This is a genomic window from Marinomonas arctica (assembly GCF_003259225.1).
GTDB lineage: Bacteria > Pseudomonadota > Gammaproteobacteria > Pseudomonadales > Marinomonadaceae > Marinomonas > Marinomonas arctica.
Genome location: NZ_QHJF01000015.1, coordinates 57,672 through 115,342, shown reverse-complemented (window position 1 = coordinate 115,342; position 57,671 = coordinate 57,672). Strand labels below are relative to the sequence as shown.

At 44.3% G+C, this 57,671-nt stretch carries 59 protein-coding genes (2 of these 59 cut by a window edge); 26 read left to right on the top strand and 33 right to left on the bottom strand.

What is annotated here, in order from left to right:
• A protein-coding gene (locus DK187_RS10780; protein WP_111607349.1) for a PQQ-dependent sugar dehydrogenase crosses the window boundary here: on the top strand, positions 1 to 228 show its final stretch. It extends 897 nt beyond the left edge of the window; only the last 228 of its 1,125 coding nucleotides appear in the window; its start codon lies beyond the left edge, outside the window; it ends in the stop codon at positions 226 to 228.
• A 16-nt stretch (positions 229 to 244) separates the two neighbouring features.
• On the opposite strand, the gene DK187_RS10775 is transcribed toward DK187_RS10780, so the two are convergent.
• From DK187_RS10775 to hrpA, 3 genes are all read right to left on the bottom strand, one after another.
• A complete protein-coding gene (locus tag DK187_RS10775; protein ID WP_223232193.1) occupies positions 245 to 1,270 on the bottom strand; it encodes a GGDEF domain-containing protein in 1,026 nt (341 codons plus the stop codon).
• Between the two features lie 18 nt (positions 1,271 to 1,288).
• The gene (locus DK187_RS10770; RefSeq protein ID WP_111607348.1) at positions 1,289 to 2,119 is read right to left on the bottom strand and encodes an MlaA family lipoprotein; all 831 of its coding nucleotides are present in this window, start codon (positions 2,117 to 2,119) and stop codon (positions 1,289 to 1,291) included.
• Positions 2,120 to 2,187: 68 nt separating this feature from the next.
• On the bottom strand, positions 2,188 to 6,063 hold the full coding sequence (hrpA, locus tag DK187_RS10765; protein WP_111607347.1) for an ATP-dependent RNA helicase HrpA: 3,876 nt from the start codon (positions 6,061 to 6,063) through the stop codon (positions 2,188 to 2,190).
• Positions 6,064 to 6,308: 245 nt separating this feature from the next.
• On the opposite strand from hrpA, the gene cysK reads away from it, so the two are divergent.
• Complete coding sequence (gene cysK, locus DK187_RS10760; protein ID WP_111607346.1) at positions 6,309 to 7,274, top strand: cysteine synthase A; 966 nt, start codon at positions 6,309 to 6,311, stop codon at positions 7,272 to 7,274.
• A gap of 117 nt (positions 7,275 to 7,391) precedes the next feature.
• On the opposite strand, the gene DK187_RS10755 is transcribed toward cysK, so the two are convergent.
• From DK187_RS10755 to DK187_RS10680, 16 genes are all read right to left on the bottom strand, one after another.
• On the bottom strand, positions 7,392 to 7,640 hold the full coding sequence (locus DK187_RS10755) for a hypothetical protein (protein WP_111607345.1): 249 nt from the start codon (positions 7,638 to 7,640) through the stop codon (positions 7,392 to 7,394).
• A 91-nt stretch (positions 7,641 to 7,731) separates the two neighbouring features.
• Positions 7,732 to 8,133 carry an HVO_A0114 family putative DNA-binding protein gene (locus tag DK187_RS10750; protein WP_111607344.1) on the bottom strand — a complete coding sequence of 134 codons (402 nt, stop codon included), beginning with the start codon at positions 8,131 to 8,133 and terminating at the stop codon, positions 7,732 to 7,734.
• A gap of 1 nt (position 8,134) precedes the next feature.
• On the bottom strand, positions 8,135 to 8,491 hold the full coding sequence (locus tag DK187_RS10745) for a toxin-antitoxin system TumE family protein (RefSeq protein ID WP_111607357.1): 357 nt from the start codon (positions 8,489 to 8,491) through the stop codon (positions 8,135 to 8,137).
• 104 nt (positions 8,492 to 8,595) lie between these two features.
• Complete coding sequence (locus DK187_RS10740) at positions 8,596 to 8,943, bottom strand: type II toxin-antitoxin system HicB family antitoxin (protein WP_111607343.1); 348 nt, start codon at positions 8,941 to 8,943, stop codon at positions 8,596 to 8,598.
• Entirely contained in the window at positions 8,940 to 9,119 is a 180-nt protein-coding gene (locus DK187_RS10735) for a type II toxin-antitoxin system HicA family toxin (RefSeq protein ID WP_223232387.1), read from the bottom strand. Before DK187_RS10735 ends, DK187_RS10740 begins: the two co-directional genes overlap by 4 nt.
• Positions 9,120 to 9,126: 7 nt before the next feature.
• A complete protein-coding gene (locus DK187_RS10730; protein ID WP_111607341.1) occupies positions 9,127 to 9,543 on the bottom strand; it encodes a UPF0158 family protein in 417 nt (138 codons plus the stop codon).
• A 47-nt stretch (positions 9,544 to 9,590) separates the two neighbouring features.
• Positions 9,591 to 10,391: a class II glutamine amidotransferase gene (locus DK187_RS10725; RefSeq protein ID WP_111607340.1), complete on the bottom strand. Its 801-nt coding sequence runs from the start codon at positions 10,389 to 10,391 to the stop codon at positions 9,591 to 9,593.
• The gene (locus tag DK187_RS10720; protein ID WP_111607339.1) at positions 10,384 to 12,255 is read right to left on the bottom strand and encodes a VWA domain-containing protein; all 1,872 of its coding nucleotides are present in this window, start codon (positions 12,253 to 12,255) and stop codon (positions 10,384 to 10,386) included. Before DK187_RS10720 ends, DK187_RS10725 begins: the two co-directional genes overlap by 8 nt.
• Positions 12,256 to 12,304: 49 nt before the next feature.
• Positions 12,305 to 12,784: a YcgN family cysteine cluster protein gene (locus DK187_RS10715; protein ID WP_111607338.1), complete on the bottom strand. Its 480-nt coding sequence runs from the start codon at positions 12,782 to 12,784 to the stop codon at positions 12,305 to 12,307.
• A 17-nt stretch (positions 12,785 to 12,801) separates the two neighbouring features.
• Positions 12,802 to 13,095 carry a YcgL domain-containing protein gene (locus DK187_RS10710; protein WP_111607337.1) on the bottom strand — a complete coding sequence of 98 codons (294 nt, stop codon included), beginning with the start codon at positions 13,093 to 13,095 and terminating at the stop codon, positions 12,802 to 12,804.
• Positions 13,096 to 13,123: 28 nt separating this feature from the next.
• A complete protein-coding gene (gene rnd / locus DK187_RS10705; RefSeq protein ID WP_111607336.1) occupies positions 13,124 to 14,266 on the bottom strand; it encodes a ribonuclease D in 1,143 nt (380 codons plus the stop codon).
• 1 nt (position 14,267) lies between these two features.
• The gene (recR, locus tag DK187_RS10700; protein ID WP_111607335.1) at positions 14,268 to 14,861 is read right to left on the bottom strand and encodes a recombination mediator RecR; all 594 of its coding nucleotides are present in this window, start codon (positions 14,859 to 14,861) and stop codon (positions 14,268 to 14,270) included.
• A gap of 9 nt (positions 14,862 to 14,870) precedes the next feature.
• Entirely contained in the window at positions 14,871 to 15,197 is a 327-nt protein-coding gene (locus DK187_RS10695) for a YbaB/EbfC family nucleoid-associated protein (RefSeq protein ID WP_111607334.1), read from the bottom strand.
• Between the two features lie 16 nt (positions 15,198 to 15,213).
• Positions 15,214 to 17,436 (bottom strand): DNA polymerase III subunit gamma/tau, encoded by a 2,223-nt coding sequence (gene dnaX, locus DK187_RS10690; RefSeq protein WP_111607333.1) that lies wholly within the window; start codon positions 17,434 to 17,436, stop codon positions 15,214 to 15,216.
• Positions 17,437 to 17,622: 186 nt separating this feature from the next.
• Positions 17,623 to 18,618, bottom strand: a complete 996-nt coding sequence (gene trhO / locus DK187_RS10685) for an oxygen-dependent tRNA uridine(34) hydroxylase TrhO (RefSeq protein WP_111607332.1) — start codon at positions 18,616 to 18,618, stop codon at positions 17,623 to 17,625.
• Positions 18,619 to 18,768: 150 nt separating this feature from the next.
• The gene (locus tag DK187_RS10680) at positions 18,769 to 19,524 is read right to left on the bottom strand and encodes a 2OG-Fe(II) oxygenase (protein ID WP_223232194.1); all 756 of its coding nucleotides are present in this window, start codon (positions 19,522 to 19,524) and stop codon (positions 18,769 to 18,771) included.
• Positions 19,525 to 19,553: 29 nt separating this feature from the next.
• Between DK187_RS10680 and radD the strand changes: the two genes are divergently transcribed.
• Positions 19,554 to 21,311 carry a DNA repair helicase RadD gene (gene radD / locus DK187_RS10675; RefSeq protein ID WP_111607331.1) on the top strand — a complete coding sequence of 586 codons (1,758 nt, stop codon included), beginning with the start codon at positions 19,554 to 19,556 and terminating at the stop codon, positions 21,309 to 21,311.
• 7 nt (positions 21,312 to 21,318) lie between these two features.
• Here radD and DK187_RS10670 read toward each other — a convergent pair whose 3' ends face one another.
• Both DK187_RS10670 and DK187_RS10665 read right to left on the bottom strand, forming a co-directional pair.
• Positions 21,319 to 21,906 carry a TetR/AcrR family transcriptional regulator gene (locus DK187_RS10670; protein WP_111607330.1) on the bottom strand — a complete coding sequence of 196 codons (588 nt, stop codon included), beginning with the start codon at positions 21,904 to 21,906 and terminating at the stop codon, positions 21,319 to 21,321.
• Between the two features lie 82 nt (positions 21,907 to 21,988).
• Positions 21,989 to 22,753, bottom strand: coding sequence for a DUF1499 domain-containing protein (locus DK187_RS10665; RefSeq protein ID WP_111607329.1), 765 nt, complete (start codon positions 22,751 to 22,753; stop codon positions 21,989 to 21,991).
• A gap of 300 nt (positions 22,754 to 23,053) precedes the next feature.
• Here DK187_RS10665 and DK187_RS10660 point away from each other — a divergent pair, with 300 nt between their 5' ends.
• Positions 23,054 to 23,764: a tRNA-uridine aminocarboxypropyltransferase gene (locus DK187_RS10660; protein WP_111607328.1), complete on the top strand. Its 711-nt coding sequence runs from the start codon at positions 23,054 to 23,056 to the stop codon at positions 23,762 to 23,764.
• Between the two features lie 34 nt (positions 23,765 to 23,798).
• Here DK187_RS10660 and DK187_RS10655 read toward each other — a convergent pair whose 3' ends face one another.
• Positions 23,799 to 24,281 (bottom strand): DUF2947 family protein, encoded by a 483-nt coding sequence (locus DK187_RS10655; protein ID WP_111607327.1) that lies wholly within the window; start codon positions 24,279 to 24,281, stop codon positions 23,799 to 23,801.
• A gap of 161 nt (positions 24,282 to 24,442) precedes the next feature.
• Between DK187_RS10655 and DK187_RS10650 the strand changes: the two genes are divergently transcribed.
• Together DK187_RS10650 and DK187_RS10645 are read left to right on the top strand one after the other, a co-directional pair.
• The gene (locus DK187_RS10650; protein ID WP_111607326.1) at positions 24,443 to 24,634 is read left to right on the top strand and encodes a hypothetical protein; all 192 of its coding nucleotides are present in this window, start codon (positions 24,443 to 24,445) and stop codon (positions 24,632 to 24,634) included.
• Between the two features lie 157 nt (positions 24,635 to 24,791).
• The gene (locus tag DK187_RS10645; protein ID WP_111607325.1) at positions 24,792 to 25,436 is read left to right on the top strand and encodes an HAD family hydrolase; all 645 of its coding nucleotides are present in this window, start codon (positions 24,792 to 24,794) and stop codon (positions 25,434 to 25,436) included.
• Between the two features lie 37 nt (positions 25,437 to 25,473).
• Here the strand turns inward: DK187_RS10645 and DK187_RS10640 are convergent, their stop codons facing one another.
• On the bottom strand, positions 25,474 to 26,502 hold the full coding sequence (locus tag DK187_RS10640) for a nucleoid-associated protein (protein ID WP_111607324.1): 1,029 nt from the start codon (positions 26,500 to 26,502) through the stop codon (positions 25,474 to 25,476).
• Between the two features lie 85 nt (positions 26,503 to 26,587).
• Between DK187_RS10640 and DK187_RS10635 the strand changes: the two genes are divergently transcribed.
• The 8 genes from DK187_RS10635 to darG all read left to right on the top strand — a co-directional run bounded on the left by DK187_RS10635 (position 26,588) and on the right by darG (position 32,826).
• Positions 26,588 to 26,908 (top strand): hypothetical protein, encoded by a 321-nt coding sequence (locus DK187_RS10635; protein WP_111607323.1) that lies wholly within the window; start codon positions 26,588 to 26,590, stop codon positions 26,906 to 26,908.
• 93 nt (positions 26,909 to 27,001) lie between these two features.
• On the top strand, positions 27,002 to 27,424 hold the full coding sequence (locus DK187_RS10630; protein ID WP_111607322.1) for a VOC family protein: 423 nt from the start codon (positions 27,002 to 27,004) through the stop codon (positions 27,422 to 27,424).
• Positions 27,425 to 27,544: 120 nt separating this feature from the next.
• A complete protein-coding gene (locus DK187_RS10625; RefSeq protein WP_111607321.1) occupies positions 27,545 to 28,174 on the top strand; it encodes an OmpA family protein in 630 nt (209 codons plus the stop codon).
• A 262-nt stretch (positions 28,175 to 28,436) separates the two neighbouring features.
• Entirely contained in the window at positions 28,437 to 29,450 is a 1,014-nt protein-coding gene (locus tag DK187_RS10620) for a zinc-dependent alcohol dehydrogenase family protein (RefSeq protein ID WP_111607320.1), read from the top strand.
• Between the two features lie 265 nt (positions 29,451 to 29,715).
• Positions 29,716 to 30,321 (top strand): protein adenylyltransferase Fic, encoded by a 606-nt coding sequence (gene fic, locus DK187_RS10615; RefSeq protein WP_111607319.1) that lies wholly within the window; start codon positions 29,716 to 29,718, stop codon positions 30,319 to 30,321.
• Between the two features lie 183 nt (positions 30,322 to 30,504).
• Positions 30,505 to 31,083 (top strand): DarT ssDNA thymidine ADP-ribosyltransferase family protein, encoded by a 579-nt coding sequence (locus tag DK187_RS10610; protein WP_111607318.1) that lies wholly within the window; start codon positions 30,505 to 30,507, stop codon positions 31,081 to 31,083.
• Entirely contained in the window at positions 31,076 to 31,729 is a 654-nt protein-coding gene (darT, locus tag DK187_RS10605; RefSeq protein WP_188322892.1) for a type II toxin-antitoxin system toxin DNA ADP-ribosyl transferase DarT, read from the top strand. Before DK187_RS10610 ends, darT begins: the two co-directional genes overlap by 8 nt.
• On the top strand, positions 31,726 to 32,826 hold the full coding sequence (darG, locus tag DK187_RS10600) for a type II toxin-antitoxin system antitoxin DNA ADP-ribosyl glycohydrolase DarG (protein ID WP_111607316.1): 1,101 nt from the start codon (positions 31,726 to 31,728) through the stop codon (positions 32,824 to 32,826). The genes darT and darG overlap by 4 nt, the downstream gene beginning before the upstream one ends.
• A 281-nt stretch (positions 32,827 to 33,107) precedes the next feature.
• Here the strand turns inward: darG and DK187_RS21235 are convergent, their stop codons facing one another.
• The 7 genes from DK187_RS21235 to hsdR all read right to left on the bottom strand — a co-directional run bounded on the left by DK187_RS21235 (position 33,108) and on the right by hsdR (position 41,593).
• Positions 33,108 to 33,269, bottom strand: coding sequence for a hypothetical protein (locus tag DK187_RS21235; protein ID WP_188322893.1), 162 nt, complete (start codon positions 33,267 to 33,269; stop codon positions 33,108 to 33,110).
• A gap of 250 nt (positions 33,270 to 33,519) precedes the next feature.
• Positions 33,520 to 34,002, bottom strand: a complete 483-nt coding sequence (locus tag DK187_RS10595) for a hypothetical protein (protein ID WP_111607315.1) — start codon at positions 34,000 to 34,002, stop codon at positions 33,520 to 33,522.
• On the bottom strand, positions 34,002 to 34,709 hold the full coding sequence (locus DK187_RS10590; protein ID WP_111607314.1) for a DUF3800 domain-containing protein: 708 nt from the start codon (positions 34,707 to 34,709) through the stop codon (positions 34,002 to 34,004). The genes DK187_RS10595 and DK187_RS10590 overlap by 1 nt, the downstream gene beginning before the upstream one ends.
• Before the next feature lie 15 nt (positions 34,710 to 34,724).
• Positions 34,725 to 36,500 (bottom strand): restriction endonuclease subunit S, encoded by a 1,776-nt coding sequence (locus DK187_RS10580; protein ID WP_204355616.1) that lies wholly within the window; start codon positions 36,498 to 36,500, stop codon positions 34,725 to 34,727.
• Positions 36,501 to 36,502: 2 nt separating this feature from the next.
• On the bottom strand, positions 36,503 to 37,579 hold the full coding sequence (locus DK187_RS10575; RefSeq protein ID WP_223232195.1) for a PDDEXK nuclease domain-containing protein: 1,077 nt from the start codon (positions 37,577 to 37,579) through the stop codon (positions 36,503 to 36,505).
• A gap of 24 nt (positions 37,580 to 37,603) precedes the next feature.
• Complete coding sequence (locus tag DK187_RS10570; RefSeq protein WP_111607312.1) at positions 37,604 to 39,067, bottom strand: N-6 DNA methylase; 1,464 nt, start codon at positions 39,065 to 39,067, stop codon at positions 37,604 to 37,606.
• An 87-nt stretch (positions 39,068 to 39,154) separates the two neighbouring features.
• Complete coding sequence (hsdR, locus tag DK187_RS10565; protein WP_111607354.1) at positions 39,155 to 41,593, bottom strand: EcoAI/FtnUII family type I restriction enzme subunit R; 2,439 nt, start codon at positions 41,591 to 41,593, stop codon at positions 39,155 to 39,157.
• Between the two features lie 232 nt (positions 41,594 to 41,825).
• Between hsdR and DK187_RS10560 the strand changes: the two genes are divergently transcribed.
• The 4 genes from DK187_RS10560 (at position 41,826) to acnA (ending at position 47,203) form a co-directional block, all read left to right on the top strand.
• Positions 41,826 to 42,491, top strand: coding sequence for a hypothetical protein (locus DK187_RS10560; protein WP_111607311.1), 666 nt, complete (start codon positions 41,826 to 41,828; stop codon positions 42,489 to 42,491).
• Entirely contained in the window at positions 42,491 to 43,261 is a 771-nt protein-coding gene (locus DK187_RS10555) for a DUF3307 domain-containing protein (protein WP_111607310.1), read from the top strand. The genes DK187_RS10560 and DK187_RS10555 overlap by 1 nt, the downstream gene beginning before the upstream one ends.
• A gap of 106 nt (positions 43,262 to 43,367) precedes the next feature.
• A complete protein-coding gene (locus DK187_RS10550; protein ID WP_111607309.1) occupies positions 43,368 to 44,228 on the top strand; it encodes an NAD(P)-dependent oxidoreductase in 861 nt (286 codons plus the stop codon).
• Positions 44,229 to 44,455: 227 nt separating this feature from the next.
• Positions 44,456 to 47,203: an aconitate hydratase AcnA gene (acnA, locus tag DK187_RS10545; protein WP_111607308.1), complete on the top strand. Its 2,748-nt coding sequence runs from the start codon at positions 44,456 to 44,458 to the stop codon at positions 47,201 to 47,203.
• 163 nt (positions 47,204 to 47,366) lie between these two features.
• Here acnA and DK187_RS10540 read toward each other — a convergent pair whose 3' ends face one another.
• Entirely contained in the window at positions 47,367 to 48,125 is a 759-nt protein-coding gene (locus DK187_RS10540; RefSeq protein WP_111607307.1) for a DeoR/GlpR family DNA-binding transcription regulator, read from the bottom strand.
• Positions 48,126 to 48,405: 280 nt separating this feature from the next.
• Here DK187_RS10540 and ltnD point away from each other — a divergent pair, with 280 nt between their 5' ends.
• From ltnD to DK187_RS10510, 6 genes are read left to right on the top strand one after another with little or no spacing between them, the layout of a single operon-like run.
• Positions 48,406 to 49,308, top strand: coding sequence for an L-threonate dehydrogenase (gene ltnD / locus DK187_RS10535; protein WP_111607306.1), 903 nt, complete (start codon positions 48,406 to 48,408; stop codon positions 49,306 to 49,308).
• Position 49,309: 1 nt separating this feature from the next.
• The gene (gene otnK, locus DK187_RS10530) at positions 49,310 to 50,566 is read left to right on the top strand and encodes a 3-oxo-tetronate kinase (protein ID WP_111607305.1); all 1,257 of its coding nucleotides are present in this window, start codon (positions 49,310 to 49,312) and stop codon (positions 50,564 to 50,566) included.
• Positions 50,563 to 51,195, top strand: a complete 633-nt coding sequence (gene otnC, locus DK187_RS10525; RefSeq protein ID WP_111607304.1) for a 3-oxo-tetronate 4-phosphate decarboxylase — start codon at positions 50,563 to 50,565, stop codon at positions 51,193 to 51,195. The genes otnK and otnC overlap by 4 nt, the downstream gene beginning before the upstream one ends.
• On the top strand, positions 51,195 to 51,971 hold the full coding sequence (otnI, locus tag DK187_RS10520; protein ID WP_111607303.1) for a 2-oxo-tetronate isomerase: 777 nt from the start codon (positions 51,195 to 51,197) through the stop codon (positions 51,969 to 51,971). Before otnC ends, otnI begins: the two co-directional genes overlap by 1 nt.
• A 46-nt stretch (positions 51,972 to 52,017) precedes the next feature.
• Positions 52,018 to 52,965, top strand: coding sequence for a D-erythronate dehydrogenase (gene denD, locus DK187_RS10515; protein WP_111607302.1), 948 nt, complete (start codon positions 52,018 to 52,020; stop codon positions 52,963 to 52,965).
• A gap of 34 nt (positions 52,966 to 52,999) precedes the next feature.
• Positions 53,000 to 54,484 (top strand): GntP family permease, encoded by a 1,485-nt coding sequence (locus DK187_RS10510; RefSeq protein ID WP_111607301.1) that lies wholly within the window; start codon positions 53,000 to 53,002, stop codon positions 54,482 to 54,484.
• 64 nt (positions 54,485 to 54,548) lie between these two features.
• On the opposite strand, the gene DK187_RS10505 is transcribed toward DK187_RS10510, so the two are convergent.
• Both DK187_RS10505 and DK187_RS10500 read right to left on the bottom strand, forming a co-directional pair.
• Entirely contained in the window at positions 54,549 to 55,100 is a 552-nt protein-coding gene (locus DK187_RS10505; RefSeq protein ID WP_111607300.1) for a histidine phosphatase family protein, read from the bottom strand.
• A gap of 81 nt (positions 55,101 to 55,181) precedes the next feature.
• The gene (locus DK187_RS10500; protein ID WP_111607299.1) at positions 55,182 to 56,360 is read right to left on the bottom strand and encodes a BaiN/RdsA family NAD(P)/FAD-dependent oxidoreductase; all 1,179 of its coding nucleotides are present in this window, start codon (positions 56,358 to 56,360) and stop codon (positions 55,182 to 55,184) included.
• A 348-nt stretch (positions 56,361 to 56,708) separates the two neighbouring features.
• On the opposite strand from DK187_RS10500, the gene DK187_RS10495 reads away from it, so the two are divergent.
• Both DK187_RS10495 and DK187_RS10490 read left to right on the top strand, forming a co-directional pair.
• Positions 56,709 to 57,290: a hypothetical protein gene (locus DK187_RS10495; protein WP_111607298.1), complete on the top strand. Its 582-nt coding sequence runs from the start codon at positions 56,709 to 56,711 to the stop codon at positions 57,288 to 57,290.
• A gap of 116 nt (positions 57,291 to 57,406) precedes the next feature.
• A protein-coding gene (locus DK187_RS10490) for an imelysin family protein (protein WP_111607297.1) crosses the window boundary here: on the top strand, positions 57,407 to 57,671 show its beginning. It continues 1,034 nt past the right edge of the window; the window shows 265 of its 1,299 coding nt (coding positions 1-265); its start codon is at positions 57,407 to 57,409; its stop codon lies off the right edge, out of view.

Sequence of the window (57,671 nt, the reverse complement as noted above, 5' to 3'; positions counted from 1 at the left end):
AACTGGAACGGGGATTTCCTCTCTACCGCGTTGGCACTAAGACACTTAAACAAGGTGAAAATCGAACAAAACGGTGAAACCACAGAAACACGCTATTTGGAAGATCTCGATGAGCGCCTTCGCTCTATCGCCCAAGATTCTACTGGCGCGCTGTATATTGGTACGGATTCAGGCAAACTGCTAAAAATCACCCTAGCAATCGAAACCAGCCTCAAAAAAGCGGGTTAAAAAACCATTATGCGGCTTAGCCTTTTAGCACAACGCAATTGCGTCCAAGGCTTTTTGCCTTATACAAACGTTGATCGGCAATGGTGTAAAGATGTTTAAAATCATCTCCCTCTTCGTGACTGCATGACACACCGATACTCACCGTATAATGTATTTTAATATCATTAAGCCTGAGCGGTGTGTCATACACATACTGACAAAACATCAATGCCCAGTCTTTGCTTTTAGCGGCGGGCATTAGGACACAAAACTCTTCTCCGCCTAAACGAAAAAGTTGATCATTATTATCGACATGCGCTCTAAGACGCTCTGCAAAGTCTACCAGTACAGCATCACCCACATCGTGCCCATGGGTATCATTAATCTTTTTAAAATTGTCTAAATCAATTAAAACAAGCGCCAAGGCATCTTTCTCCCCAACCGCTTGCTGAAGCTGATGTTGGTAGCACTGACTAATATTACGACGATTAGCAAGCCCCGTTAGCGGATCTGTAGAAGCAATTTTCTTTAGCGCATATAGCATCTTTTTATGAACTCGCTCAGCACTATGTGTCAGCCCCCACAAAAACGCATAGGCAAAGCTCAAATTGATCACCACGCTAATAAGTTCTTTCCCAAAGTACTCATAGAAGCGCAGATAAAGAATGCTACTCACTAAACATAGGCAAATACTATTCAACCAGATGCCAGCTAGTCTGCCTAACATTAGGTAGGAGGTCATTGGGAAGATAAGCACCCAGACTTGTCGACCAGAATGTAATGGTGAATGGCTTATACCCGTCAAAATACACGCAAAAATAAACGCAACATAAAGAAATACTGCCCATTTATAAAAGCGCCATTGTTTTGAACAGAACCACACAAAAATGGTCAACAAGAGTAAAACGGTTTCTATTAAGGCCAGCTGATATTTCGCTGTCAATACATTCACCACTATTAGCACTGAACAAGCGGCGCCAATAACCAGCAAAAAACCTTTTAGTAAGATTTCATTAAAAAGATCGTCGTTAAACCAATGGGAGCTCGCCAGTTGCTTATTCATTCCATACCATAAGTTAAGTTATTCGGACCAACTACTGTCAGTTGATGCTTCATCCTCTGAAAACGTCGAATCGTCCCCCCAACTGTCATCATCCCAGCTGTCATCGCCCCAACCATCGTCCCCAAGACCATCGCCTGTCGAGTCGTTAGAATCTGAGGCCTTGTTGGGTGGGTTACCGTCATACACATCGTACGCTCGACTCTGTAAATATACGTCTCGCACGAAGCTGTATCGATCGCCAATGATCATGGATTCGGCGCTGAGCAAACGCGCGCGCGTTTCCACAACATCTAAGGCTAATAAACCAAGCTCCTCATCATCATTTAAGTCGAGGATACTTGTTTCATCAAGGTACGTATATTTAATGGCTAAACCTGAACCATCACGCACAGTAGAAGGACCAAAAAAAGGTAGCACAAGATAAGGACCAGAAGACACCCCCCAGTAACCTAAAGTTTGACCAAAGTCCTCTTTATAGCGTTTTAATCCCATCTCGCTGGCCACATCAAAAATCCCCAACCAGCCTGCGGTACTGTTAATCAAAAAACGAAAAGTAGACGATGCCGTTTCATCCCACTTACCCTGAAGGAGGTTATTGGTAATGTTGCCAATTTCACCAAGGTTGGCAAAAAAGTTACTCACGCCCTTCTGAACAGGATTCGGCGTAACGGCCTTATATCCTTCAGCAATAGGCTTTAAAACAGCGCCATCAACCGCATCATTAAAAATAAACATAGAACGGTTAAAACCCTCCCATGGATCTTCTTTGGTTTCTACTGGCACCTGTACGCAGGATTGCACAAGCAACAACAAAGAGCCAAAAAGTAACGTTCCTATTGCTTTCAACATTTTCAGTACCCTTAACGTATAAGACTTCACACAGCGTCTGACTAAAAAACAAAACCTTATCTATAACATCAAACCAATTTTTTCACTTCTTGCCATTGCTTATTTAAGCGTTTATCTGAGATAGGCTCTAGCGTACCAACCGATTGAGCAAATAAAGAAATTCGATACTCTTCTAACATCCAGCGATATTTGATCAGTTCAGGGTCATAAAGGGCTTTTTCATCATGGGCTTTTTTCTGCCGACTGTAAGTCTGCCAAAGGCCTTCCAACTCAGACACATACTGATTCTCTTTGTTCAAATGATTTTGAAAACGTTCTAAACGCACCTCAATCCCTTTGAAATAGCGCGGCAATTGTCCCAACCAAAACAACGGCGTATTACCAATAAAGCCTGGGTAAATCAGCTGTTCTAATTGCACTTTAATATCACCGTAAATACGTGTCCAAGGCAAAGGAATACTGCCTTTCATTCTCTTAGCGACGGCTTGATAAGAGGATAATACACGATAAAGCTGCCCTGCCATGTCATTCGCCACACTGACCAACTGTGGTTTATGGCTGACAACGCAGCTTTCGAATTCCGCTTTTGTCCGTGGCAACGCACGCCCATCCAAGAAGACTTTATCTAACACCGCATTCAGTAGGTCGTCCAATAACGCTTCTTTTTGGCCTAATGGCGAAAAAATTAACATGGATTCTTTTAGGTGCGGTAAATTCTTTTGCAAATAACGCATTTCTTTACTCAACGTTAATTTGAGCAAGGTAATCACGCCTTTTCGGTGGGTTTCCACGGCGGTATTTTGGTCATCAAACATTTTCAATGACACGTGATCGCCTTGCGCCACTAGCGCAGGAAACGCCGTTACTTTAATGCCCGCTTGTTTGATCTCTTGACGCTCAGGAATGCCCTGCTCTGGCCATGCTGTTAAGCCTTCTTGCTCATGCTGTTTGGTACCAAATTTCGCGAAGCTTTCTTCCACTAAGTCACTAAACTGAGTTTGAAGCTGCGCCAAGTTTTTGCCTACGCCAAGCACTTTTCCTCGCTCATCCACCACTTCTAAGTTCAAGGTTAAATGAGAGTCAAGCTTTTCCGCATTCCATTCATTAAGTGGAATATCGATCAAGGTCTCGCGCTTAATTTGCAAGCTCAGCTGCTCAAGCAAATCCCCCTTATCTTTCGATAAATTCGGGTAAACACGATCCACAAACTGTGGAATTGGCACAAAACGACGACGTAACGCTTTGGGCAAAGCACGCAGCAAGGCTTCGCAGCGCTCTTTGATGAAACCGGGCACCGCCCAACCTAGGTCTTCTAGGCTCAGCTGACGCAATAAGCCAACGGGGACTTTTAGAGTCGCACCATCGGATTCTTGACCAGGCTCGAATTTATAATCAATCGGTAATGCGACGCCATTCAAGCCAAACGAGTCAGGAAAGGCCATGTCATCGACTTTCACATCTTGATTCACCAAGTCATCCCGAGTCATTAATAAAGCATCGGGTGAGGTTTTCACAAAATGCTCTAAACTTTTGGTATTGTGCACGTGGCTAGGCAAACGCTGATTATAGAAAGCGAAAACCGTTTCGTCATCGACCAGAATGTCGCGTTTTCTAAGCTTGGCCTCTTGGGTTTCTAAGGACTCAATTAGCGCTTGGTTCTTGCGATAGTAAGCCTGCTTGGTGCGCAGCTCGCCTTCCACCAGCCCAGAACGAATGAAAATCTCTCGAGCCTCTTCTGGGTTGATGTGACCATAATCAATACGGCGTTTTGCCACAATGACCAAGCCATAAAGCGACACTTGCTCATGGGCCATGATGCGGCCTTGATTACGCTCAAAATGCGGATCAAAATATTGACGCTTTACAAACGGTGCAGCGTATTCTTCAATCCAAGCAGGATCAATGCGAGCCGTCACACGCGCATAGAGCTTACTGGTCTCCACCAGCTCGGCCGCCATAATCCACTGAGGCGGTTTTTTGAATAGCATGGAACCGGGGAAAATCGCCAATTTACGCGAACGACAGCCTAGCATTTCTTTGCTGTCTTCTATTTTATTGGCCACTTGCGTGAACATACCCGCCAATAGAGCGCGATGTATCGCTTCGTAATGACGCTCTTCATGGTGCACTTCTTTAAAGCCTAACTGCTTACAGGCAATCATGATTTGGCGGTGGATGTCGCGCCACTCGCGCATACGCATGAAGTTCAAAAATTGCTTACGACAATATTGGCGTAACTGGTTCTGCGATAACGCTTGGCGTTGCTCTTCAAACCGTTCCCATAAATTCAAGAATACGGCGAAATCAGAGTCTTCGTCTTTATCGACCGCGTGGGCTTGATCAGACTGGGTTTTCTTATCTTGGGGACGCTCACGAGGGTCCGGAATGGACAAGGCGCTGACAATAATCGCCACTTCTTTGAGCACACTGTGCTGCTCGGCGGCGATCAAGATTCGTCCTAATTTCGGGTCAATAGGTAACTTAGCCAGCTGACGGCCAATCGGCGTCAGTCGCTCTTTATGCAACGCCCCCAACTCCGTCAGGGCGCGATAACCATCGTTGATCATGCGTTTGTCCGGCATTTCAACAAAAGGAAATTTTTCTACCGCGCCCAACTTTAGATTGGCCATCTGTAAAATAACCGACGCTAGGTTAGTGCGGAAAATTTCTGGGTCGGTAAACTCGGCACGGTTGTTGAAATCCGCTTCGTCATAGAGTCGAATACAAATACCGTCCGCCACACGACCACATCGCCCCGCCCTTTGGTTGGCACTGGCTTGGCTGATTTTTTCAATGGGCAGTTGCTGAACTTTGGAACGGACGCTATAGCGACTAATGCGCGCTAAACCTGGATCAATGACGTAGCGAATGCCCGGTACCGTCAATGACGTTTCTGCCACGTTGGTCGACAAGACAATCCGACGCCCAGAGTGGGATTTGAAAATACGTTGTTGCTCGCTGGTGCTCAATCGAGCATAAAGCGGCAACACTTCGGTATTGCGCAACTCGGCACGACGCAAGATCTCAGCGGTCTCGCGAATTTCTCGCTCCCCTGGCAAAAACACCAGAATATCCCCTGCACCGCGATAGCCAGATTGACGCTCTTCAGCAATCAACAGCTCTACCGCATCAAGAATGCCTTGCTCCATGCTTTGGTCTTCGTCTAGCTCTTCAGAATCCGACTTGCTCATCAAGGGCTGATAACGCACTTCTACCGGATACGTACGGCCAGACACTTCAATAATAGGCGCATTGTCAAAGTGCTCAGAAAAACGCTCTACATCGATGGTTGCCGACGTCACAATGACTTTCAGGTCCGGACGGGCCGCCAATACCTGCTTCAAATACCCCAACAGAAAATCGATGTTCAAACTGCGTTCATGGGCTTCATCGATGATGATGGTATCGTATTTATACAAACGCTTATCTTGTTGAATCTCTGCCAACAAAATACCGTCTGTCATCAGCTTAATCAGAGTTTCTTCGTTGCTTTCATCACTGAAACGCACCTGAAAGCCCACTTGCTCCCCCAGCTTGACTTGTAACTCATCGCTGATGCGTTCCGCCACGCTACGCGCCGCAATTCGCCTTGGTTGCGTATGACCAATAAGACCTGCGATACCGCGGCCGGCTTGCAAGCACATCTTGGGCAATTGCGTGGTTTTACCAGAGCCCGTTTCACCCGCAATAATCACCACTTGGTTTTCTTGAATCGCCTTGATGATTTCATCGGCACGAGCGGCCACAGGCAAGCTTTCGTCGTAGGTGATTTTTGGCAGGCGAGACAAACGCGCTTGATATAAGGTCTCAGACTGTTCAATGAGCGCATTCAACTCAGATTGCATTTTGTCAAAAGGCAAACCGTCCTTTTGACGCTTGGTAAGCTGTGCTTGTTTTTGATCAATAAGATGACGATCGCGCGTCATTACGGCATTTGTCGACATGATAAGTAAATTTGTATCCTTTAACTTGGCGCAGAGAAAACAGTAATGATAAGTAACGCGCCGTTGGTATTAGAGGGCTTGGCACTAAATGGCAAATAACCAGCTTAGTGGTGGTAAGAAAACCTCTATCTATATAGTTGTAAATTCTAACATCAATCCCAAGGTAAGGGTTATAGTGATCAACATTAGCAATGTATCTAATACGTTGCTGTCACCTTCAACAGACCAATAAAAAAGGAAATGGTATGTCTCATCAAGTATTCGAAGATAACTCTCTTACCATTGGCAACACGCCACTTGTACGTTTAAACCGTATTGGCAATGGCAATATTTGGGCCAAGCTCGAATCTCGTAACCCAGCTTTTTCAGTAAAATGCCGCATTGGCGCCAACATGGTGTGGGATGCAGAAAAGAAAGGCATTCTGACAAAAGGCAAATCCATTGTGGAAGCGTCGAGTGGTAACACAGGCATTGCCTTGTGTTTCGTTGCCGCGTCTCGTGGTTATCCGATTACCATCACTATGCCATCCAGCATGAGTATTGAACGCCGCCAGGTCATGAAAGCACTTGGTGCGACGATCGTCCTAACGGAACCCGCGAAAGGCATGAAAGGTGCGATTGCTAAAGCCGAAGAAATTGCACAAGACGAAAACTTCGTTTTACTGCAACAGTTCAACAATCCAGCCAACCCTGAAATTCATGAAAAAACCACTGGCCCAGAAATTTGGCAAGACACTAATGGCGAAATTGACGTATTTGTTGCTGGCGTTGGCACTGGCGGCACTATCACAGGCGTAAGTCGTTACATTAAAAACACGCAAGGCAAGGCCATCATCAGTGTGGCAGTAGAACCCACCAGCTCGCCTGTTATTACACAAACCCTAAACGGCGAAGACCCAACACCGTCACCGCACAAAATCCAAGGCATCGGCGCAGGCTTTGTACCAAAAAATCTAGACCTTTCGATGGTTGACCGCGTAGAGCAAGTCACCAACGAAGACGCGATTGCGATGGCAAAACGCTTAATGCGTGAAGAAGGTATCTTATGCGGTATTTCTTGTGGTGCTGCTGTCGTTGCGGCGGAACGCTTGAGCAAACTAGCCGAATTTAAAGACAAAAAAATCGTCGTGGTTTTGCCAGACTCAGGCGAGCGTTACCTATCAACCGCTTTGTTTGAAGGTGAATTTACCGACAACGAATTGGTTCAGTAATCATTAACATAGATAACCCCCTCCCGACCTCCCCCTTAATAAGGGGGAGGAGCAAACGGCTTCCCTCCCCTTAGTCTTTCAAGAGGAGGGTCAGGGAGGGGTCACTTTCTTACCTAATTAATGCGGTTTCTTCGTACCGTAACGCACCATGTCTTTGCCATTTTCAAACACATAAGGAGTTACCCAGCGCCCCAGTAATAACTGCTGATTGTCATCCAGCACGGCCACAAACGGACGACCATTGGCATTGTTGGTTGCCAACGCCACGCCCGATACATTATTCAACCCCAAACCACCCGCTTCTATTAAACGCAAAAACGTCTCAAGCTCATCAAGGGTGTCAATTACATCATTTTCATTAATCATTCGTTCTACTCTGTTACATCAATAATGGCTTTACATTCATACTAACCGCGAATACCACGCGTTGGCTGTCCCTTCAATACTTTGTTGTAAATCAGGCTGCCGATTGCTCAATCGATAACTGAAGCAGATAATGCTCAAGCTCTGAGTCTGTCATTATTTCAAAATCTGTAAATAAGGCGACTGGCTTAATTGCTTTGCCATTACCTTGCTCTAAACGCACAAAACCTTTTTCGCTTAACGCTTTTAACGTGTTTGATAAGTTTGATTTTGCCCGTCCTGTCAATTCAGACAGCTCGGTTACACTTTCTGGCCTTTCAGAATCCATAAGGCGTAAAAGCTCAATATTCTCTGGGCGCAAAATCTGAGAGATAGCGTTGATTGATGTATACCAAACCTTGGGCTCATTTTCTTGAGGTGTATATTTACCTTGAGCAATCGCTAATAACCTCATACGAATGAGCGGTTCAGACATAATTCCAATTCTTACTTTCATATTATTTATCCTCAATTGCAGCAATGGTTTTGTCTATTCCCTCAAAGAAATCCTGAAGTAATGTGTAACAATCAGAGAATTCATAAGCCGTACCTTGGTCAACTGCTGATTTATGCAGATGATCGTATTCATAACGTTTACCACTAAATTTTTTGCCTTTCGGTGGTTTTACTGCGTGAGCATTGTCATGACCAAACACTCTTTTATTGTATTTATTATGCAAAGTGAGACTGTAACGAATACCATGTGGTCGTTCTTCCGTTGGAGGAACTGACCATGCTTCAATTTTCCACCAATCCCCATCATCTCTATAAACTTGTTCACCATGCATACTTAAAAGAACGTCAATTTCATCCAAGCTCAAGCCCTCACATCCATGTTATGACCAGATCATAACACATGACACATGTAATGCAAAATTGAGGAATTAATTAAATTGACAGGGCAGACACGTTAAAACACTTAGTCTAAATGATGGTGATTCATTTTTGCTATTTTCTCTCGGATAGCATCACAGACAAAAGCATTTAAACTTTGACCTTCAGCTGCAATAACGGCTTCTCGATGCAACGCCTCACCAGTTCTAATATTAAATGAGCCTTTACAAGGCTTTTGAGCCTCACGCCCAAGCTCTTCACAGGATAAAAGGTATTCATCTACCGAACGACGAAACTCAACTTCAAGCTCTTTCAACGTCGTCGCTTCATAGGTTACTGTGTCACGAATGAAAGCAAGCTTGCCAAAAAGCGTATTGCTTTCCAGCTCCGGTTCAATAGTGCCTAAATAATCTTTATATCGCAGATAAGTCATAACCAACCTTCTTGTATCAAATGCAGCTTCACCGATTTTAAAGCGCCGCCTTTCAGCTCATTCTCAGGGTGAGGTTTATGTAGCAATAGCATGGCATCTTTACCTTTGTGGTAAAAACGAACTCGCGAGCCTGCCATTTCTTTCTTTTCATAGCCAAGCGGAGCGAGTGCCTTGATTGGTTTGTTAAATGTCGTTGTTAAAACTGATATTGTTTGCTTTGCACCAATCTATTGTCGCTTGCTTTAACGCTAACTCTTCATAGGCATACCAAGCATCTAATAACGCTAATGATCCTAATAAATCTTTTAAGCGAGAGTATGCTCCTTGCTTACGAAACATGTCATAAACAGTGTCGAGATGCTCTGGAATCTTCTCTGATGTAAAACGAATTACCAGATGCTTGCCTAAATCTAATTCGCGTTTATCCGGTATTTGCAAATACTTATCACTGTCATACAAATCATCTGGTATTGGTTCTTCAACCGCATCACCGATGTAATATATAGCACCACTTTCAGTATCAAGGTAAGCCTCGCTGTCTCCGCAACCAGAGGAAGCAAACTCAATAGCCCATTCTATGTCATCTAGTTTTACTGTCATAAAATCTCCTGGGGACACAATAATTAATAATGCCAAGCCATAATAAGTTATAGCGCTGCGACCAAGCCGTTGGCTTTGATCTGATAAACCACTTCGCCAGCATCAAAAACACACAACTCACCTGATTCCATTTGCTGCCATGTTTCGTCGTGGGTTAAGGGTTGTGTAGCGATAACAGTGACAACGTCTTTGTCTGTGGTGACTTCTTTGAAGTCGACTATGACATCTTCATCCGATAAAGTGGCTTTTTTAAACGGCGCTCGGCGGGTGATCCAGTGCAATTTGGTGGTGCAAAAACAGTATAAGCGTATACCATCGGACAGCATCATATTGAAGACGCCCATGGATTTTAACTGCAAAGCCAGTTCAGCCAGTTTTGACGATAATGCATTCAGCTCTGGTTCACACTCACCAAAGCAGGCCTGTAGGCGCTCGATGATCCAGCAAAACGCTCTCTCCGAATCAGTGCTACCCAATGGATGGTGATGCGCTATGGGTAACGAGCCAGATGACTCTAATTGACCATTGTGCGCGTAAGTCCAGGTTTTCCCCCAAAGCAAACGGTGAAATGGATGAGTATTTAACAGACTCACGGCCCCGACATTGGCTTGACGAATATGACTAATGACGATGTCACATTTCAATGATGTCTTACTCATGACTTCGGCCATATCTGAGTCGGCGCTTGGTCTAGGGTCATGAATCGCCCATACGTAACCATCACGGTACATAGCCATGCCCCAGCCATCTTTATGCGGCCCCGTGCGCCCACCACGAGCACGCAGGCCCGAGAAGCTGAAACATATGTCTGTTGGCACATTGGCACTCATGCCCAATAACTCACACATCGTCTAGGTTGTCTCTCTTAGTAGATTTACGGCTTTTCATCCGGCGATACAATAAAACACCACTACCAATGATCAGAATCGCGCCTAGATTCAACACACCATACATGATCCATTCTCGAGCAGTAATGCTGTTTGCTTTGTCACGGATTTTTTCTATTTGAGACGTCTCAACAACATTGGTATCTGCATTTTCTGTAGGGTCTTCAATTTCTTGCGCCTCCTCTACCACAGAAATGGCAGGTGCAAACGATACAGGGGCAACCTCTTGATCAGAAGAAGATGGCGTCATTAGCGTATCCTCTACCTGAGCGCTGTCCCCTAAGGTCACGACGGGAGGACGCCCGGCTTCTCGAGATAGGCTCCAAGATGGCGTCCAGTAATCAAATCGCAAATCGGTTTGCGTCATGCCCACCAACTTTGCCCGAACTTTGACGTTATCGCCAACGGATACAGGAATCACTTTTTCCCAGTAACCTTGTCCGATTAATGGCATTTCTTCTGTCTCAATGGTGCCATTACCATAAGAAAACTCTAATTGGATGTTGGAACGCAATACATTGAGTTTTAAATTAACGGGTTTGGCGGTAAAAGCGACCAAATCGCCACCTTGACTCGCTCCAGCAAATTCAATCGCGGGGTGAACCGTAAAATACTGACTCAGCTGACGTGAGAAGGTTTTACCATCCACCAAGGTCACCAACTCATAATTACCTGGCTCAGTAATACCTACCATACGCTGTTTGAACTGACCATTTGTTCGGGCCAATTCATTGCTATAAATAGACTCTTCTGTTTCGCCACTTAATTGTTTTAAAGTTTGAGTTACCTTTAGCAGATTCAGCACGTCATCATCTTTGATCATGACATCGCTCTGAAACAAGCCGATTGTTGAATAAATAGGTTCATTCACAAAAATAACCGGGGTCACTTTTGTGGCTTGCGCACTCAAATCCGTAATCACCCTGACACTGCTTCGTGCCAAGTCGACATTGCTCACCTGCCATTCGCCTGCAGCAGGGTCGTTGATCGTGATTAAGGTATAGTGATCAGAAGCCGATACCGACACACCTTGGCCATTCTGCAACGACAAAGTACTGGCATCAGGCTTGGTAATAAGTGGTTGCTCATTGCTTTCGTGAAAGACAACCAGCGTCAATTCCTTGATAGCGTCATCCACTAAGAAGCGATTGCCATCAAAGGGCAGCTCATCCACTGGCGCGGCTTGAGTGAATATACGCTCAAAAACATCCAATAGGTCTTCAGGAAGGGCAACCTCTGTGTGGATGGCATTCGTTCTTAGGGACAATGATTCCAACAGGGCTTTGTCTGTGTAGCCCGTCATAGAAATGGTATGAAGATGAATACCACGCTCTTCTAACTTGGTGGTCAACTCATTAAGGATACGATCACGGGAGGCTTTATTAATCGCCTCATCTAAACTGATGTCTACCATGCCATCCGTCACCAATATCCAGTGACGATCGAAACCTGGCGCCAAATCACCCGAGTCTGGTGTTTCTAACAGTAACTTAATAATGGCTTCTAAATCGGTTTCGACGTCTTCTGTAACATAAGCATCAACATAGCTCGCCAGCTTCGCTTTGGTGACTTTATTGACGTTCGCTTCTGGCAACAAGACACGAGGCTCTTCGCCAAATAGCCAGATACCTAGCGTTGCTTGTTCTTCAGGAGCGAGGTTCGAGATGAGGCGCAACGCCTCCGATGTCAGCTTATCAGGATCACTGATCAGCATACTGCCAGAGGCATCAACAATAACACGAAATTGGGTATCCGCTTGACTAAGTGGGCCCCAAAAAGACAGGACAGCTGCTAACAACACAGTATGTATTTTCAACCATTTCACGTCTGCGAACTCCTTGAACGATTTACTTTGTTGAAATTAGCAACCGCTATCACGTTAGATCATACGGTTCCGGCATTCCATGTACCCATTTTATAATATGAGTTTCCCATTCCTCTTCTTCGACATTATGCTCATTCACCGCATAATGTCGAACCGTTAAACCTTGACGAAGCATTTCTTTATCGCTTCCTACTACCAACGGGTGCCAATTAGGCAAATCTTTGGTTTCATGCAGTACACGATAACTGCACGTATCCGGCAACCATTGAAAGTCATCAATTTGGTTTGGCGTAAGCGTTATACAGCTTGCCACTTTTGCTTGTCGAGTCTCATACACTTTACACTGACAAGTCGCGATATTGAGTTGATGACAGGAAAGATTAGTATAATGAACCTCTTCCGTATCATCATCTTGCAATTTTTGCAGGCAGCATTTTCCACAACCATCGCAAATAGACTCCCACTCCGTAGGTGACATTTGCTCCAACGCAGTGGTTTTCCAAAAAGGTTCGTAACGCTTGGCAATCATTCTCTGAGTCCAACTAATTAGTACACGGCTTGCGTCGGCGTTTTATACAAATCCAGCAAATAATCTTCTTTGACTGGCGGCAATTGTAGGTAAAAGCCTTTTTCTCGAATCTCACTAGCTACTTTCTCAGGTGTTGCCCGAGCCAGTTTGCTCTCGTTCGTCAACAGCATCGTCATGGCACTGATGCCTTTACCAAAACGCACCATCAGCGCTTCTGGAATGTCTTTCAGTCCTTTGCTTTTTTCCACATACAAGTACATACCATCGTGCTTGGATGAGCGGAATACTTCGACAATTAAATGTTGCTTCATAATTTTCTCTTGGCGCTATCACGCCATATTAGGACTTTTTAAATTTTTCTAACACAGGATTGACTATTTCTTCACGGCGCCAGCCCGTTAATGCGGGATTCTGCCAATCAATCTCGGTACCATCAAACAAATGACGCACTAAAGGATCAAGCAGCTTGCGCTTCATCATGGCCTCAGGCGCAATGTTTAAAGCTTCTGCTCGTTCACGCACAAAGGCTTTAACCGCTTTCGTTAGCTCTCCCGCTTGAGATGGCAGGGGAATTTCCAACGGCAATTGATACTCATCCGGTGATAATTCTTTTACTAACGCTACGTTTTGCAGAATGACCTCACCATACAACCGATGCTGACGCCCCGTTATTTCCTCTGCTTCAGAGATGGCTTTGTGGTGAGACGGCAATGTCTTCGCTAACGACCAAAGCGTTCTGTCTTTTAAAATTTGCCCTTTTGGAACATCTTCTTTTCGAGCTTGTCCATCACGCCAAATAAACAACAAACGCAAAAGAGTTAAGCCCTCAGGAGACAAGCGCCAAGCGGTTTTAATGCCATCCCAGTTTTGCTCTGGGTCGGCGTTCATTTGATACTGCCATTTTAGAGAATCACAGTCTTCCATGGCCCAGTCGAGCATATTTTTGGCGTTTAAACGCGCTATTTGCAACGGATACACTTTCGCCAAGTACACCACATCCAGTGCTGCGTATCGCTTCTGAGCGTCAGTCAATGGTCGCTGAATCCAATCTGAACGCGTTTCGTCTTTGGCCACTTCAATTTGCAAATATTCATGGATCAGCTTCACATAACTCAATGACCATTGTGCGCTGGCATAGGCTTCGCCTATTTGGGTGTCATAAAAGGGTGTTGGCAGCACCCCCAATAAACGATCAAAAACATCCATGTCTTCAGAACAAGCATGAAAAACCTTCATCACAGATGGGTTTACCATTAAGTCACGCAGCGGTTGCCACTCATCAATCGTTAATGGATCAATAAGCACCGCCTTTTCACCCTCACTAACTTGAATCAACCCCGTAATCGGAAAATAGGTAGAACGTCGGATAAATTCTGTGTCAACAGCGATTACTGGCAATTGAGCCCAGTAATCGCACCAACTTGCCAGCGATTCGTTATCCGCCACCCAAACAATATTCAGAGCATCATCTTGATCATTCATACTAGAGCTTCTTCCGTCCCTCTAGCGCTAAAGCCAGAGTGTTGCCATCAACGTATTCCAGTTCACCCCCCATGGGTACACCATGGGCAATGCGACTGACGTTGATGTTCAATGTTTTTAATTTTTCAGCGATATAATGGCAAGTCGCCTCACCTTCCACCGTTGAGTTCGTGGCAATAATGGCTTCTTCCACGTCGTTATGCTGTACCAAACTTTCTAAACGATCCAAGCCTAACTCTTCCGGACCTATGCCATCAATTGGCGACAGATGCCCCAAAAGAACAAAATAGCGGCCGGTATAGGTGCCTGCTGACTCAATGGCGATCACATCGGCTGGTGTCTCAACAATACACAAGCGCTTGGCATCGCGCTCAGGGTCTTTGCAGATGCCGCACTCTGACTCTTCCGTCAAAGTGCGGCAGCTGGAACAGCGCCCCACTTTATCTAACGCCTCTCGCAATGCATTTGCCAGTCTATCCGCCCCTTGATGATCACGCTCTAATAAATACAACGCCATCTTTTGCGCTGATCTTGGACCGACACCCGGCAAGCAACGCAACGATTCAATCAGTTCTTTAATTAAGGGACTAAACAAAGCTTGCTCCTAGAAAGGCATCTTAAAGCCTGGTGGCAAAGACATGCCCGCTGTCGCCGCGGCCATTTTTTCTTTTTGAGTGACTTCGATATTACGCACAGCATCATTGACGGCGGCGGCAATTAAGTCTTCTAGCATTTCTTTGTCATCGGCAAATAAAGAGTCATCAATAGTGACACGCTTCACATCATGACGACCTGTCATCAGGATTTTCACTAAACCAGCACCCGCTTGACCTTCGACTTCCATGTTGGCGATTTCTTCCTGCGCCTTCTGCATGTTCTCTTGCATCTGCTGCGCTTGGCGCATCATGTTACCCATTCCACCTTTAAACATATCTTTGCTCTCCAAATTAAGCTTTAACTTTAACCGTATCATAAACCAATTGTGCCCCCATCGTTGCCGATAAGGCTTGTACAACCGGATGTGCATTCAAATATTCAATGGCTACCTGCAGGGCCTCTGCGCGCTTACTGGCGGCAAACTCTTCTGCAGTCACCCCTGTGGTATCTTCCACTGTGTCTATTATCAAGGGCACCGTCATGGCAAAGAAATCGCTCAGGGCACCTTGTATTTGTTCGTAACGTACTTGGTTCAGCATGTGCCCGTACTCTAAAGGCACTTCAAGACGTATGCCTTGATCACTGGCATCCACCAAACTGGAATTCATTAAAATATTCTGTACCAAACCTGTCAAAGGCAATCGCGGCGCCACCAACCACCAAAGCTTCATTGTCAGCTGATTATAGTGGTTTAACTCAGGCAAAGGCATACCTAATGCAGGCTGGGCAATAGTATCCGGCAATTTTGACAAACGTGTATCCGGCTCTTTGCTTGCTTCGACGGCAGGCGACTCGATTGGTTCCGCGCCTAAAGCGTCCACTAAATCTGCGGCAGGGTTAAATGGATCAATGACATCCGCAATAGCACGCTCTTCGGCTTCCTCCTCATCGTCTTCGTCTTCCATCACATCGTCAGATGCCAAGAACGAGTCATCTGCGATGACAAAAGGCTTAGTCTCTGGCTGGCTCTCCTTGTCTGTCTTAATCTGCTGCGCCATAACGGACATCGATTCAGATGGCTCGTTCTGGTCTAGTGGCGTATCATTCTGAGGCTCAACATCCGCTGCATGAAGCGACTCAACCTCCTCTATGACAACCGCTTGCGCCATCTCATTATAGACACTTTCCTGATCCGTGATGGCGCTCTCAACCTCGCTATCTGGTGCATCGTCAGGCATGACCATTTCTTCTGGTGACGTTTCCCAAGGCGGGCGTTCCGCCGCGGACATCGGCTTTGAAGACACTTGCTCAGGAATAGACTCAGTGGACTTTACCGCTGGGACTTCAATGTCAACGGCCGATGTTTTTTTTTCTGCCTTCGACGCCGCCGTAGAGTCGGGTTCTGACGTTGAACTCATTGTGTCTGGCGAGCGCGTTGTCGCTGAAGAAACCACTGGTGGCACTTCATGACTGACCACCATAGGTGGCGCTGGTCGAAAGGCGATCAATCTTAACATCAGCATTTCGAAGCCCGCACGGGCAGAATGCGCCAAATGCAAATCACGGCGACCAATTAATAAGCCCTGATACATGATTTGTATTTCTTCAGAGCTAACACTGGCGGCAATACCCTGAATCCGAGCCAAATCACCCAGCTGATCCATTAATGCGCCTGGCACTTGCTGCTCTATCGCCACACGGTGCAACACATCCAATAAACTGCCACAAATCGCTGTAAAATCGGGCTGGTAATCGGCCAGTTGTTCTATTCGAGTCAAAACTTGTGCCGCATTTTTAGACGCCACACTTTCTAGTAAATCCAAGACTTGCGCTTGATTGACCAAGCCTAACATGGCAGTGACGCCCGACTCGGTAATCGTACCGTTACCAAAAGCAATGGCTTGATCTGTCAAACTCAACGCATCACGCATACTGCCATTAGCAGCCTGACCAATTTGCCACAATGCAGGCTGATCGTAGTTTACTTGTTCGGTGGTCAATACGGTTTGTAAATAATCCACCACACGTTGCGCAGACATGTTCTTCAGATTGAACTGCAAACAGCGAGACAAAATAGTAACAGGAAGCTTCTGCGGATCGGTTGTCGCCAGTAAAAACTTAACGTGCGCGGGCGGCTCTTCAAGAGTTTTTAGCAAAGCATTGAAGGAATGCGTCGACAACATGTGCACTTCGTCTATCAGGTAGACTTTAAAACGGCCACGAGTGGGTGCGTATTGCACGTTTTCTAATAATTCGCGGGTATCTTCTACCTTGGTTCGAGAGGCCGCATCCACTTCAATCAGGTCGACAAAACGACCTTCAGCGATTTCTCGGCAGCTATCACAGGTGCCACAAGGCTCTGGCGAAATGCCATTGGTCTCACAGTTCAAGCATTTAGCGAAAATACGCGCGATCGTGGTTTTACCGACACCGCGAGTTCCGGTAAACAAATAGGCATGATGTAAACGCTGTTGGCGTAAAGCATTCACCAACGCTTGAAGTACATGGTCTTGCCCAGCCATTTCAAGGAACGTCTGTGGGCGCCATTTACGTGCTAAAACTTGATAACTCATGATGGATACTGGCTAATAAAAAGCGATTTTTTATTGTACGGCAGTCCGAGCAATTTCGAAACCACTCTTGATGCACAGGATGACAGGTAATCGAGACAAATAACCAAAAAACTTCACTATAAAGATCAACAGCTTGGATTTAGAAACCATTTTGCCCGACCACGTCAGGCAAAATGTTTAACATCTCTAATTTGCTTTTGCTTCACGCACCTTACGCTGACGCTCTTTTTCTAGGGCTTTTTCTAAACGGTGCTTCTCAACGGCATCCAGTACTTCAGCCCCAATATGTTCTTCGCCTCGCGCACGAGCAAGCTGAACCTGACGCTCGCGTTCAATAAAACGCTGGCGCTGCTCATCGGTGAATTTATCAAAGCAATGCACACAGCTTACGCCTTGAACATAACGCTCATCTTGTTTTTCTGCTTCTGTAATAGGCATACGACAGGCATGGCATTGGTCGTACTCACCTTTTTGTAGATCGTGATTAACCGAAACACGGTTATCAAAAACAAAGCACTCACCTTCCCATAGGGTGTCTTCTTTTGGCACTTCTTCCAAGTACTTTAAGATTCCGCCTTCAAGGTGATACACCTCTTCGAAACCTTGCTCTAGCATGTAAGCGGTGGATTTTTCACAGCGAATCCCTCCGGTACAAAACATAGCGACCTTTTTATGCTTGGCAGGGTCCATGTTTTCTTTCACGTAAGCAGGAAACTCACGGAAGGTTTCTGTCTTTGGATTGATGGCGTTTTTGAACGTACCGATTTGCACTTCGTAATCGTTTCGCGTGTCGACCAGCACCACATCAGGATCAGAAATCAGCGCATTCCAGTCTTGAGGCTTAACATAGGTTCCCACCACACGCTTAGGATCAATGCCTTCGACGCCCATGGTGACGATTTCTTTTTTCAATTTAACTTTTGTGCGGTAGAAAGGCATGTCTTCATCGTAAGATTCTTTGGATACGATATTGTCCAAGCCTGGCTGTTGATCTAACCATGCCAACATGGCATCAATACCTTCACGAGACCCCGCCACTGTACCGTTAATACCTTCGCTGGCAAGCAATAAGGTGCCGCGGATACCATGGTCTTCTAAGGTTTTTTGAAGGGGTTCACGAAGGGACTCAAAATGAGGCAGCTCAACAAACTTATAAAGGGCACATACGACAATTTTAGACATCTTTTTCTCCTCTGCGATCTGGAACGTAAAACCAGAGCAATTAAACAAGGCGCGCATTATAGAGATTTATCGCGTCATTTTCGAGGTCAAATCCCAAAAAAAACCACACAAAGGTAAAGGGATAAAATACACTTGGCGCTGTTTTTATTGCTATTGATCAGGGTCAAGCGTTGTCCCGGTGGTATTATTGACACGAAACCAACCGGCGATACTGTGACGGGTTCGCTTTGCCAACCTAACTTCGTGATAAAAACATTCGCTTAAAAAAACCGCCAACCGGCCTTTCTTTGGAAAAAATCGTCCAACTTCAATGGATGGGTCATTTTCGTCGTAAATCACCAGCTCGCCACCATCGCCGTCTTGCCACTCCTCGTTCAAATACAACACAGTGGACAAAATACGATTACTCTCTCCCTTAAACGCGTCAATGTGCTTTTCATAAAACGCACCCTCTTCGTAACGAGCAAAATGCGCCTCATAATCAAACAACCCAAGAAACAAACGACGATTGAGCGCGACACGCAACTCCGCCATCATTTTCAAAAAATCTTTACGGATTGGCTTATCAGGATCGATCCATTGAATGTAATCACGACGCGCATCCAAGACAATTTGGTGGTCTTGTTTTCGACCCACACCCGCCTGCAACATAAAAGCATTTTGTATGCTTTCAGCTTCATCCATAAGGGCCTGGGTGAAGTTCGTAGAAAAAAATTCATCTTGAACACTCCAACCTTTCGTTTGCAAATCCATCAATAAATTTTCAAACGGTTCTTCACGGCTAAACGCCGGAATAGAATTCTCAACATAAAGATGGGGGGCTGGAAGCACATGGGTAGACATAGATAGATTAATCACTTCTAAAAAGGCAAAATAACGTAGGCCATTATGATACTGTAGCCACACACACAAAAACACCAAGATTTCACCCTTTTATGACCCAAACTTTTCAATTACGCGACTATCAAATACAAGCCGTGGACGCCTGTTTGGCGCATTTTCGCCATACAAATGATCCCGCGGTTATTGTGCTTCCTACTGGCGCAGGCAAAAGTTTGGTCATAGCAGAACTCAGTCGACTGGCAAAAGGTCGCGTCGTTTGCTTGGCTCATGTCAAAGAGCTTGTCGAACAAAATCACGCAAAATTTGTCGCAACCGGAACATCCGCGGGTATTTTTTCAGCGGGTCTCAGGCAAAAAAACAGCACCGAAAAAACAACCTTCGCCAGCATTCAGTCGTTATCTGCCAATCTCTCTGATTTCAATGCCCCTGCCAGCTTAATCATTATCGACGAATGCCATCGTGTTGGCATAGAAGACGAAGGCCAATACCTCAAGACCATCGAGCACTTTCGCACACTCAATCCACAAGTAAAAATTCTTGGCTTGACCGCCACGCCCTACCGCTTAGGCAGCGGCTGGATCTACCAACATCATTACCATGGCTACACTCGACATTGCCCTGAGGGATTTTTCAAAAAATGCATTTTTGAACTCCCCTTACAACACATGGTGAAGAAAGGCTATTTGACCCCGCCCATTCATTATGACGCCGCCATTGCCCACTACGATTTCAGTTTACTAACGGAAAGCCTAGATGGAGAGCAAAATACCGACGATATCGCGTTAAATGAACTTATTCACAAATACCCACGTGTGACCCAAGCGGTCACCGAGCAGATTCTTCAGCTAAGCACCGATCGACAAGGTGTGATGATTTTTGCCGCGACCATTGATCATGCGAAAGAAATTGTTGGGTATCTGCCCGCTGACAAAACAGCGCTCGTGACAGGCAAAACCAAACTGAGACAACGGGACACCTTGATCTCGGCTTTTAAAGCCAAGGAGATTAAATTCCTCGTCAATGTATCGGTATTAACCACGGGATTTGATGCGCCACATGTGGACGTTATTGCCATTTTACGCCCAACACAATCCATCAGCCTATTTCAACAAATTGTTGGCCGAGGGTTACGCTTAAGTCCGGGTAAAACAGACTGCCTCGTCTTGGATTACACGAACAACGGCTACAATATTTTTCAGCCGGAAATTGGCGAAAAGCGCCCCACTCCAGATTCCGTTGCGGTACAAATACATTGCCCTGCTTGCGATTTTGCTAACACTTTCTGGGGGAGAAAAGACGCTGAAGGCAATATCCTTGAACATTTTGGGCGCCGCTGCCATGGTTTAATCGAAGTAGACGGTATGGAAGAACAATGCACCTACCGCTTTCGCTTTAAACGCTGCCCCTATTGCAATGAAGAAAATGACATTGCCGCACGACAATGCCAACATTGTGCCGAAAAACTGATCGACGCTGATGACTTACTCAGAAGCGCACTCAACTTAAAAGACAACAAAGTACTACGCTGTGCAGGCATCACACCCAAAATAGACAACAAAGATAAGAGTCTTAAAATCACCTACCATGATGAAGACGGCTTAACACTGTCGGAAACATTTCGCTTTAACTTTAAAAAATCACGCCAAACGTTTAATGATGTCTTTGCGCGCCGAATCGCCAATGGCAGCCAATCTATTGTGTTTGAAACGCTTGAAGACGTAGAGCGTTTTTTACCCTACTTACCCATACCCGACTTTGTAATCGCTAAAAAACAAAAACAACACTGGCAAGTCACTGAAAGGCTGTTTGATTACCAAGGTCCGTATCGCAAAGCCAACCAACTCAGTTAAAGCATGATTAACCGCGATTTTTTAAGGCACTTCGATAAGACATCTCAAAGGGTAAGTTCATTTTTTTCAAATGTTCGATGGCCTCTTGCCCCAAAATGCCTTTTGGCACAGCGTTCAATAGAACAAACCAATAATTCGCAATCATGTTGTCCGCAAAAATACTCGCCGTCTTTTCATCCACGCCAATCTGCTTAAATCGCTTTACAATACCGTCTGTAATCACCGTCATTTGTTTAGTGTGAAATCCACCTTTTGCCAAGCTGTCTAACAACACCAAACGTGTGAATTCCGCATACTGATCGTAAAAATCAAACAGAACTTGTGCCATTTGCAGGAGGTAATCAATTGGGGAAGCACTGGCTTTTTGAGCCACCACTGCGGCACGCAAGGCTGTATCCATCTCATCAAAAAAAATATCTTTTACCAAGGCTAATTTATCTGGGAAATGAACAAACAAGGTGCCTACAGCAATACCGGCCTGATCACTCAAGTAGCGCGTGCTGGTGGCTTCAATACCTTGGGTTAGAAAGGCGTGCTTAGCGATGGTTTTGATTTTGGATCGAGTATTGGCTTTTTGTTGTTGACGAAGACTCACTTTCACGTTCCCCTAAGTAAGAAGTTACGAGAGTCTAGCCTGTCTGATTTTCAATGACGAGTGCAATTTACTATATGGAACGTTAGCGTAAGGAATTCACACTAGGCATGCTGGGTTTATTCAAAGAATCGGACAGGTCTTTCATGAAGGATTCAATACGCTCAGCATTCACCCCAAAATCGCCACTTCCCACCCTTGAGCAAGAACGCATATCCACTCGAACTTGGCTCTTGTCTATCTGAGTAATACGAATGACGACATCGTCGCGGAAACCAAAAATCGGCGTACGAGCCGTCGCTTCGATAATGCCTGCGCCAGCGTACAGTGCAACAACGTCCCAACCGCGCTCTTCAACTAGGGTTACCGCTGCGCTGTAAACCACTGATTTTTCCTCGGAGGAAAACAAGGGCTGAACATCAGGATAATGTTTAGCTTGAATCGGTGCCCATTCACTGTTGTAGCTTAATTCATTCTCTTGGGAGCTGCGGATAAAATTCACGTTAAGAAAAGTGGGAGGGACTTCGGTGTCAGTTGTGATGTCATTGATATCGGGTAGGCTGGCACGCTGTAAATAAAAGCCAATCCACATAAGACTGTAAACCAGCGAAATGAGGAGTACGAGAATAAAAAAACGTCGACTAGCGAGATTACATTCTTTACGACAAGCGCCTAATGATAAAGCAGCTAATAGAGACAAAAATAACGAAGCAAACACACTTTTTCGTAGCATAGAGAAGCCAGTTATTGGCTCAAACATTCCAACTCGAACACCGGCAATAGATACAAATGCAACACACCCTACTAACATGAGAAGAATGTATAAAACCGGAGAGATATAACGACTCATAGACAACTCATAACGAAAAAATAATATCTCACACCATATCGTGACTTGATGACAACGAACAGAAGCAACAAGCCCGTTTCAACGCATTCCTTTGTATTTGCATATTTTCCGTAAACTTTTCGACAACAAAGACTAAAGATAAGCAATATTTATTAACAAATTTAAACAATTAAGCCACTGTTCGTCATTAATTCCCCCTTTCTCCTTCCGCATATCCTTGCGCAAAACGCGAAAAGTTTACCTAGACATCCAAAACAAAAAACCGATAATAGCGCGCCGTCAAAACAGAAGATTTTATCCATGAGAACAGCACCAAACAAGCATTGTGTCGATCTACTACGCGAGTTGTGTAAAACAGAATCGATTCGCCCCTTCATAGCAAGAGGTTCCAGAGCTATTCGCTGCACCCATTGCCTAATGACGGAGTTTGCTTGTTTTTGCCATTTAAGGGAAAACCACTCTTCACCTGTGGAATTTATTTTGCTTTTCCATCGTGACGAAATTCACAAACCGACCAACAGCGGTCGACTCATTGCCGATTTATTCCCAGATGACACTCAAGCTTATCTGTGGAGTAGAACTGAGCCACAACAAGCATTGCTTGACCACATAACAAGCAAACAAGGCAACTGCACTATATTGTTCCCCAATACGGAAACAGCCAGAGAGCAACACAGACCGTTTAGAAGCGTGATCCCATCAAACACCAACGGGGAGACAAAACACACCTTCATTATCTTGGATGGAACCTGGAAACAAGCCAGTAAAATGTTTCACCAGAGTCATTGGTTAAAAGATATCCCACACTTTGAAATTAACAGTGAAGCACAACGCTCTTTTCTTGTTCGACACTCCAGTCATGAAATGCAATTTGCCACCGCGGAAGTCACAGCCATGCTCTTGGACACATTGGGACACAAAGATCACGGCCAACAACTGCTCAACTACTATAAAGCATTTAACGAGCACTGCCTGATCAGTCGACAACGTGGTGGCAGCGCCCAAATCTGAAACTCAATGACGAGATTTTTTGTTTCAATCGAAATCAAGACTCTCTGAAAAGTAGATTCGCCCAACCGTTTGAATAAAACTGTGCGGCTTGCTTTTTCTTTTTACCGACTAAAATCGGCCCATTATCCAAAAACAAAAACGCCTTCCAAGTGCGCTTAAATACGCCCCAGGAAAGTTCAAACACCAACTCATTATGACAGCAAAAAAACACCGTGGTATCGTCGCCCCAAGCAGAAAAATGCACTAAAAGCTCATCAGGTAATTCAGCCCGATCACTGTCCCACGCTTTTTCCCATTGAAGCTTAGTCACAGGGAGCTGTGACGTGGTTTTTTTCAACCAATCGCGCTCTGTAAAATGATCTGGATGCACTTGTTCATCACTAATGTAATCTCGCCAAATCTGCCCTGCACGCTGCTCACTTAGCAAGCGAATAGCCTGTAAATCTTCTGGCTCTACTTTTGGATCATTACGTTTAAAAATCCAGTTTTTTGAAAAATGTTCTAACGATTGGTACAAGGAAATGTCCTTTGGTGAATGAAAATGCCAACAAATAAAATGATGAAAAAAACTAACCTAACAAGTGAAAAAGGATCGTTTGTTCAATCGGTCAAGCTTCTCTAATATTAGCATTGTTGTAATAAAACAACATTTCTTAAATAACCAACTTGGAGAATACTATGGACTCTCAACAACAATACGAAGCATTACTAGCAAAATGGGGCTATGCCGACACCACTGTTGAAGATCACGCTCGCCGTCAAAGACGTGCTCGTCGTATCAAAGCGGTTGTTACTTTCTTCAAAAACGCATTCAAAGCGATCAAAAAACAAAACGCTCGCCCACAGCAACTTGGTCAAGCAAGTAACTAAGTGCAAAAAGAATAAACCCCACAACAATGGGGTGCTAGTATAGCGTAAAGCGTTAGTTTTTTTTAAGGGGAGAAAAATAATAAAACCTCCCTCCCTTCCTTAACCTCCTCAAAATTCGTTATGATCAGCCCTCATTCACAACGAAACTGTTTTATTTATGACTTATTCTTACAAAGCCATCATCTTTGATTGCGACGGCGTTATTGTCGATACAGAAAACATCTCTAATTCCATTCTAAAATCCATGTTAAGTGAATGCGGCCTTGAACTCGACGATGAGACATTACACGCGAAATTCACTGGGTTCACGAACAAAGAAAACCTCATCAACGCCGAAAAACTGCTTGGTAAGCCGTTACCCGCGACATTTGATAAAGATTACAGACAGCGTTTTCACGCGATTATCGAAGCGGACCTAGAACCCATTGCTGGCGTTCGTGAATTACTCAGCAAAATCTCTGTTCCTATTGCCATGGCGACGAACGCACGACGTCAAGAAATGAATTTTAAACTGAATAAAATTCAATTAGCAGATCGCTTCTCTACTCGCTTTTGCGTTGAAGACGTGGAAAATGGCAAACCCGCACCAGACCTGTATTTAACCGCTGCCAAAGCACTAAATGTTGAACCTAAAGACTGTTTGGTCATCGAGGATTCTGTGGCAGGCATTACAGCGGGCAAAGCCGCGGGAATGCGAGTACTCGCCTTCAGTGAAACGCTTGACGCCAAAATGCAAACGGCCGCCGGCGCGACCGAATGCTTTAATACTATGAAAGACCTAGAGCGTCTTTTAGGAATTTAACCAGCCCTCTACTTATCAATAGAGAGCACACAACGCTCTAATTAGACATGGACTGCAGCTGTTTCAGCAGACTCTTCGGCAATTCCTTTATGGTCAGTGTGCCAGAGTCTGCATCAAACACGATGGACTCACCAAGTAAGTCACTGTCAAAACTCATCGTCAACGCACGTGAACTACCAGACAAGCGAGTCAGTTTTTTCAGTGCCGCTTTCTCGACGAAAATCTCCTTTTCCATTTTAAAACTATCAGAGTCAGCGATTTCTAAAAACTTATTCGCTTGCTCAATGGAAAACCGAGATTCCACCTGAGAGGCAATATCCTTAATGGCTAAAGGTTCACGATCTTGCGCTTTTGCTTGGCAATGCTCGGAAACCACTTTTTTAAATTCATTTGCCTGCTTAGAAGGTAAGCCTTCAGACTGACAAAAGGCCGCGGTCAAATCCACCAGCTTGCGAGTTTCTTTGGCCGCCACTTTCGGTTCGTCACAACCAATAAACTGCGTGAAATACTCACTTTCAGATTTGGGTGCACGCCCAAAGCGAAACGAAATATAACGCCCTTCATCGCCAGCTTGCCACGCGGTCAAATTAATGCGCAACGACATGTGTAACTTTTCCATCTCAATTTGCTCAATTTGCGACAAACTAAGATCCGCACCGAGACCAATGCCTTTTTTACGCTTTAACATCACTATGTACAAAAAATGCGTATCATGCAGCTCATAATGATTGAACCACAACAGACCGCCTTCCGCCTCTTCCACAGGTTCTAGATACTTAAGGTAATCCGCCGCACACTCTTTTGTAAAACTGGCAAAATCCACAAAAGTATCGTTTTTAAAATGCTTAAACAGCAAGGCTGGTAATTGAGCCCCCTCTTCGCTTCCTTGAGGATTCACAAAACGCCCGGTGTTCATTCCAGATCGATTAAAGAGATTCGTCACCTGAGCAGACAATGCCTCAGCTTGCCCGTCAACTGGGTTTTCATTTGGACGTGCAATCAGTATCGCTTTACGCTCACCTTCATGCTTTTGAATCTCATGCACAATTAAGTTGCTAATAGACACCAGCTACCTCTTACGTTTAATATGGATGATTACGATCATTTTTTAACCCATACACTTGTATAGGATCTTCCCAAACCAAAATACTATGATAAAACCAAAAACCACAAAGAGAGACACGCGAAAAGAACTGGAATCTCTGGTAGATCAATTTATCAAGAAGAACGGAACCATCCAACAAGTCGACATGGGTGAATCTGGTTTAGTAGATGGTAAGTATAACACGAGCCACATAGGCTTTAACGAACCAAAACAAGATCGCACACCATTAAATCATGTTGTTGCGGCTATTCAACAACGAAAACACAGCAAATCACCACCAACCACCTCTTCACCAAAAAAGCGCCCTAAGAAAAAAATCCTCTATGATGACTTTGGCGACCCTATTCGCTGGGTCTGGGAAGAATAAGAATCTAAAGTGAGTCTTTTGGGTTCGCTTTGAATTACCTCTCTGATCCTGCAATAATGCCACAACATTTATTCATCATATTAGGGAGTTATCATGTCTATTCGATACCTACACGCCATGATCAGAACAGATAAACCAGAGGAAAGTCACACTTTTTACACAGAAGGCTTAGGCCTTATCCAAACCAGACGCATGGACAGTGAAAAAGGCCAGTTTTCTCTTATTTACTACGCGACTGAAAAAGGCGCACCAGAAGTCGAGCTAACTCATAACTGGAGCGATCGTACCTACACAGGTGGCGATCAGTTTGGTCACTTGGCGTTTGAAGTCGAAAACATTTATCAAGTGTGTGAAAAGCTGCAATCTTTAGGCGTTACCATACTAAGACCACCACGTGATGGACACATGGCGTTTATTAAAGACCCTAATGGCATTTCAATTGAACTGCTCCAGAAAGATGGCTCTCTTGAAATAGCAGAACCATGGGCATCAATGGAGAATATTGGCAGCTGGTAGTTACATTTCATTACAAAGCAACCGTTTGCTTAAAGAAAGCTACAAAAATCTCATGGTTATTGAAACTGTTTTTTCTTAAGCTGAGACAATACAAGTAATAACGAGGGTAGCAATAACGCAATGACTATTTTAATCAAAAGCATCAGCTTGATCGGAGTGCTCTTCGCCTTTAGTCATTCTGTTGCTGCAGAAAGTCTGTACGCATCCAATGTACAGTCACGTCTTGCTGATGCAGATAGAGACGGCGTTATTGATGCCCGCGACCTTTGCCCTGACACACCTAAAGATGCAGCAGTAGATAACTACGGCTGTCCTGACCAAACGACAAAATTGCTTTCCGTCGAACTCAATGTCTTGTTTGATACGGGCAAAGCGGATATCAACCCCCGTTTCTATACGGAACTCAAAGATCTGGCCAAATTTTTACAAGATAATCCAACCAGCAATGTGGTTATCGAAGGGCATACTGACAGTCAAGGTTCAGCGGAATTAAACCAAGAACTCTCACAGCAACGCGCTACCGCTATTGCTAATGTTCTGGTAGACAGTTTCAGAATTGCTTCCGATCGAGTAAAAGGTATTGGCTATGGCGCAACTCGCCCAGTCGCCAGTAACGACACAGAAGAAGGTAGAAGAGAAAACCGCCGAGTTGTTGCTGAAGTGTTCGCCAAGCAACAATTTGCTAATGAACGCTGGACTATTTACAGCGTAGATCAAAGCTTCAACAATACAGCACTGAATAAAAACTGATCCCTTCAGTATTTGTGCTAAACCAAAACCAGCCCCTCTAAAAAGCGGCTGGTTTTTTTTGTTTTAGAGATTGGTTAAACACACTATTCATACCCTTTACAACGTCGTTATTATTTAGCAACCGCTAAACTAATACCGCCATTCACATTAATTTTATTTATAAATTACCGCGTATTTACTCATTTACCACACAGTCGCCAAACTCCGCTAGGTTACACTTGCGCCCATTCTAAGACGATATACCAATAAGGGTTACCCATTCATGAAAGCATTTCAAATTGGCAAACAACACAGCAACAACACCCTAAGCGCCACCACACGCCCAGAGCCAGTCGCAGGCCCTGGTGAAGCCATCATTGCGCCACGTCTTGTCAGCCTTATAAGCCGAGATATCCAAGTACTAACAGGGACTTATGGCCCACTTCAAGATCCTAAGCGCGTGCCTGGCACAGAAGGCGTTGGTGATGTGATTGCCATCGGCGAAGGCGTAACAGAAGTCAGCGTGGGCGATCGTGTGGTTTGCGGGCATTTTGCCAACTGGCTAGATGGCCCATTTAGTACCAACATTTTTAATCACGATATCGGCATCACCCACGATGGTTGGCTTGCAGAACAGGTTTTATTGCCAGCGGCCGCCTTAATCCGCCTACCGGATAACATTAGCGATGAAGACGCTGCCGTCATGGCGTCTGCCGGACTCACCGCGTGGCACGCCCTCACAGGCAAAACCAAAGTAAAAGCAGGCGACACAGTACTTTGCTTAGGGACTGGCGGTGTGTCTTTAGCCGCACTCAACGTCGCGAAAATGCATGGCGCACGCGTGGCCATCACTTCTTCCAGCGATGAAAAATTAGCCGTGGCACGTAAACTTGGCGCAGACATCACCATTGACTACAAAACGCACCCAGACTGGGCCGCGGAACTGATGAAGCAAACCAACAATCACGGGGCAGACATCATTCTAGAAACAGGCGGACAGGACACACTTGGCCACTCCATTAATGCCGCAGCGGCCAATGGACAAATCGTGGTCATCGGCGTTGCACCTGGGAGCAACTCCCCTATACCCAACTACACCATGTTTATCCTGAAAAACATTGTCATCAAAGGCATCGCCAACGGCAGTCGCGCCATGTTTGTTGATTACATCAACGCCCTAGCCACCAACGACCGCAAAGCCTTGATCGCTAAAACTTTTGACTTTGACCAAGCGCCCCAAGCCTACCAATACTTCGCACAAGCCAAACACATAGGTAAAGTACTGATTAAATTCTAACCTTGCGTAAATCACACTTCAGAAATAAAAAAGAAAAGTCGAATGGCTTCTCTTTTTTATTGGGCACATCAGTAACCCAGAACGTATTTCAACACATCTAAAGCCAACAACAAGCTACCGGACCCAAACAGTAATTTTTCCCAAAATAGCAATGAAGCCTAAGAGCACTTTACGGTAGAATAAAGGATCATTCTCAGCTATTCGATGTAAAACACTAAAAGCCGTTGTTCAAAAGCAGACATAGTAAAAACAGAGGGCATGTAACATGCTATTGGAAAACAAACTCAATATCACTGACCAAATAGAACTCGCGAAAGCAGAGGAAAAAATCAGTAAGCAAAAAGCGAAACAGCTGTTTGACTCCAGTGACATCGAAAAAGTTGAGATTGGCACCTTTAGAGGTCTCGCCTTTATTCACGCCTATTTGTTTGACGATATCTACCACTTTGCAGGCAAGATTCGTGAGGTCAACATTGCCAAAGGAGGCTTCCGCTTTGCTCCCCTCATGTATTTAGAGCCATCGCTGAAACACATCGATGCCATGCCCCAGAGCAATTTCGACGAGATCGTCGAAAAATATGTAGAGATGAACATCGCCCACCCATTTCGCGAAGGCAATGGTCGCGCCACTCGCATCTGGCTTGACCTTATATTCAAAAAAGAAATCAAACAGGTAATAGACTGGAACGCCGTCGATAAAGACGAATACCTTTCTTCGATGCAGCGCAGCGTCGTCAAAGACGTTGAAATTAAAGTACTACTCAAACAAGCCTTAACCGATAAAATTCACGACCGCTCGGTCTTTATGAAAGGCATTGACGTGAGTTACTACTACGAAGGCTACAGCGAATTTAAGACAGAAGAGCTCTAGCCAAAAGAGTCTAAAAAAGCCCCAGCAACAAAAGAGATTACCCACCTTAAACGCAAAGGGTGCACTAACTAACAAGTACAACTATTTTTGAGGGTTCTGACTCATTTTATTCATTACAATGTCTTAGATATATAAGTACACGCACTGTACAACCAAAACAACTTCAGTAAAAAGGATTTCACGATGTCAATTAAAGACCAAAGACTGCTGTACCATCTAACAAGCTTAGAAAACCTTGAATCTATTCTTAAACATGGCTTATTACCACGCAGCCAACTGACCGATTTTACCGACGTCGCAGACAGCGATATTGTTACAAAACGCCAAGCTCAAAAACTTCAAGACTATGTACCCTTTCACTTTTTCAGCAAAAACCCTTTTGACTTAGCAGCTCAGCACTCCTATAAGAACAAAACGTTCATATTAATCGCAGTAAGACGAGATCACGCCAGCGCTAATAATTGGCAAATTATTCCACGTCATCCACTTGCAAACGAAGAGACGACCAGACTCAATTACAACCAAGGAATGGAGCACATCAACTGGGATCTAATGGATCAAAGAAACTACAGCGATAAAAATTGTAAAAGCGTTTGTATGGCAGAATGCCTTTCACCAGAATCGATTCCAGCGAGTCAATTTTTTAAAATTTTCACCCAAAGCCAAACGGTAGATCAGCAAGTTCAACAAATAATGAAATCTGTTAACATCACGGTCAACACGCAAATAAACGAGAATATGTTTGTAAAACATCATGACTAATCATTATCCAAACCTAAACCCAGAAAAAGCACTCATATGGAGAATTGTCCATAGAGATAACCTTGCTTGGATTTTGGATAATGGCCTTCATTGTGCCAGCTCACAAAAGGTCGCAGAGCACTATGAACCAATAGGCAATACAGACTTAATTCACAAACGTACTCAGCGCAATGTTCCCATCAAGCCATACGGCACACTGAGTGATTATATTCCCTTCTACTTCACGCCTTTCTCTCCTATGATGTACAACATACACACAGGTCGCGGTGGCGTTAAACAAAGAGCCAATGAAGAAATTGTCATCTTAGTCTCTTCAATACCAAAACTAATAGACTCAAAGGTACCTTTTGTTTTCACAGACCGTCATGCTTACACAGCGTTTGCAGAATTTTTCGATAATTCAGACGAGCTAATAAAACTAGATTGGACTATTATTCAACAACGAAACTTTCAACGAAACCAAGACGACCCGGCCCAAATCGAACGCTACCAAGCAGAAGCCTTGGTTTATAAACATTGCCCCATCACCAGTTTACTGGGCATTGTTTGTTATTCAGACGAAATGAAACAACAGCTTGAACAAATAGTGAAGGAAAAATCTCTAGCTATCGATGTTCGAAAAATGACACAGTGGTATTTTCAATGATTCATTACACACAAGGCAACTTACTCGAAGCGGATGTCGATGCCCTCGTTAATACGGTGAATACCGTTGGTGTAATGGGAAAAGGCATCGCGCTCATGTTTAAAGAACGCTTTCCCAAAAATACACAAGATTATGCAAATGCTTGTAAAGCAAAACAAGTAGAAACAGGTCGCATGTTCGTTACCCAAACGGGCGAACTCGTTGGACCAAGATGGATTGTTAACTTCCCGACTAAGCGCCATTGGCGCAATCCGTCTAAATTAGAGTGGATTACGGAAGGCTTAGTAGATCTAAAACAAGTCATTCTTGATAATCATCTAAACTCCATTGCGATTCCTGCTTTGGGTGCGGGTAATGGCAAGCTTAACTGGGAAAGCGTAAAACCTGAAATTGAGCGCATTCTCGGTGACCTAGAATCTGTCGATATTTTGGTTTTCGAACCAACACAGCGCTATCAAAATGTTGCCAAACAAAAAGGCCACACAAAACTCACCCCTGCTAGAGCCATGATTGCAGAATTAATTCGCCAATACTGGGTGATGGGGATGGAGTGTACTTTGCTGGAAGTTCAGAAGCTGGCTTGGTTTTTAGAGCGCTCAATTGAAAAACACAACGGATCGAATAAAACCGACAACCCACTAGACCTTAGGTTCGAAGCGAACCTATATGGCCCATACGCAGACAGGCTCAGACACTTAATAGACCATCTGGATGGAATTTATCTGTACTGTAATAAACGCATTAATGATGCGGAACCACTCGACGTAATTTGGTTTGAGGACTCAAAACAGGATCAGCTAAATACTTACTTAAAAAGTGCAGAAATGGCTCCCTATCTGACGTCTCTACAAGACACAATAGAGCTGATAGACGGTTTTGAGACGCCTTTTGGTATGGAGTTGCTGTCTACGATTGATTGGCTCGTTAGCAAAGAAAACATCGAACCTGATCTACAAAAAATCATTCAAGGCATTCAGCACTGGCCCGCCGGAGAAGCAAGCGCAAAACGCAAAACAAACTTATTTGATGAACGCTCGATTAACATTGCCTTAAATCGTTTAAAAAACACCTATCAGCCACTTATCCAAAACGCGTAAACAACAGTTAAAGCGCCGTGATCACGTCTTCATAGCTCACGGCGTTTTAAGCATAAAATCATCGTTTAACAATATTATCGGATAAGCTAACAGTTAGATTTTGCTTTACGCCTCTTTTATCTCAACCTCTTCTACCGCTACTAACTCTCGTCCAGTACTGTCTTTCCATTCCTTTAAGCCATTAGCACTGCGCCCAAGTGGAACCAAATAGTTTTAGCACTACAGGTTTTACAGACTAAAAAGCCGCTATCAAGCGGCTCTGGTATAAACAATAAAGTCATTTATTGTGGCATGTTCTTAGCTTTTTCAAGCATCTGTTGCTGCTCTTCAATCGCTTTTTTTGCGATCCGATCAAAAAACTGGCGTTTTTCTGCCGACTTAGCATGTCGAAAAAAAACAGAAAAAGGCGTCGATTTCACTTTTTCTTTTTTAGGAATTAGCATTTCGCATCTCCTTAACTACCGTAAAACCTACAATAGTCTCTAATTGCTCACGATTGTACTTTCTGCGTAAAATCTCGCTAATAAAGCATAAAATTAATCATGAAGAAATACAGCTCCCCTATGCTTAAAACGAATTACTTGCAAATATTGACTCATGTAGCTAATATTCATGCATCTCATCTACCATGTGTAGAAGGAGTTACGACACCGTCCTCGCAAGAGGGCGAGGTCAGCTTTTCTTAGTTACTTCCTATACATTATCTCTATTTCGTTCCCAACGTTTATTGTATTTTCGTCTTTCATGTTCACGCTCAACGTAAAATGCAGTCCAAGGCAAGATATAGTCGCCTCTATCATCTAGCACAACTAAATATCCTTTTTGCTCATACCAAATATGAATGCGCTTATTTTTACCTTTAGGTTCAGCCCACATTTTTAAAGATAAATGTTGATCGTTTTCAATAATTGGCTTTGGCCAACGAATACGCTCACAACGACGAAAATCTGGTGTTCGCTCGTTTTCATCATCCCCTGTACTGGTCATATGCCAAAAAGTCGCAGACTTTCCATCGTATTCAGGATAACGCTTTAACCCTAGTCTAACGCCACGAAAGGTCGGCTTTGATAAGACAAAATCTGCTTCGAAATAAGCATAGATAGCATTTAAATAACGATTCCAATCTCCGTCGTAATCATTAAATAACACCAAATCTGGCAGCCATGCCGATGTCACTAGGAATCTCCCTGTCCATTCCAAATTAAAAGATTAAACTTACTTTCTCTAATCAAAGTATTGCGCGTTAATTGATAACCACTACGCTCTTTAATTCTTGATATTAAATCAAGCTTTGCTTGATTCGTTGTGAGCCCTCGATGTAAATAGGCTAATGCACCTATCAACAGATCGGCCACTTGAAGCTGTTCCGCTTCATGAGAATGAATGCGCTGCATTTTTTCTATCATATGTTGCGAAAAATCATAATGACTATTGCAAACGACATCGTGCAACTTGGTAATTTTTTCATGACCCAATGTGTCTTTAATATCAATGTAGACACGATATTTTGATTCTGGGTCAAAGATACTTTTCAACATAACAAAGTACATTTTGTAGTACCAATCATCATGAGTTTGACCAAAGTTATGATGATTAAGAACTGTTTTATCAGGTACGACCAAACCTCTAAAATGACAATCATCGTCATCAAAAAAGTAATCAATGACATCGAGATAAAAGTCCAACCGCCCTTTACTTACTTTAGTCCATTTGATTTCAAAATCTGCTGACAGCCCATGTTTTACCTTGATTTCTCGAAGCCGTTTGGAAATGTCAGCCCGCTTAGCCACAGGACACCAAAGCGCCCCCAACGTCATCACGTTAATACCATCGTTTTCTAAGTGGCAAGATTCATCACAATACACATTATAAAGTTCGCTCATAGACACCCTCCTTGGTTACAAAGCTTGCTCGACTAACGCATCCGCAAGGTTCAGTTGCGTGGTTTGCACTTCACTGAGTCGGGTTTTCAGCTGGTCGCAGATAGCCATTAACTCATCGACCTTGGCGACGATTCGGTGTTGTTCTTCGAATGGCGGCAAAGGCGTTTTAATTAAACTCACTTGCCCTTGGTTTATTGATGCCTGCCCAATTGCCTCTTTAGCAAACAATGAAATAGAATTCTGTGCCATCCTTGTCATCATAAATAAATTCAAATACTCAGAAGATAAATAATTTGTAAAGGGTTTAGCTCGCATATTCATACTTTCATACACTAATGGCTCTTCCATTTTAGGAATTATTCCAGTTTTACCTACAAGCTCTTTACTATTAACTCGATTAATCAAAAGATCACCAGCTTCTAATATAAACTGCTCTAATTCTTTAGATTCAACCTCGACTCTTTTCGCTGCATTAAAATCAATACATCCATTTTGGATGTTATACATTCTCAAAGAGATCACACCAGCATCTGTATAAAATTTCGCAGGTTTGTACAGACCATTTGAAAATGACTTAAACAAAACCCCAAATCGACACCACTCCCACCCTTCTGGTAACTCAAACGGTTTTTCTTCTTCGGTAATCGGTGGCAGTGGTTTTTGTTTTTTGATTTTGCCTTGTTTAATTAGGTCATCTTTCTCAGCGGCGATGCGTTCAAGTAGAACCGAGGCAGGTTCATCGTTGGGGTTTTGCTCGACAAGCTTGCCCATCACAGCCAGTTGTAGGATGGTTTGTTTGAGCTGGTCGATGCTTTGTTCTGTGGTGAATAAGGTGTCGAAGTGGCCGCTGATGCGCATCCAGTTTTCCGTCAACTCTTCAGGATTCTGGCTATTCACTAAGGTGTCTAGCAAGGCTGTCACCAAGGTTTGGTGAGCATCAAGACTGGATTCGGTTTGCGCCTCTAGCTGATCGCAAAGCACCATCAACTCATCGACTTTGGCGACAATGCAGTGTTGTTCTTCAATAGGTGGCACTGGAAAAAGTAACGACTTCAGTGCTGTAGCATTAACATTAGGCTGTCCCGTCCCAGCAGAATTGGCATAAAGCTGCGTCCAGTACAGCTGACTCCCTAAATAAACTTTTATAAACGATGCATACATCGACTCAATCTTACGAACACGAATTAAATAAGACGCAAAGACTGCCTTTACATCAATATTCTCGACAAGATAGGATTTACCAATAGTTCCTCCAGTACGCGCCAACAAAATATCGTTATTTTCAAGCAAGTAGCCCTTTGCTTTTTCTGGCGTTACTTCACATGCAGGAACAGTTGACCAATTAACCTTGTCATCTTGAATATCTGTAATCCTGAGAAGCCTAATACCCTCAGAATTTGGCATCGCTGACGCTGTATAGCCATAATGAATATCACTAGATAAATCTCCTAATTTCACCCACTCCCACTCTTTCGGCAGTTCAAACGGTTTTTCGTCTTCGGTAATCTCTGGCAGCTTTTTCGGCTTTTTGATTTTGCCTTGTTTGACCAGTTCGGCTTTCTCGGCGGCGATGCGTTCTAGCAAAGCAGACGCAGGTTCGTCATTTGGGTCTTGTGGAACCAGCTTGCCACGCACGGCAAGCTCCAGAATCAGCTCGCGCAGTTTCTTGATGCCGTACAGTTCTATTTTTTTGCTTGAGCCTCGGCCCGAGCTGGATTTGCGTTTGATAGCGCTGGTCCAAACGTCCATGTTGTCGGTTATCAGGTGGTTAATGTGGTTGTGCTGAGTCATGGTCATTCGCCTTTGGCTAGATCTGTTGCGTCGCTGACGGCATCAAGTCGGCTCGCCATAACCTGATGTAACTTATTTTGCAGCTGTTCTTTGGAAGGTAACGCCGTGAGGTATTCACCCACATGAATATCGGTACGGTCTAGTTCGAGCAGTTCTACTTGTTCTTGATCTTTACTGGCGCATAAGATAATACCCAGTGGCGCTAGCTCGTCGGGCTGTTGTTCGTATTTCGCCAGATAACGCAAATACAATTCCATTTGCCCTTTGTAAGCGGCTTTGAATTTTCCCAGTTTTAAATCAAGGGCAACCAGTCGTTTGAGCTTACGGTTGTAAAATAACAGGTCAATGTAAAAGTCTTCTTGGCCTATTTGCACACGATGCTGGCGGGCAATAAAACTAAAACCGCTGCCTAGTTCTAACAAAAAGCATTCTAATTCTCTTAAAATGCCGTCTTCTAAGTCTTTCTCAAGATAGTGGTCTTTCAGATCTAAAAAATCCAATAGATATGGATCTTTTAATAACAAGTTAGGCGTAATTTGCTGTTTTTTCAATTGTGCTAATTCTTGCTGAATGAGTTCGTCTGGTTTCTTCGACAAGGCAGTGCGCTCAAATAACATAGAGTCGATGCGGTTACGCAAGGTGCGAACACTCCAATGGTCGTTGACCGCCATTTGAGCGTAAAATCGTTGTGCAAGTGGGTCTTTAATGGGCAACAATAAAACAATGTGTGACCAGTTCAATTGTTGCGACAGTGTCGCAACAATTGGCTCTTCTGGAAAAGCACTATAAAACTTTTGCATACGTGTGAGCGCACTGTAGTTAAACCCTTTACCAAATTCATTGGTCAGTTTACGACTTAATGCCTTAACAATAGCTTGCCCGTATTCTGCCCGTTGCTGCTGCAATAACTCATTATAAATTTGCTTACCGATATGCCAATACATCATTGTTAATGCTGAATTGACTTGCGTCGAGACTTGCTTTTTAACGTCTTTAATCACACTTTGTAATGTCTTAAACAGGTAATCAGACGTTTGAGTTATTTGCTTTTCGGGCGATTTTTGCATGCTATTTGTCATACTGCTTTTCTTCCCATCCTTGGTTTATTTTTCTGCCAGCGCCGCGCCGAGTATGTCTTTTAGCTGGTTGCGCAACGCAGCAATGTCGTCTTGCTGCGCTTGGTAAGTGGCCAGCAACTCTTCTGGATCGTGGCTTTCTACCGCTTCTTGATAAGGGTTTTTAATGTCTAAGTTAAAGTTCCGCGCGATGATCTCGTCGATAGAGACTTTCCACGCGTGGTTGGTTTCCACACGGCTGGCAAAACCATCCGCTTCGTCGCCCCACCAATCGATTTCGGTTTGAAATTCTTCAAACTTCATTGGCTTGGTTTTGTTGTAGTTTTTCACACCTTCTGGATACGGATGCTCATAGAACCACACGTCTTTTGTCGGCTGGCCTTTGGTGAAAAACAGGATATTGGTTTTAATGCCGGTGTAAGGGTTAAACACGCCGTTCGGTAAACGCACGATGGTGTGCAGGTTGCACTTTTCCGTGAGCATTTTTTTGATCTTGGTTTTCACACCTTCGCCAAACAAGGTGCCATCAGGCAATACCACCCCTGCTCGGCCTTGGTTGGTCAGTACTTCTATGATCAATTGCAAGAACAAGTCGGCGGTTTCTCGGGTTTGCATATCGGCGGGAAAGTTCTTTTCAATGCCGTCTTCTTCTGTGCCGCCAAACGGAGGATTGGTGGCGATCACATCAATATTACTGTCCCAATTTGCCAACGGCTGGTTCAGGGTATTGCCATGACGAATTTGCACGGGCACTTCAATACCATGCAACATCATATTGGTGATGCACAATAAATGCGGCAGCTGCTTTTTTTCCACGCCGTGGATCTGCTTTTGTAGGGTTTGATGATCTTCCGTGGTCTGCACATAACGGTCTTTTACATGATCAAAACTGCAAGCAAGAAAGCCGCCCGTGCCTGCGGCAGGATCCATGATACTTTCCCCTAGTTTGGGATCGAGACGGTTGACAATAAACTGAGTCACGGCACGAGGCGTGTAAAATTCCCCTGCATTGCCTGCACTTTGCAAGTCGCGCAGAATTTGCTCGTAAATATCACCAAACAGATGACGCTCTTGAGAATCGGTAAAATCGATTTCGTTGAGTTTATTGATCACCTGACGCAGCAAGGTGCCGTTTTTCATGTAATTGTAAGCATCACTAAAGGCTTCTTTCACCACAAAACCACGAGGATTACGATCACGAGTGGCATCAAGGTTTTTCATGTCGGGGAACAGATCATCATTGATGAAATCGAGCAGATCGTCACCAGTAATGCCTTCGGGATTGGTTGCCCAGTTACGCCATAGGTAATTTTCTGGAATGGGTGCTTGATAAGCATCATCCTGTTCAAAGGCTAGCTCTTCTTCTTGGGCGTCAAAAATCTTTAGAAACAGCAACCATGACATTTGACCAAGGCGTTGGGCGTCGCCGTCTACGCCAGCGTCTTTGCGCATAATGTCTTGGATGGATTTGATGACAGTCGTGATGGACATAATGTTCTCTATTGCATTTGTTCGAAATGATTTCACTCAAGCCAAATACTGGCTTTGGCCTGAGTGAAATATGAATTGGGGGTGGTGTTATGCGCTTTGATCTTGATAAAGCTCGTCTTCTAATGCTTTCACCGCGTCATAATAGGTTTCTTTTTTGCCATCGAAGCCTTTTTTAATAATTTCCTGCATACGCCCGAACTGGTCGAACGGCGCGACTTTAAGTACTTGTATGTTTTCTATTTCCGCCACACCGGCATCGGCGTATTTATCGAGCAAACGACTGAGCACTTCTTGTGCCACACCATCATAGCGGGTGAAGTAGTTACGCTTTTTCACTTGGTTAGCGCGCTCTTTTCGAGTCAGCGGCGGCTGATCATATACGATATGGCAAATCATATCGAATGGATCTAATTCTTTTCCTACTTCCTGTTCGAGTAATTCCCAAATCACTCCGCACTCTTCCAGCTCATCAATAATGGCTTGTTTGCGTTCTGCCGCTTGCCACGTTTTGACAAACTCATCCAGGGAAGCAAAACGCTTCGCTAAGGTTTTGCGGGTGTAGTCTTTAAAAGATTCGGTCACCAGTTTGCCGTCGGTATCATAATATTGTACCCGCTCGGCGAGGGCTTTTACTTGCACACCGTTCACGTGAAATTTGCGTGGTTTATCATCATTCCAGTCTGCATCACCCAGTTGGTAATCTTCACGATGACCGTTTTGGTAGACACCTTGGGGCTCTTGAATGCTGTCAGGGTCTATGCTGTCATCTTGGCTTAGGTCGATCTCTTCCCCTTCGTGAATCATTTCATCAAGAAGAGCATCATCAGCAAAGGCCGCTGGCGTGCTGACTTTAACTTGCTCTGGATCACCATCAAAGCGCGGATCAGCAAACAGCTCCGTGGCTTTTTTAAAGTCCAATATGGTGAACCAAAGCTTATTGTATTCCTGATCAATACGTGTACCACGACCAATAATTTGTTTGAACTTGGTCATAGATTGTATGCCTTGATCGAGCACGATCAACTTACAGGTTTTGGCATCGACACCTGTGGTCATCAGCTCCGAGGTGGTGGCAATCACTGGATAAGATTCTTTTCTGTTAGTGAAATAACTCAGCTGATCTTTGCCCTCTTTTTCATCGCCCGTAATGCGCATCACATACTTGTCGCTTTTCGCCACCTGTTCAGGATTAAGGTTAATCAAAGCCCGGCGCATGCGTTCGGCATGATCGATGTTGTTACAAAACACGATGGTCTTCGCCATGGGGTCGGTGCGTTTTAAGTAGTTGGTCACGGTTTGTGCCACCAACTGGGTGCGCTCGTCGATTATTAGGTTACGGTCAAAGTCTTTTTGGTTGTAGATGCGGTCATCTACCAAATTGCCATCTTTATCTAACTTACCTTTTTCTGGTCGCCAGCCTTGTACATCCACATCAATGTCAACACGCATCACTTTATAGGGTGCAAGGAAGCCATCTTCAATACCTTGTTTAAGGGAATAGGTATAAATCGGCTCGCCAAAGTATTCGATATTCGATACGTCTTCGGTTTCTTTCGGAGTGGCTGTTAAACCAATTTGTGTCGCGCCACTAAAGTGGTCGAGAATGTCACGCCAGTTACTATCTTCTGCCGCGCTGCCTCGGTGGCATTCATCAATCACAATCAAATCAAAAAAATCAGGAGATACTTTTTTATAGACTTTTTGTATCTCTTCCGTGCCTGTCATACCCTGATACAAACCAAGGTGAATTTCATAAGCTGGGTCAATTTTATGGCCTTTGATTTTGGTCATGGCCGTACCAAACGGCTGAAAGTCGTTGATAAAAGTTTGATCGATTAAGGCATTGCGGTCAGCTAAAAATAAGATGCGCTTTTTCTGCTTGGCTTTCCATAAACGCCAAATAATTTGGAAGGCGGTATAGGTTTTACCTGTGCCTGTTGCCATGACTAATAACAAGCGATTTTGGCCTTTGGCTACAGCTTCTATGGAGCGGTTAATCGCCTGCATCTGGTAATAACGAGGCGCTTTGCCCTCACCATCGCTGTGGTAACTTTGCGTCAACAAGGGAAGCTGGTCGTTACGATAGCCTTTCCATTCACAGAATTTTACCCAAAGCTGATCGCAACTAGGGAAGTCGTCCAGCGTTATCTCACTTTCAACTTGGTTTAGATTGGTTTTGTCATGGAATAAAAAGCCATTACCGTTACTAGCAAAAGCAAAAGGCACACCCAATCGTTCGGCATAATCCAAGGATTGTTGAATACCATGACCAACAGAATATTGATTGGACTTGGCTTCAATCACCGCCAGCGGCATACCGTCTTTGTAAAAGAGCGCAATATCGGCTCTTCTCGCCTTCTGCCGTGCTGCCACTTGACCTCGCACCACCACTTTACCATCTGTAACTGGGAACTCTTGTCGTATCTGTGTACGATCATCCCAACCAGCGTTTTTAACAGCGGGCAGAATAAATTTCGTGATGATGTCGGTTTCTGATAATTTTGCTTTATTAATACCTGAGGTCATGCCACCTATCCGCTGCAACTCCATTTAACTTCCTAATATAACGAAAGTTTTGTGCAAAGCCGAGCGTATTAGCAAACTAACCAGCAAACGGATCGCTAATAAACACTAAAATACTGACCAAACCATAATTGGTCACTATTCATTGACCAAACTGGCTTTGGTCAATGAATTATGCTTTGATAGCTCATATGAAAGCCGTTAAGTTGGGCTTGTGGTGAAGGAGGATAATTCGATGGCGTCTCTTAATGATGTTGCTAATGATATGAATACAGGCGGAGTTGTCACTGGAGACATTGTCAATTCCAGTGCTTTGTCGGATGCTGAGCATCAAGCCTGTTTACAGCAGGTTGAGCAAGCCATTGCCATTTTCCAAGATGAATTCCATGCCCAGGGCGATGTGTTCCGCGGTGATGAGTTTCAGGTATTTGTACCCAATCCAAAACACGCGCTGCGCTGCGCTATCTTATTAAGACTCACACTGATGAAGTGTGTAAAAGGCGCCGATGCTCGGGTGTCTGTTGGCATTGGTTCGTATAAACAGATCGAGGCTGAGCTGAGAAAAACCGCCAAAGGCGAAGCCTTTCAGCTGTCTGGCCGAGCCTTGAAAGACATGGATGAAGAACGCCTTAAGCTGTCTTTGCCAGACACCGTTGAAGCCAACCCCAGCCGTGATTTATTGATTCGTCACCTAGATTTTATAATGACGGGCCTCAGTGAGAAACAGGCTGAAGTCTTATTTCCTCGCCTACTCTACCCTGAATTAACGCAAGACGCGCTGTCGGCCAAGACCGGGATTCATCGACGTTCGTTAGCCTCACGCTTGCAACGGGCAAATGCCAGTTTGATACTAGACACCTTGGATGCATTAGCAACCACGTTAATAAGGAGTATGTCGTGATGTTTCAGCTCGATGGTTTGCCTGTGTTGCTTATGTTGTTACTCGGACATGTGATTGGCGATTTCTTTTTACAGCCAAACTCATGGGTGAAAGACAAAAATACGCACCAAGGCCGTTCGAGCGCTTTGTATTATCATGGGCTGGTTCATGGCGCCATTGTCTTAGTGATTGTGAGTTTCGCAACCGCCACCAGCTTGTTAGGCTCGCTCTTTATCAGCTTACTATTCGCCGTTATTCATAGCCTAATCGATTATGCAAAAGTAAAAGTTGGACAAGGCTTTTTGTGGTTTATTATCGACCAGTTACTTCATGTCCTAAGCATCCTATTTTTATGGTTTTATCTCTTTGATACCGCGATAGAACAAATCAAAACGCTCATCAATGACATAGATTACAGCGCGTCTCTCCTCGTCACTCTGGCGTATCTGATGATGCTCAAACCGGCGTCTATTATCATCGGTGAAATTTTATCTAAATGGTCGGCGGACTTGGAAGCCGATGTGTGCGACTCACAAAACAAGAAAGCGCAATCCTTACCGAATGCCGGCCAGTATTTGGGCTACCTTGAACGCGTCTTAGTGCTGACCTTTATACTAAACGGCCAATACACCGCAGTCGGCTTTGTACTCGCCGCGAAATCCATTTTCCGCATGGGGGATCTACGGGAAGCCCACGATAGAAAATTCACCGAATACGTCATGCTGGGCTCACTATTTTCAGTAAGCATCGCTTTATTCACTGGTTTTATTGTGGTGAAGCTGCTGCCATAACCATCTCTATGGTTAAAACGAGCGCTACGATATTGCCATTTTTATCTGCTATAACTGCTGCCATTCATTCACATATAGAAAATAACACCGATTAAGAGAGTAATTTATGAAAAGTATTGGATTTTTAGGGTTAGGCATCATGGGCAAAGCCATGGCTGCGAATTTAATAAAAGCGGGATTTGATGTGACGGTCTGGAATCGTAATGCAGCAAAATGCGCTGAGTTAGTCGCGCTGGGCGCTCGCCAAGGAGCGACACCCAAAGACGTGGCGGCACATTGCGATATTACTTTTGCCATGGTGTCCGATCCCGAAGCCGCTCTCGCCCTTTGCCAAGGCCCAGATGGTGTTGCAGCAGGCATTGGTGCTGGCCGTGGTTATGTGGATATGTCCACCGTGGACGACATAACCTCTAAAACCATTGCCAGTTTAATTACTCACACTGGCGGACGCTTTTTAGAAGCACCGGTCTCTGGTACTAAGAAGCCCGCTGAAGACGGCACTTTAATCATTCTCGCTGCGGGCGATCCATCCCTTTACGAAGATGCAAAACCAGCGTTTGAGGTAATGGGTAAGATGTCACCTTACCTTGGCGATGTAGGTCAAGGCGCCAATATGAAACTGGTCGTGAATATGATGATGGGCGGCATGTTGAGCATTTTCAGCGAAGGCCTGTCTCTGGGGCAAAAAGCCGGTTTAGACGGTCAGCAGATTTTAGATATTATTGACGCTGGCGCCATGTCGAATCCGATGTTTAAAGGCAAAGGCGCGATGCTATTAAATGAAAACTACACCACCAGCTTCCCGCTCAAACATATGCAAAAAGATATGCGTTTGGCCGTCGCACTGGGTGATCAGCTTGACCAGCCTCTTCCAACCGCCGCTATTGCTAACGAAGCCTTTAAACAAGCGATCAAAGCAGGCTTCGGAGAGGAAGACATGGCCGCCGTTTATAAAGTGATAAAGTAATTTCTACAAGACCATTAAGAGAAAACCTTGAGTTTCTCTTAATGGTCACTTAAGTAATTTGAATCAACTGTATTATGAAAACCCCTTATAGAATAAGGAAATAAAGTCCAGCCAATTAGATTTGACCACTTCCCATGCTTCACGACCGTCTGAACAGGTTAAGATAATCTATACTTAGTTTTTTGAAGGGGCCTTAATCATCCTTATCAATACGGCAGGAGGACATAATGAACAACAGTTTCAACACCCATCAACAACTCACTGTGAATGGCGAAGCGTTTCATATTCATTCCTTAAAAGAGCTTGGTAGCAAGGCAAGACGACTGCCCTTTTCTTTGAAAATTTTACTTGAAAATTTGCTTCGTCATGAAGACGGTGTCAATGTTAAGACAGAAGACATTCAGGCTTTACTCGATTGGCATCCTCAAGCCAAACCCACCATAGAAGTCGCCTTCACCCCGGCCCGTGTTGTCATGCAAGATTTTACGGGCGTACCAGCCATTGTAGATTTAGCCGCCATGCGCGATGCCATGGAAAGACTGGGTGGCGACCCAGCGAAAATAAACCCACTTTCCCCCGTTGAGCTTGTTATCGACCATTCAGTACAAGTGGATGGTTACGGTAATGATGGGGCATTTGATTTAAACGCTAAGCTGGAGTACGACCGTAACAAAGAGCGTTACGAGTTTTTGCGCTGGGGACAGACCGCATTTGATAATTTGAAAGTCGTGCCGCCGGCAACGGGTATTGTGCACCAAGTAAATTTAGAGTATTTGGCGCGTGTTGTTTTTCATAAAGACAGTCATGGCAAAAAATTCGCCTATCCTGACACACTAGTGGGGACCGACTCTCATACCACCATGATTAACGGTTTAGGGGTTCTTGGTTGGGGCGTCGGTGGTATTGAAGCCGAAGCCGTTATGTTAGGCCAACCGATTAGTTTGCTTATCCCGCAGGTGGTTGGGGTAAAATTAAGTGGCCGGTTACCAGAAGGTACAACAGCAACCGATTTGGTGCTTACCGTGACTGAAATGCTGCGAAAACACGGTGTCGTTGGGAAGTTTGTCGAATTTTATGGCGATGGCCTTGCTGATTTACCACTGGCCGACAGAGCCACCATTGCCAACATGGCGCCAGAATATGGTGCGACCTGCGGCCTTTTCCCCATTGATGACGAAACCATCAATTATCTACGCCTAACCAATCGCGATGAAGAACAACTTAACCTTGTGGAAGCCTATGCCAAACATCAAGGCTTATGGCGTAATCATGGCGACGAAGCCGACTACACGGATTATCTTGAGTTAAAATTAGGCGATGTGGTGCCTAGCCTAGCAGGACCCAAACGACCGCAAGACCGAATTGCCCTTGATCAAGCTGGCGACGTGTTACGCAAGCATTTAAAAGCGTTTCAAAACGAGCGCATTGAGCGCCGCGAGAAAAGCGATCAGCAGCAAGTAGTTATCGAGAGTGAAGGCCCAGTCACAGATACCGACGAGCAATTTAATGAAGCCTCCTTTAAAGGCGCTGCCAATGTGACATTTCAAGGACAAGAATTTGAGCTAACCGACGGTGCCTGCGTGATTGCTGCGATCACAAGTTGTACCAACACCTCTAACCCTAGCGTTATCTTGGCAGCAGGTTTGGTGGCAAAAAAAGCCAAGCAACTTGGAATTAATGTTAAACCTTGGGTGAAAACCTCCCTCGCCCCTGGCTCTAAAGTCGTCACTGATTATTTGCAAAAAGCCGGTGTGATGGACGATTTAAACGACCTTGGCTTTAACTTAGTGGGTTACGGTTGTACCACGTGCATCGGCAACTCTGGCCCATTGCCAAGCGAAATATCAGACGCGATTCAAAAACATCAACTCATTGTCAGTTCTATTTTGTCAGGTAACCGAAACTTTGAAGGCCGTATTCACCAAGATGTAAAAATGAATCTGTTGGCCTCACCGCCCCTTGTCGTGGCGTATGCCATTGCCGGTCGAACCGATATTGATGTCTACAAAGAACCATTAACGCAAGATAAACAAGGTAATGACATTTATCTAAAAGACATTTGGCCCAATGTTAAGGAAGTCAGCGACTTGGTTAAAAACACTGTGACCAAAAGCATGTTTGAAAAAAACTATGCCAATGTCTATCAAGGCGACCATCGCTGGCAACAAATCCAAGTACCCGATGGCAAACTGTATGACTGGAATGACACCTCAACCTATATTAAAAAAGCCTCCTTCTTTGATACGATGACGATCGATCCTCCCGGCATACCAAGCATAAAAGGCGCCCGTTGCTTGGCGAAACTCGGCGATTCTGTCACGACCGATCACATTTCACCAGCGGGGGCGATTAAAACAGATTCACCCGCGGGCCTTTACTTACAGGAGAATGGTGTTGAAAAAACGCAATTTAACTCTTATGGCTCTCGTCGTGGTAATCATGATGTCATGGTGCGAGGCACCTTTGCCAACATACGTTTAAAAAATCTACTCGCCCCCGGCACAGAAGGCGGTGTGACACGCACCCAACCAGGTAACCATCTCGCTAGCATTTATGACGCCGCCATGGCCTATCAAAATCAAAACACACCATTGATTATTTTGGCAGGCAAGGAATATGGCACGGGCTCGTCTCGTGACTGGGCCGCAAAGGGCTCATTACTACTGGGTGTCAAGGCCGTTATTGCGCAGAGTTATGAGCGTATTCACCGCTCCAATTTGATCGGAATGGGCATCTTGCCCTTGCAATTTAAAGATGGGGAAAGCCATGAGTCTCTAGGATTGACCGGGCAGGAAATATTTTCTATCGATGGCTTGCAAGACAAAGTGACTGACGTCACCTTAGTCGCAATAAAAGACAATGGGGAAACAATCAACGCCCGTGTCGATCTACGTATTGATACCCCGAAAGAGTGGGACTACTACAAACACGGTGGCATATTACAATACGTATTACGCAATATGCTTCATCAATAGCTTCATCCCCCTCAATGCTCAAAACCCCAAGGCTCATGAAAATACCTTCATGGGCCTTGGGGTTTTTGTTGTTTAAATAAAATAGCTTTGGGAGACAGGCAGCACTTTGATCAGCATTAACAAACGCTGCATTTTTCTAATACGCCAATTCGCTCACGATAAATCACGTGGTTAAAATATCAATGCCCTTATCTTTCAATTCGTTAAAGGCACTTTCGGGCAGCCCTGAGTCGGTGATAATGGTATCAATTCGCTCCATGTCTAAGGCATGAAAGGCCGCTATCTTCCCATATTTAGACGTATCAGACACCAGACAAACGGCTTTTGAGGATTTGGCAATGGCTTGTTTAACAATGACCTTCTCTTCATTCGGCGTAGATAGTCCTTTCAAATTCCAAGACGAGGTTGAGATAAAAGCAATATCAATGTTCATGCTGAGTAAAAAATCAGCGACTTTTGATCCCACAGTAGACTGGTTTTGTCGATCTACTTTGCCACCAGTATGGTAAATATCATTACTCGAGTTCGCCATTAAAAAAGCTGAGATCGCAAAGTCGTTAGTGATAATGAGCAGATCATTTCTTTGCGTTATTTGGTGAGCAATTTCTAACGTTGTGGTGCCTGCATCAAGGTATATCGTCATATTTGGAGCAATAATACTCGACGCCAACTTACCAATTTGCTCTTTCTCAGTGGCAAACTGTGTGATTTTAATATCATGCGAGAGCTCAATATGAATGTTTCTTGCTAGCTGCACACCGCCGGAAACTGAACTAACTTTACCAATAGCCTCGAGTTTTTCAATGTCTCGGCGAATAGTCATATGAGACACATTAAATAAATCCACCAGCTCTGAAATACTCACTACTTCTTGATTCTTTAATAATGTCAGGATCTTTCTTTGCCGTTCTACTGGAATCATCTTTCCGCCGTTCAATTCACAAAATTACGTCCTCTGCAGCTTAACAAAAAAAAACCGCCATGTGAATTTATGTGAATAGATAGTAAAAACCGAGCAATTCACCTGTCTAATGCCATGTTTCAACCCAGACGAGACACTAAGACGTAGGAACAAGTGAAAAACACCGACAAAAAGTGTTAACAATTGTTGAAATATGTGAAAAAAAGCGTTTTAATCGACCTCAATGGTGAAAAAAATCACAAATCCGAACATAAACTAACAATAATTCAGTAGGTATTGTATGACAAATAAAGCGAAATCCGTCGGCGTGATCGGACTAGGCTCTATGGGCATGGGAGCGGCTAAGTCTTGTATTCGTGCAGGCTTAGATGTCTACGGTTTTGACTTAAACCCTAAAGCTCTAGAAGAACTAAACCTTGCTGGCGCGAAAGGCGTTTCTAGTAGCGCCTTAGATTTTGCCGAACAACTAGACGCCGTGTTAGTGCTTGTTGTAAACGCAAAACAAGTAAACTCCGTGCTATTTGATAGTGGCTTAGCAGCAATGTTAAAACCTCAAACAGCGATCATGGTATCCGCAACCATTTCTGCCGAAGACGCTAAAGCCATTCACCACAAACTGTCTCAACACCAACTATTGATGCTAGATGCACCTGTGTCTGGCGGTGCAGCGAAAGCGGCAACAGGTGACATGACGGTCATGGCATCCGGATCGTTAGAAGCCTTTGAAAAACTTCAACCGGTTCTCGATGCGACAGCGGCTAAAGTCTACAACATAGGCGAAGAGATTGGCCTTGGCGCAACCGTTAAAATCATCCATCAACTGCTCGCTGGTGTTCATATTGCGGCGGGGGCTGAAGCGATGGCACTTGCCGCACGCGCAAACATTCCGCTTGATCTTATGTACGATGTTGTTACGAATGCGGCAGGTAACTCCTGGATGTTTGAAAACCGCATGAAACATGTTGTCGATGGCGACTATTCACCAAAATCCATGGTGGATATTTTTGTGAAAGATTTAAACCTAGTTGCAGACACGGCCAAAGAACTGAAATTCCCTCTTCCTCTATCAAGCACTGCGCTAAATATGTTCCTTTCTGCTAGTAACGCAGGTTTCGGCCAAGAAGATGATAGCGCGGTTATCAAAATCTTTGATGGCATCAATCTACCAGGCGTGGAGAAGTAATATGTTATTAGGTGTTATTGCCGACGACTTTACCGGTGCCACCGACATTGCAGGTTTTCTTGTAGAAAATGGCATGCGTACGATCCAAGTAAACGGCATCCCTTCGGCAAATATGCAGATCAATGCTGACGCCGTCGTGGTCAGTCTAAAGTCGCGCTCATGCCCGACCGAACAGGCGGTTGAACAGTCTGTTGCGGCACTGAAATGGCTTCAAGCACAAGGCTGCCAGCAATTTTATTTTAAGTACTGCTCAACCTTTGATAGCACGGCTAAAGGCAACATCGGCCCAGTAACAGATGCCCTTCTGGATACATTAGGCGAAGACTTTACGATTGTCTGCCCTGCCCTTCCAGTGAACGGACGCACGGTTTTTAATGGCCATCTTTTTGTGTTGGGTCAATTACTCAGTGAATCTGGTATGCGTAACCACCCAGTCACTCCAATGACAAATTCAAATCTTATGGATCTGATGGACGCGCAATCTAGAGGCCAAACAGGACTGATAAATTATCAAAGTATTGAGCAAGGAGCAGACGCTGTTATAGGCCGATTCGCAGAGCTAAAAGCACAGGGCAAGCGTTACGCTGTCGTCGATGCTTTTAAAGCGGAACACCTTAATGAGATTGGCAAAGCGGTTAGCTCACTCAAATTGGTAACAGGCGGTTCAGGGTTAGCAGCAGGGATTGCAAAAAATTGGGGTGAACACTTACAAGACCAGACCCAAGCAAAACAAGCAGGTCACCCAGCTAAAGCGCCCACTGTCATACTTTCAGGCTCATGCTCAATCATGACCAACAAGCAAGTTGAACGTTATAAAGCCAAGGCGCCTTTTCTTGCCATGGATATTGAACAGTGTATGAGCAGTGAAAACTACGTCAACGAGGTGTTTGATTGGGTTGTTAACCACCTTAGCGAGTCATTGGCTCCTATTGTTTATGCGACAGCCGATGCGGAAAAGCTAAAAACCATCCAGCAACAACATGGTGCCGAGGCATCGAGCCAAGCCGTTGAAACATTTTTTAGCTTACTCGCCATCAAGCTGCATACCTACGGTGTGCGCAATTTTATCGTGGCGGGTGGTGAGACGTCAGGCGTTGTCACTCAAAGCCTAAAAGTTGATAGCTTTCACATCGGCCCTCAAATTTCCCCTGGCGTACCTTGGGTAAAAGCCATTAATCAAGATTTATCGCTTGCGCTGAAATCGGGAAATTTTGGCGATGAAAACTTTTTCACCACAGCTCAGGGGTACTTTTCATGAATGAAGCTGAATTGAGACAACAAATGGTCGATTTAGCTCGCTCCATGTTCAACCGTGGCTACGCCACTGGTGGCGCGGGCAATTTATCACTCAGACTGCCGAACGGACATTTTCTCGCAACACCGACAGGATCCTCTTTTGGTCGCTTGGTAGCGGAAGAATTATCTGTCGTTGACAAAGAGGGGAACCATCTATCTGGTAAACGCCCCTCAAAAGAAGTGGCTTTTCATTTAGCCATTTATGATAAAGACCCTAACTGCAACGCCATCGTGCATTTGCATTCCACCTACCTGACCGCGCTTTCTTGCTTGGAAAATCTAGACCCAAAGAATGCGATCAAAGCCTTTACGCCTTACTACGTGATGCGAGTCGGAGAGTTACCCGTCGTTCCTTACTATCGTCCAGGCTCGTCAAATATTGCCGAAGACCTTGCCAAGTTAGCGGGCAAGTATCGTGCCTTTTTACTGGCGAATCATGGGCCAATTATCACTGGCAGTGATTTTTTAGACGCTGTTGATAATGCAGAAGAGCTAGAAGAAACCGCGAAATTATTCTTTTTATTAGCAAACAAACCCACTCGCTATCTAACCGATGAAGAAGTAACCGATTTAAAAGGAAGAGGCAAATAATGGCTAAATTTGCAGCAAATCTAACCATGCTATTCACTGATGTTCCCTTTTTGGAACGCTTTGAGCGTGCACATAAAGCAGGCTTTAAAGCCGTTGAATATCTGTTCCCTTATGCTTTTGATGCCGAGGTTTTAGCATCTAAATTAACGCAATTTGGATTTGAACAAGCTTTATTTAACATGCCTCCCGGTAATTGGGAGGCTGGCGAGCGAGGCTTTGCGGCGATTCCTGGTCGCGAGAAAGAATTCCAGCGTAGTGTAGAAACGGCGTTAACCTACGCAAAAGCGCTTAACTGCAAAAAAGTCCATGCTATGTCTGGCATTGTTGATCCTAACTTCAGCCGTAAAGAGCATATCAACACATTCATCAATAACATTCGCTTTGCCGCAGACGAATTTGCTAAGCACGATATTGAACTGATGATCGAGCCACTCAACAACCGTGATGTACCTAACTATTTTATTGCTCATCAAAGAGAAGCTGCTGAGCGAATCAGACAAGTAGATCGACCAAACGTCAAACTACAGCTCGACATCTATCACGCGCAAATTATGGATGGGGATCTTACCCGTCTAATCCAAGACCTTGCCGATGTCACGGGTCATATTCAAATTGCTTCCGTCCCTAAAAGGCATGAGCCATCTGAAGGTGAAATACACTATCCGCATTTATTTAATGTATTGGATGAGTCTGGATATCAGGGCTGGATTGGTTGTGAATACAATCCGAAAAATTCCACAGAAAGCGGCTTAGCCTGGGTCAAACCTTATTTATAAAAGATACAAATATAAAAATACAAATAAAAATTATAAGGAAAAAAGTATGAATATCGTTATTACTGGCGGAGCGGGCTTCTTAGGTACTGAATTGTTAACATACCTATTGGAAAACTTCCCATCAATACATAGCATTAAAATTGTTGATAGAGTTGAACTGAGTCAAAATTTAATAACAAGCAACAAAATACAATCTATTGTTGCTGATATTACGGTCGCAGAAGAAGTTAAAAAAATTATCGACAAAGAGACGACTCATGTTTTTCATCTCGCGGCAATTGTATCAAGCCATGCGGAAGAAGACTTTGAGCTTGGCATGCTGGTTAATCTAAAAGCGACTCAGCTTTTATTAGATCGCTGTCGCGAAGCCAATACAAATATTCGTTTTGTTTTCTCAAGTTCCCTTGCTGTGTTCGGTGGAAAGTTACCAGAAAAAATCGATTACATGACAGCGATGCAACCTAGTTCATCCTATGGTACGCAAAAAGCCATTTGTGAATTATTAGTGAATGACTATGCTCGAAAAGGCTTTGTTGACGCTGTGTCGGTGCGTTTACCAACTATCTGCGTTCGTCCTGGTGCGCCAAACAAAGCAGCCTCTTCTTTCGTCAGTGGCCTCATTCGTGAACCACTAAAGCATGAGAAAACTAACTGTCCAGTCGATCTAAACTTACCGCTGTGGGTATCCAGTCCAAACACTGTTATTAAAAATATTGTTCATGCCAGCCAGATCAATACAGATCATTTAGTTGGGTTTAGAACCATTAACCTACCGGGATTACAAACCTCTCCAAAAGAAATGATTGACTGTCTTTCCAACGAACGTGGCGAATCATATCTTGATTTTATTTCTTATGAAAAAGACGAAAAGATAGAGAAAATCGTTTCAAGTTGGCCAAAATCCATCAACAACGAAAAAGAGTTATCAATAGGTTTTATAAAAGACCACAGTTTCAATTCGATATTCAGTGAATATGTAAAGTCAGCAAAATAAAAAACAATCACTAATAAAAATAAAGGAAAAAACCATGCTACCTATATCTGTAATCGGCTTAATAATAGCTGTATTCGTTTTAATATTTTTAGTATTAAGAACGCGAGTTCATGTGTTGATTGCCATGCTAATCGCAGCATGTATTGCCGGTTTAATCGGTGGATTGAGTGTTGACGAAACCATGTCGGCCATAAGCAAAGGCTTTGGTGGAACATTAGGTGGTATCGGTATTGTCATCGGCTTAGGTGTTATGATGGGGGCGATTCTAGAAACCTCTGGCGCTGGCGAGTCTATTGCTTACCACTTCATAAAATGGTTAGGAAAGAAAAAAGAAGAAACGGCATTGGCGATTACAGGATACATTGTCAGTATTCCGGTTTTTGTGGACAGTGCATTGATTATTTTATACCCCATCGCTAAATCCTTAGCGAAAAAATCCGATCGCTCAATCTTAACCTTAACCGTCGCCTTAGCTGGCGGATTAGTAGTCGCCCATCACTGCATTCCACCAACACCAGGACCACTGGGTGTGGCCAGTATTTTTAATGTCGATCTAGCTTCTATGCTTGGCTTCGGCCTGTTGGTGGCAATTCCTTGCGTATATGGCATTGTTTTGTACGCACGCTGGTTAGAAAAACACTTTCCAGAATTTGCCGTTTCACCAACATTAGCCGCCGATGCTGATCTTAAAAAAATTCATGATGATTACATGGCATCAAAAGAGTCAAAAGAGCTACCTTCGCTTATCAAATCAATCATGCCGATTATCGTACCGATTGTGTTAATTTTGATTAAATCTTTGATGAGCTTGGCGGAAAAACAATTTGCAATGGAAGGCCTATCCGCAAGCACTGTTGGTAGCCTGTTTAATTTCCTTGGCAATCCAATTATTGCCCTTTCCATCAGTACATTACTCGCTGTCTACACACTGACGCCTTATTTAGACAAGGAGACAACCACCAAAAAATTAGAAGATGGCATATCTACTTGCGGCATCATTCTTTTAGTAACAGGGGCTGGCGGGGCATTAGGCAGTGTATTGCGTGAGTCTGGTGCGGGTGCCGAAATTGCTAACCAAATTGTTGCTCTTTCTATATCGCCTATCATGATTCCATTCATTATTGCGACCTTGGTTAGGATTATTCAAGGAAGTGGTACGGTGTCAATGATCACGGCCGCTTCTATCTCTGCGCCCGTGCTCGCTGAAATGCACGGTGTTAACATGCTGTTTGCCGCGTCTGCCGCCACCATGGGAAGTTTGTTCGCTGGTTACTTTAACGACAGCCTTTTCCATATTGTTAACCGTCTGATGGGCGTGACTGAAGTGAAAAAACAATTAGTCATCTGGACCATTCCGACAACAATTGCGTGGGCGATTGGTGGATCACTCATCATGATTTTGAACCTAATATTCGGCAGCCTAGGCAGCATCTACGATCCTGTACTACCTTTAGTTGTATTAGCAGCCTGTGTCTTGTTCGTAAAAAGCCAAAGTAAACCAGACGCAAAAATAGCCTAATAAACCTCAATAAATAATAAGGGGCCAACAGTAATGTCGGCCCCTTTTTTATAAATCGCTCTTTTTACTCTAACTGAATGCGCGCCAGTATCTTTGCTGGCAGAGTCAAAGGCAGAGACAAAATAGCGGCTTCCGCTGAGCTTGGATACACCTGTGTGAGCGCTGTAAAATTAACTTGATGTGTTACCAATAGGGTTGGCTGGCCAACGGTTTGCTGAGAGAACCTTTGCAGCAGGGCTTGTGTTTGTCCTACGCGATCTCCCTGACCGGCAAAAAAAGAATTTAGTATTGGTAAAGGCGTCACATCATCTTCAGACAGTAATCTCGCTGTTTCCAAACAACGACACCATTGACTGCTGTACACCTCAATGGAGCCAGAATACTGCTCACGTATGTGTTTGCCCCAGGCCAACGACTGAGACCGCCCTACGTCATTTAGATTGCGTTGTGTGTTGCAGTCTTCAAGCACAAAGCCCACAGGATCACCAACACCTGGAGCCAAAGCATGACGCATAATCAGCACCGCCTTGCCATCTCGCCACGCCTGCCAAGCCGCAGCATCCGCCCAACTGACGCCAGACCAAACACATAACATTAACCACAAAAACCCTTTCATCAGCACCATCCTCGTAATCGTTATTGATTGTACGCAGTAGCACCAATATAGGTTCAGTAAACGCTTATGTAATTAACTCGATCAAACATACTGCCCAGCACAATAACCACTGGCCCACGCCCATTGGAAGTTGTAGCCGCCGAGCCAACCCGTCACATCGAGCACTTCACCAATAAAATAAAGCCCTTTTTGTTTTTGTGATTCGAAGGTTTTCGAAGACACTTCATTGGTGTTCACACCGCCAAGCGTCACTTCGGCAGTTCGGTACCCTTCTGTGCCATTGGGTTTTATATCAAAATGAGACAGGTAGCGAAACAAACTGTCGATCTGTTCATTGGATGTTTGTGCGCTGCGTTCGCTGAGCCAAGGGAATTCTATTTTAATCAGTTCTACTAAGCGTTTTGGTAGAAGATGAGATAAAACACCTTCATAGCTTTTTTTCGGAGTGCTTTGTCGAACGTCGAGTAAGTCGTCTAGCGATAGGGTCGGTGCAATATTAATGGCAAGCATTTCGCCTGGTTGCCAAAAATTGGTAATTTGCAAAATGGAAGGGCCGCTGACACCGCGATGAGTAAACAACATTGGTTCTTGGAAAGTGACGCCCCCTGCTGTTGCTGCTATCTCACAAGCAATACCAGAGAGTTCAGCAAGCTGTGCTTTCCGATCAGGCTGAATGGTAATAGGAACCAGACTGGCACGAGTCGGTAATATGTCATGGCCGACTTGCTTGGCGATGTCGTAGCCAAAACCTGTCGCACCCATGGTTGGAATTGACAAACCACCCGTTGCTATAACGAGAGATTCGCAAGCAACATCCCCTTGATTAGTTTTAAGGACAGTCTGTCCGTCTTGAAAATCAATATGGTGAATTTTGGTGTTTAACTTTAACTCTGCGCCGGACCATTCAAGCTCTGTCAGTAATATATCAAGCAAGTCTTTTGCAGAATGCTCGCAGAATAATTGTCCAGGCGTTTTTTCAACGTAATCCAAACCATGACGATCAACGAGATCAACAAAATCTTGTGGTGAAAAACGACGTAGTGCAGAAATGCAAAAATATGGATTATCAGATAAAAAATGCTTGGGTGATGCATCCATGTTGGTAAAGTTACAGCGACCACCGCCAGACATGAGAATTTTTTTCCCTGCTTTGTTTGCGTGATCCAATACCATCACTTTTTTACCACGATAACCTGCCGTTGCCGCACACATTAAGCCTGACGCTCCGGCACCAATGACGATCACATCCACTTTATCCACAACCTACCTCATCTCTTATTAGTGGCTGCATTATAGTGTCTACGTCATTTATTGCCATCTAATCAGGCAAATAGACTTTCCGATCAGAACACAGAAAGGAAGGTCAAAATCTTGTCCACAGAAACCGTTAAGAAGGCTGTGGGAATCATGAATATTCCCTTTAAATTCAATCAACTAAATAAAATCAAACATTATTTTTAATAATTTAAAAAAGCGACAAACAGCACAATCACGATAATTTTTTTGAGAAATGCAAACTATTTTTGAAAAAACAACTTGTAATACAATACTGTTCGGATATACAGTACTGTATAAATAAACAGTAAAGATAGTTTAAAGGATGTGTATATGATCAAGCTACCAAGCCCTACTCATACTATTCATAAAATCGCTCTACTCGGTGTTGTGGCACTGGCCTTGTATGCACCAGTGAAAGACCTTCTGAAATTCACAGAATCTGTCTTAGCAAAGGAAAGCATTCAAATTGTGGATGCATCGTTTGGCACTAATATGCCTTGGCAAGAAGACGATATGTCATTTGTAAAAGTCAACCAAAATGCGCAAACGAGTTTGTCTAGAGCACAGATTATCTACACAAAGTTACGCTTTAGTAATCCAACGCAAGACCCACAAACTTATCGCAAAATCTGGTTGAACTTTTCTCATGAAAACGGCGACCAAGAATACACCACTGATTACACGCTCTATAACACAGAAACACGTCAGAGACTTATCGGCCAATCTGTACAGCTAGGTCCAAACAGTAACATCGAAGTGATCGCAGCCTATCGCTTTATTCCTAGCTATAAAAATAAATCCCCTGTTAGTATGAGTGTCTCGTGGGAAGGACAAAGTTTATTACGCAATAAGGCTTGTGAATATGATTTAGCAAGCTCTGCTGGTAACACCTTTCAGTACCAGTGCCACTGAAGACTGTGCCACGACAGGCATTCAATAAATTGTAAAAAATGCGCAAACATCATCATTGATAATCGTTTTCATTTCTAATACTATGCCTAGCACATGAACATATTGGAGTCTCTAAGATGAAACGATTGTTAACCCCTATCGCAATTTGTGTGACTGGTGCGATGCTCACAGCTTGCAGTCCTGCTGCCCTAAAAAATGAATCTGCGGCCGTTACTGCCCATTCCGTCGTGATTCATTATGCAGACATTGCCGAAGCGGTTTACACTGATTCACTCACAACAGCACAGACTCTGCGTACCGCTATCAACACCTTGTTAGCCAATCCTACTGAAGCCAACTTAAAAGCAGCGCGCACGGCATGGATCGCAGCTCGTGTGCCTT

Coding starts and splice junctions, on each gene's coding strand:
- DK187_RS10775 (WP_223232193.1), bottom strand. CDS start 1,270: ATGAATAAGCAACTGGCGAGCTCCCATTGGTTTAACGACGATCTTTTT.
- DK187_RS10770 (WP_111607348.1), bottom strand. CDS start 2,119: ATGTTGAAAGCAATAGGAACGTTACTTTTTGGCTCTTTGTTGTTGCTT.
- hrpA (WP_111607347.1), bottom strand. CDS start 6,063: ATGTCGACAAATGCCGTAATGACGCGCGATCGTCATCTTATTGATCAA.
- cysK (WP_111607346.1), top strand. CDS start 6,309: ATGTCTCATCAAGTATTCGAAGATAACTCTCTTACCATTGGCAACACG.
- DK187_RS10755 (WP_111607345.1), bottom strand. CDS start 7,640: ATGATTAATGAAAATGATGTAATTGACACCCTTGATGAGCTTGAGACG.
- DK187_RS10750 (WP_111607344.1), bottom strand. CDS start 8,133: ATGAAAGTAAGAATTGGAATTATGTCTGAACCGCTCATTCGTATGAGG.
- DK187_RS10740 (WP_111607343.1), bottom strand. CDS start 8,943: ATGACTTATCTGCGATATAAAGATTATTTAGGCACTATTGAACCGGAG.
- DK187_RS10730 (WP_111607341.1), bottom strand. CDS start 9,543: ATGACAGTAAAACTAGATGACATAGAATGGGCTATTGAGTTTGCTTCC.
- DK187_RS10725 (WP_111607340.1), bottom strand. CDS start 10,391: ATGTGTGAGTTATTGGGCATGAGTGCCAATGTGCCAACAGACATATGT.
- DK187_RS10715 (WP_111607338.1), bottom strand. CDS start 12,784: ATGATTGCCAAGCGTTACGAACCTTTTTGGAAAACCACTGCGTTGGAG.
- DK187_RS10710 (WP_111607337.1), bottom strand. CDS start 13,095: ATGAAGCAACATTTAATTGTCGAAGTATTCCGCTCATCCAAGCACGAT.
- rnd (WP_111607336.1), bottom strand. CDS start 14,266: ATGAATGATCAAGATGATGCTCTGAATATTGTTTGGGTGGCGGATAAC.
- DK187_RS10695 (WP_111607334.1), bottom strand. CDS start 15,197: ATGTTTAAAGGTGGAATGGGTAACATGATGCGCCAAGCGCAGCAGATG.
- dnaX (WP_111607333.1), bottom strand. CDS start 17,436: ATGAGTTATCAAGTTTTAGCACGTAAATGGCGCCCACAGACGTTCCTT.
- trhO (WP_111607332.1), bottom strand. CDS start 18,618: ATGTCTAAAATTGTCGTATGTGCCCTTTATAAGTTTGTTGAGCTGCCT.
- radD (WP_111607331.1), top strand. CDS start 19,554: ATGACCCAAACTTTTCAATTACGCGACTATCAAATACAAGCCGTGGAC.
- DK187_RS10665 (WP_111607329.1), bottom strand. CDS start 22,753: ATGAGTCGTTATATCTCTCCGGTTTTATACATTCTTCTCATGTTAGTA.
- DK187_RS10660 (WP_111607328.1), top strand. CDS start 23,054: ATGAGAACAGCACCAAACAAGCATTGTGTCGATCTACTACGCGAGTTG.
- DK187_RS10650 (WP_111607326.1), top strand. CDS start 24,443: ATGGACTCTCAACAACAATACGAAGCATTACTAGCAAAATGGGGCTAT.
- DK187_RS10645 (WP_111607325.1), top strand. CDS start 24,792: ATGACTTATTCTTACAAAGCCATCATCTTTGATTGCGACGGCGTTATT.
- DK187_RS10635 (WP_111607323.1), top strand. CDS start 26,588: ATGATAAAACCAAAAACCACAAAGAGAGACACGCGAAAAGAACTGGAA.
- DK187_RS10630 (WP_111607322.1), top strand. CDS start 27,002: ATGTCTATTCGATACCTACACGCCATGATCAGAACAGATAAACCAGAG.
- DK187_RS10625 (WP_111607321.1), top strand. CDS start 27,545: ATGACTATTTTAATCAAAAGCATCAGCTTGATCGGAGTGCTCTTCGCC.
- DK187_RS10620 (WP_111607320.1), top strand. CDS start 28,437: ATGAAAGCATTTCAAATTGGCAAACAACACAGCAACAACACCCTAAGC.
- fic (WP_111607319.1), top strand. CDS start 29,716: ATGCTATTGGAAAACAAACTCAATATCACTGACCAAATAGAACTCGCG.
- DK187_RS10610 (WP_111607318.1), top strand. CDS start 30,505: ATGTCAATTAAAGACCAAAGACTGCTGTACCATCTAACAAGCTTAGAA.
- darT (WP_188322892.1), top strand. CDS start 31,076: ATGACTAATCATTATCCAAACCTAAACCCAGAAAAAGCACTCATATGG.
- darG (WP_111607316.1), top strand. CDS start 31,726: ATGATTCATTACACACAAGGCAACTTACTCGAAGCGGATGTCGATGCC.
- DK187_RS21235 (WP_188322893.1), bottom strand. CDS start 33,269: ATGCTAATTCCTAAAAAAGAAAAAGTGAAATCGACGCCTTTTTCTGTT.
- DK187_RS10590 (WP_111607314.1), bottom strand. CDS start 34,709: ATGAGCGAACTTTATAATGTGTATTGTGATGAATCTTGCCACTTAGAA.
- DK187_RS10580 (WP_204355616.1), bottom strand. CDS start 36,500: ATGACTCAGCACAACCACATTAACCACCTGATAACCGACAACATGGAC.
- DK187_RS10575 (WP_223232195.1), bottom strand. CDS start 37,579: ATGACAAATAGCATGCAAAAATCGCCCGAAAAGCAAATAACTCAAACG.
- DK187_RS10570 (WP_111607312.1), bottom strand. CDS start 39,067: ATGTCCATCACGACTGTCATCAAATCCATCCAAGACATTATGCGCAAA.
- hsdR (WP_111607354.1), bottom strand. CDS start 41,593: ATGACCTCAGGTATTAATAAAGCAAAATTATCAGAAACCGACATCATC.
- DK187_RS10560 (WP_111607311.1), top strand. CDS start 41,826: ATGGCGTCTCTTAATGATGTTGCTAATGATATGAATACAGGCGGAGTT.
- DK187_RS10555 (WP_111607310.1), top strand. CDS start 42,491: ATGTTTCAGCTCGATGGTTTGCCTGTGTTGCTTATGTTGTTACTCGGA.
- DK187_RS10550 (WP_111607309.1), top strand. CDS start 43,368: ATGAAAAGTATTGGATTTTTAGGGTTAGGCATCATGGGCAAAGCCATG.
- acnA (WP_111607308.1), top strand. CDS start 44,456: ATGAACAACAGTTTCAACACCCATCAACAACTCACTGTGAATGGCGAA.
- DK187_RS10540 (WP_111607307.1), bottom strand. CDS start 48,125: ATGATTCCAGTAGAACGGCAAAGAAAGATCCTGACATTATTAAAGAAT.
- ltnD (WP_111607306.1), top strand. CDS start 48,406: ATGACAAATAAAGCGAAATCCGTCGGCGTGATCGGACTAGGCTCTATG.
- otnK (WP_111607305.1), top strand. CDS start 49,310: ATGTTATTAGGTGTTATTGCCGACGACTTTACCGGTGCCACCGACATT.
- otnC (WP_111607304.1), top strand. CDS start 50,563: ATGAATGAAGCTGAATTGAGACAACAAATGGTCGATTTAGCTCGCTCC.
- otnI (WP_111607303.1), top strand. CDS start 51,195: ATGGCTAAATTTGCAGCAAATCTAACCATGCTATTCACTGATGTTCCC.
- denD (WP_111607302.1), top strand. CDS start 52,018: ATGAATATCGTTATTACTGGCGGAGCGGGCTTCTTAGGTACTGAATTG.
- DK187_RS10510 (WP_111607301.1), top strand. CDS start 53,000: ATGCTACCTATATCTGTAATCGGCTTAATAATAGCTGTATTCGTTTTA.
- DK187_RS10505 (WP_111607300.1), bottom strand. CDS start 55,100: ATGAAAGGGTTTTTGTGGTTAATGTTATGTGTTTGGTCTGGCGTCAGT.
- DK187_RS10495 (WP_111607298.1), top strand. CDS start 56,709: ATGATCAAGCTACCAAGCCCTACTCATACTATTCATAAAATCGCTCTA.